Below are 56318 nucleotides of genomic sequence, written 5' to 3'. Positions count from 1 at the left end.
GGAGACCGGGTGGACGCGGAATTCGTGGATTTCGTGCGGCGCCGGGGAGACCACCACCTGAAGACGGCGGTCCTGCTCACCGGGGATTGGCACACGGCTGAGGACCTCGTGCAGTCCTGTCTGGGCAAGTTGTATCGGGTGTGGCATCGGCTGGACACCAGTAGTGAACCCGACGCCTACCTGCGGCGGATCCTGGTCAACACCTATCGGTCCTGGTGGCGGGCACGGTGGCGGCGGGAGATCCCGCGTGCTGAACTGCCTGATCTGCCCGGTCCGGGTGACTTGGGGGATGGTCGGGCGGTGGCTGAGGACGTTCGGAACGCGCTGGCGAAACTTCCGGTCAGGCAGCGGACGGCTCTGGTGCTGCGGTTCTTCGCCGACCTGTCCGAAGCGGACGTCGCCGATCTGATGGGCTGTTCGGTGGGAACGGTCAAGACTCACACGTATCGCGGTCTGCAGGCGATGCGGCGGCTGATCCCGCCCGACACGCTGGTCAACCGAACCAAGGAGGAAGGGAGTGGGATCCGGTGAGATACCGACACGAGGAGCCGTCCATGAACGAGCATGAATTCCGCACCCTGCTCACCAAGGCGACCGAGGACCGGCCGCCGGGCATCAACCTCATGCCGGCGACGCCGAAGCGCCGGTTGGGCGGGGTCCTGACGCCGAAGCGCCGGCTGGCCCGGGTTCTGGTCCCGATCGCCTCGCTGGGCGTCGCCGCCCTGGTGGGTGCGATCGCGGTGGTACTGCCCGCGAGCCAGTCCTCGGCACAGGCGCAGGTACTCGCCGCGGCCGAGAACACCAGCCAGGAGAGCTACCGCATTCACACCACCTCTGGCGCCAAGGTGTTCGACGGCGCGATCGACCCCGTCCAGCGGGTGGCAGTCATCACGCGGGCTGGGGACGGGGCGGAGACCCGTTTCATCGGCGACCAGATGTTCGACAAGGAAAGTCGCGATGCGAAGTGGATGGTCTCTCCGCGCAGCGACGTGCAGCTGGCGAGCGCGCCGCCGGTCGTCGCTCTGGTCAAGCTCGCTCCACTGGACCCTCAGGCGGCTCTGCAGCGGCTGCGTTCGGCCACTGATGTCCGCGAGCACGGCTCCGCCTCCGGCCAGGGCTGGACCGGCCGCCGGTTCACCTTCTCACTGGAGGACGCGAACGGGACCGAGGCCAAGGGGATCCCGGGCAAATCGCTGAGGGCCACAGGAGCCGTGGACGTGGACGACCAGGGACGGGTCCGGCGGCTGGAAGTCACCTTCGGCGACACCGGCCAACGGCTCGTCATGGAAATCAGCGACTTCGGCACCCCCGTGTCGGTCACCGCACCACCCGCCGACCAGGTGGAGCAACTGCCGGCCGAAAAGCCCGGCAAGCCGACCAAGCCGACCAAGCCGACCGACGAGCCCACCGTCAAAACCTCCTGACCAACCATCCAGCACCCTCCGACCGTGGCCCGGGCCCGAGCGCACACCGCTCCGGCCCGGGCCACGGCATCGTAGACGGCCGAACCCGATACCGATCAGAACGGCCGCGGTCAGCGCCCCTCCGATCAGGCCGATCCCGCCCGCGACGTGCGTCAGGACTGGACGATCTGCCAGGTGACGCCGTGCGTGGTGAGGTGGTCGAGGAAGTCGGCCGGGTCGAACGCCTGGGCAGGCGTCAGCGTCCCCGCCGGAGCCCCGTCGGCGACCAGCCGGCGGGCTCCCTCGACGGCGATCACCGCGGTCATCCCGTAGCCGTCGGACCCGGTCACCCATCCCCGGGCCCGGTTCCCCTCGGAGTCGACGGCCTCGGCCAGCATCAGCCAGCGCGAAGCGTTCCTGGCCGCCTCGTCGGGGGTCTCGGGGATGGTGTCTACGACATCCGGCGTCAACGCGACGAACATGGCGGCCGCCTCGGCCCGGATCACGCTACGCACCCGCCGGGCACGGACGTGGCGTGGGACGGTGACCACACCGGGAAGCGCGAACACGGCGACGGCCGCCTCCCCCTCCTCACCCGGAACGGCCATGGAGGCAGACCCGCCCGAGGCCGATAGCGGAGCAGGTGCTTCGCCCGCGGTATGCCACTCCCCATCCACATACTCCAGCGGCCCCTGCGCGAACACGGCGGCCATCGACCGTGCGGTCCCCCGCGAAGCGGCCCCGGGCCGGCGCAGGTCCGCGACGACCAGCTCGGCCACCGACCCGAGCCGGGCGGCCACGAGATGCGCGATCAGGTCCCCAGGACCACCGTCGTCGGCCATGGCAGGCACCACGGCCACCCCGGCCCGCTCCACGTCCTCGCGAAACCCGTCCAGCACCCGTCTGATGTAATGCTGCTCCCCCGTCGTGTCGAGGTAGTGGGTCCCGGCCGTGACGGCGGCCCGGATCACCGGCTTCCCCATCGGCGTGAACGGCCCAGCGCAGTTGATCACGGCATCGCAGTCACGCAACGCCTCGGCGAGGGCCACGGGCTCGTCGAGACCGGCGACCCTGATCTCCGCACCGGCGGCCCCGGCTTCGGCGGCGGCCTTGCGCAGCCGGTCCTCGTTCCGCCCGACCAGCACCGGAGTGAGCCCCCGGCGCCGCACCTCCGCGACCGTGAGCCGCCCGGTGAACCCGCTCGCCCCATGAACGGCGATTCTCATGTCATACCTCCTTGACAACTGCGACTCACCGTAGGAGGAGGGTGGCTCCGGTTGACATGTCCAAAGGTCCGGGGCCTATGTCCGATCGTCCAGCCACCGGGAAAGCGGGGCTACCTTTGGGACATGGACGTGCTCAGCGACGCCATCACCGCCATGCGCACCGGCCGCCCCCACGCCTCGCGCACCCGCGTACGCGCCCCCTGGGGTATCCGCTTCCAGCCGCAGCAGGGCGCCGGATGCCACGTGATACTCCAGGGCTCGTGCCGGCTGCTGCCCGCCAGCGGCGAGCCCGTCGCGCTGGGCGTGGGCGACGTGGTGTTCCTGCCGCGCGAGCTCGGCCACGGGCTGGCCGACACGGTCACGACCCCGACGATCGAGGCCACCCCCGACACCGTGGGCAGGCTCCGATGGGACGGCCAGGGGCCGGCGACGGAGATGATGTGCGGCGCGTACCGGCTGGACCAGTCCAGGATCCATCCGCTGCTGGCCGAGCTGCCCGACGTCATGCACATCCCGGCCAGGATCGGCCGCCACCCCTCGCTCCGCGGCGCGATCGAGCTGCTCGGCCGCGAGCTCGACACCGCCCCGGGCCCCGGCGCGGACGCGGCCACCGCCGCGCTGCTCGACGTCCTGCTCCTGTACATCCTCAGGGCCTGGTACGAGGACCAGCCCGGCGACCTGGCGACCGGCTGGGGCGCGGCCCTTCGTGACCCGGCGGTCTCGGCGGCGTTGCGGGCCATCCACCAGCAGCCGGCCCGCCCCTGGACGGTCCAGTCGCTGGCCGACCGGGCGGGGTTGTCGCGGGCGGCGTTCGCGCAGAGGTTCACGGGCAAGGTGGGGTCGCCGCCGCTGGCGTACCTGACCTGGTGGCGGATGACCACGGCGGCCCGGCTGCTGCGCGACTCGGACCTGCCGCTGCGCTCGGTCGCGGAGCGGACCGGCTACACCTCCGAGTTCGCCTTCGCCAAGGCGTTCAAGCGGGAGGTCGGGACGGCTCCCGGACGCTACCGCAGCGGCCGCGAAGCGGCCGGTTAGACCTGGTTGGGGATCGCGCCGCCGTAGCGCCTGTCGCGCTTGGCGTAGAGCTCGCACGCCTCCCACAGGTCCCTGCGGTCGAAGTCCGGCCACAACCGGTCGAGGAACACCATCTCGGCATAGGCCGACTGCCACAGCAGGAAGTTCGAGAACCGCTGCTCCCCCGACGACCGCAGGAACAGATCGACCGGCGGGATCTCCGGCTCGTCCAGGTAGCGGGCGAACACCTTCTCGTTGACCTTGGACGGCTTGACCCGTCCCGCCGCGATGTCGGCGGCCAGCTTGACCGCCGCGTCGACGATCTCGGCCTGCCCCCCGTAATTGACACAGAACTGCAACGTCAGCTTCCGGTTGGAGACGGTCATCTCCTCGGCGGTCTGCAGCTCCGAGATGACGCTCTTCCACAACCGCCCAGGTCTGCCGGCCCACCGCACGCGCACGCCCATGGCGTTGAGCTCGTCGCGGCGCCGCCGGATCACGTCCCGGTTGAACCCCATGAGGAACCGCACCTCATCAGGCGACCGCCTCCAGTTCTCAGTCGAGAACGCGAACGCGCTCAGATAGGGAATCCCCAGCTCGAGCGCCCCCTCGATGACGTCGAACAGCGAGGCTTCGCCAGCCTTGTGCCCCTCGGTGCGCGGCAGTCCACGTGCCTTGGCCCAGCGGCCGTTGCCGTCCATGATGATGGCAACGTGCCGGGGCACCAGCTCACGCGGGATCGGCGGCGGTGTCGCGCCCGACGGATGCGGGGTCGGTGGTCGTACGTTCACGAAGCTCCCTTTCGACGTGTCGGAGAGAGCGTATTCCGTGTTCGAGGTGCCACTGCAGATAGGCTGCGACGAGTCCGCTGCACTCGCTGCGATGGCGTGACTCCGAAGCGTCGGCGGTGGCCCAGTCGCCGCGCAGCAGCGCCGTCATGAGCCCGATCGTCTCTCCAGCGGGTACGGCCGAGCCGGCCGGCCTGCAGGCCCCGCACACCACGCCACCGGCGACGATGGCGAACGCCCTGATCGCCGGCGCCCGGCACTTGGCGCACGCGTCCAGCGCGGGGGCGTAGCCGGCCACGGCCAGCGAACGCAGGAAGTACGCGTCCAGCACCAGCCTGGCCTCGTGACCCCGGTCGGCGAGCGTGCGCAACCCGCCCACCAGCAGCAGGAACTGCCGCAGCGCCGGCTCCTTCTCCCCGTGCGTCAGCCGGTCGGCCGTCTCCAGCATGGCGCTGCCCGCGGTGTAACGGGGATAGTCGGCGGTCAGGGCCTCCCCGTAGGGCCTGATGGTCTCCGCCTGGGTGACGACGTCGAGCGTGCGGCCGGTGTGCAGCTGCAGGTCGACGTGCGTGAACGGCTCCAGCCTGGCCCCGAAGCGCGATGTGGTGCGCCGCACGCCCTTCGCCACCGCCCGGATCTTGCCGGTGCGCTTGGCCAGGATGGTGACGATGCGGTCGGCCTCACCGAGCTTCTGCGTACGCAGAACTACGCCTTCGTCACGGTAGAGACTCACTCGGACATCTTACGGCCGGACCGGAGCCAAGTTACGGGCATGCTCTGGTGACGCGACTTTGCGTGACTCTCACTAGACTTTGACGTCTGTCCCCGCATTACCCGTTGTTCAACCCCCCGCTACCGCCTCGAAAGGGAGTCATGACCCGCGTGGTCCTGCTGGGCGCGTCGCCCGGCCCCGACACCTCTCCGACCGGCCTGAGGCTGGCCGCGCTGCCCGGTGATCCCACCGTGGCCGAGCGGCTCCGCAGCCAGCTCACTTCCATGGATCCCCGGCCCGCCGCGATCGAGTCCGGCGACGTGGCCGCCGCCCTGCGTGCCCTGGCCGACGTCGCAGAGTCCGCAACGGAGAACCTCTTCATCATCCCGGAGAACTCGGTCGTACACGACGAGCTGATCTACCAGGTCAGCAAGGCCAAGCGCGGCGCGCTGGCGCTCGTCGCCAAGGAGCCGCGACCGGAGGTGACAGGAGAGGCGCAGGAGGACAACGGCCCCGAGGAGAACGGGTCCGAAGAGACCGTCCCGATCGACGAGGCCGAGCCCGAGATCGGCCTCAACCGCGTCGAGGGTCTGCCCGTGCGCGCCCGCGTCGGCAAGTCGCGCGTCGTGTCGGTGGGCACCGCGCACCACGCCGTGACCAGGCCCAACGCGGTGCTGCTCGGCCCGCTGCACGTGAGCGCGCGCAACGCGCCGATGCTGGCGCAGACCTGCCGCGAGCTGGCCGCGATGGCCGACCGGTTCGGCAAGGACGACGACCTGGTGCAGCTGGTCGTGTTCGGCCTGGTGCGCAACGGCGTGTCGGTCGGCATCCGGGGCCGGCGCGACCTGTTCTACCGCCGGGTCACGACCCAGGAGGAGATCAACGAGGCCGGCGCCGAGATGGCCGGCATGGACGAGGACCGGGCCAGGCTCGACAACGCGGTCAAGGGCGCCGACGGCTTCTTCACCACGTACTTCGTCTCCACCTACTCCCGCTTCATCGCCCGCTGGGCGGCCCGGCGCGGGCTGACGCCCAACCAGGTGACGCTGATCTCGATCATCCTGGGCGTGGCCGCGGCCGCCTGCTTCGCCACCGGCGACCGGCCGTGGATGGTGCTGGGCGGCGTGCTGATCTACTTCGCGTTCGTGTTCGACTGCGTCGACGGGCAGGTTGCCCGGTACGCCCGCAAGTTCGGCGTGCTGGGGGCGTGGCTGGACGCCACGTTCGACCGGTTCAAGGAATATGTCGTCTTCGCCGGCCTGGCCGTCGGCTGGGTGGTCTCCGGCAACGGCGACGACATCTGGATCCTGGCGCTGGCCGCGCTCGGCCTCCAGTCCGTACGCCACCTGCTCGACTTCTCCTTCGGCATTTCCAACCGCCGCAAACCGCCGTCCCCGCTGCCCACGCTGCCACTCGACGCGCCCGACGACCGCGACCTGCGCCAGGCGCTGGTACGCCGCAAGGTCGAGCGCAGCCGGGGCCTGCGTGGCGTGCTCAAGATGTGGACCAGGGCGGGCAAGTTCCGTGCCGTTCACTGGGCGCGCAAGATGATCGTGTTCCCCATCGGCGAGCGGTTCGCGGCCATCGCGATCACCGCCGCCCTCTTCGACGCCCGGATCACCTTCCTCACCCTGGTGATCTGGGGCTCCGTCGCCGCCGCCTACACCCTCACCGGACGCCTCATGAGGTCGCTCGTATGATCACTCAACCGCAGGCCATGGCCACCCCCACGCCGGACCCCGACGAGGAACGCCGCCGCATCCAGACCGCCCGCCTGCTCGCCTACCGCGACGACGGCCCGCTCGCCCACGTGCTCGCCGGGAAGCTCGGCAAGGGCGTGCCGCCCGTGCCCGCCACGCTCGTCGCCCTCCTGGCCGTCGTCGCGATCACGGTCGCCGGTGTGCTGGAGCCCGGCCCGATCCTGCTGCTGCCCGTGGCGATCATGTTGCTGCTCGTGCTCCCTACGACGCCACGCGACCACCTGAGCCGCTTCGACTGGCTCACGCCGCCGCTGCTGCGCGGCGCCGAGTTCCTCACCATGATCGCGATCGGCCTGGCCGCCGACGCGCCCAAGTGGCTGCTGTTCGTGCTGGTGTACGTCGTGGGTTACCACACCTACGACACCGTCTACCGGACCCGGCAGAGCATCTGGCCGCCCGCCTGGGTGTTCCACGCCGGGCTCGGCTGGGAGCTGCGCCTGCTGATCATCGGTTTGGGGGCGGCGTTCGGGGTGCTGACCCCGGTGCTGGCGGTGCTGACGGCGTACCTGTTCGTGTTGTTCGCGGTGGAGAGCGTGACGAGCTGGGTCCGCCTCGACAAGGCCTCCGCCCAGGCGGGCGCCGACGCCGAACAGGACCTCGAGGCATCTCCTGAAGACGCCATGGAACAGGCCACCGGCGAGGCCGAGAAGGGCTGACCGTTCTTTGAGTGTGGCGCCGCACCTTTGTGTGGCGCCACACTAATGCCGATCTTGGTACGGCGGCGCACGCTCGCTAGCGGCGGGACGGCAGGCTCGGCACGACCGTATCCGGTTCTCTGTGATTCCACAGGGCCGACAGCGGCGAGAAGAAGATACGGTCCCCCGACGGGAGGTTGGTCTTGCCGAGGTGCAGGACGTACCCGGCACGGAACCTGTCGCCGAGCTTGTCACGCAGCCAGCGAAGGTGCTTGGCGTCCTCGCTCTTGGGCGTGGCGGAGGCCTTGACCTCGATGCCGACCACACTGCCGTCACGGCGTTCGAGGATGAAGTCGATTTCGCGCTTCTCCCTGTCCCGGTAGTGCCTTACGGTGACATGCCGCCGGGCGAAGGTCGACAACTTGAGAAGCTCCGCGAAGACGAAGGTCTCCAGCAGACCGCCGAGGGCCGGATGGCCGGGGGCGAGGAGCGACTCCGCATCCACGTCCATGAGGTGGGCGGCCAATCCGCTGTCGGTCACATAGGTTTTCGGCGCGTGGGTCACCCGTGAGGTGAAGTTGTTGGACCACGCGGGCGCCGAGGCGACCAGGAACACGGTCTCCAGGTAGGCCAGATACGTACGCACGGTCGCGACGTCGAGCCCTAGACCCTCGGCGATGTGGGCGAGGACCAACTGGCCGCCTGCTCGGGCCGCGACGAGCGCGATCAGATCGGGGATCGCCTGGGCCTTGTTGACATGGGCGAATTCCCGGATGTCACGAGATATCACAGTGTCCAGGTAGCCGCGAAACCATGCCTGGATCGCCACTGCAGAGTTGAGCCGCAGGACTTCCGGATAACTGCCCTGGCTGACGAGGCGGATGTAGTCCTCGCGAGTCCACGCTGACTCACGGCCGGTGTAGGACTCCGGGTCGGTGAACGCCTGATCGCAGAATCCGCCCGCGTCCCCCACGCGCTCGCTTACCGCGAAGGGCCACAGATCCACGAAGGCCACGCGGCCCGCGAGTGACTCCGACAGCGTAGGAATGCTGAGAAAACGGGCCGACCCGGATAGCACGAACTGCCCTGGAGACCAGTCCTCGTCGACTACCTGCTTGATGGCCAGAATCAGGGGATCACCGGCTCGCTGGATCTCGTCGATGATCACCGGTTGCGGCCGTCTGCGCACGAAGGTGCGCGGGTCGTCCTTGGCGATGGCGAGCTCTGAGGGATCGTCGAGGGTGGTGAACGTAGCTTCGCCGAAGCGTCGGCAAGATTGGAGGAGCGTTGTCTTCCCCGACTGACGTGGTCCGTTGATGATGACGATCCTGAGCTCTGCGAGAAGCTCCTTGAGCGAGTCGGCCGCGAGCCGAGGTAGAAGATCCATGTTGCCCCTCACCTGGTAATCGACGGCGTAGAGGCCCGTTTTCCCTGTTTCGCGGGCCAACTTTTCCCTGTTTCGCGGGTTCTATTTTCCCTGTTTCGCGGACTGCTCGCGCACAGAATCGCCGATCGACGGTCGTGGAGACCGGTTCTTCGCAGCGGCTTGGGAGTCGGAGTGCTTCTCCGGGCCTGGTGCCAGCCGGCAGCTTGAGGCGGGTGAGCCGCACGTGTTCACAAGCGCGCCCTTGTACGGCTGCGCACGGTGGGCGCCTACCGCCACACGTGGCTGGCGGCCTCGAGGGTGACGCCCGCTGACCGCCACGGGGCCGGCCGCCGTCACGGCGCAACGTGGGCCGACGACGTGGTCAGCCGTGGCCGCGGGCGGGACGCTGCACCATCAGGTGACATCGCCGCCATTCCGGAAAGCAGCAGATTAGTCTGGGGTTTCAGGGACACTCGGGCCGGGTTCCGGTCCGGCTGGAGCCAGGAGACGCGGATGGCGTTCTTGTCGCGGCTGTTCAAGCGGGGCGATCCGCTGGCCGAGCGGGAGGAAGCGCGTCGGCAGGGCACGCGGGACGCCCGCCAGCATCCCTTGGGCGAGTTCACGGATCCGGAGTTCCAGCCCGCTTACGTGACCGAGATTCGTGCCCGCGCTCGTGAGCAAGTGACCGAGGTCGACCGGCGGCTGGCCGCCACGCGTACGGCGCTGCTGGAGCGGGCTCTGGGGGCGCGGGAGGTGATCCTGCGGGAGCTGGGCAGGAGCGACACGCGGCCGGAGTCACCCGGAGACGCCAACGGGCACGCCCCCGCGCCACGCGGCACCGTCCCGAGACCGTCACCCGACCCCGGTTCGGATGACAGCGGGCGGCCGGTGGATCCGTTCATCTCGATCGCGGAGGCCAGGGCGCGGCGGGCTGAGGCGCGGCGGCGGGCCGTGGTCGAGGAGGCGAACGCCAGCGTGCAGCGGGCCAGGGCCCGCATCGAGCATCTCACCCAGGAGTGGGAGAGCGCGCTGATCGAGCGCGACCACGAGGTGGAGGCCGTGCATGCCAGGGCCGAGCAACTCATCGCCGCCTACAAGAGCGGCGTGTTACGAGCCCATCCGCGCAAGGAGGAGATCCCGTCGTTGTGGAAGGGCGAGGTCATCGCGATGGACGCCACGGGTGAGAGTTCTACGGCGATCTCGGGGCGGGAGGAGATCGGGCGGATCCTGCGCGAGGTCGAGGACCGCATCGAGGTGTGGCACGCCGAGGTCAGGCCCCGGGAGTTGCCCACCGAGTCCCGCCGCCAGCTCGCCCCGCCCCCTCCGAACGACCAGCCCGACTGGAACGACGAACTCGACTCCGACGACCAGCTCGACCTCGACGGCCAACTCGGCTCGGACGGCCAGCTCGACTCGGACCACGCGCCCGCCCCCGCTCCGAACCACCAGCCTGCCTCGGACGACGGGCCGACCCCTGACACCCACCACGACCCGCCCACGCCAGACGCCCGCGGCGGGCGGCCCGCGCCCGATGCCCCGGATGATCGGGACGCCATCGACGTCCCGGACGATCGGGACTCCCCGGGTGATCGGAGCCCCTCGGATCGCGAGCAGAAGGGGCAGCGATGACGGAGGAGAGTGGCGACGGGGCTCGGAGGCGGCGCGCGGCCCCGCACCACCCGCGGACGGCGCGCCGCCTGTTAGCCGCGTTAGGGGCGCTGCTGCTGGTCGCGGCCGGTGTGACGGCCTGCGGCGCCGACGACAGAGCGATCTGCGGCGTGATCGTGGACTCCACCAGCTACGCCGACCCCGCCACCTCCAGGAACGACGTCACCTCCAAGTTGCCCGCCTTCGCCCAGGGCTGCGACTGGATCGGGTTCGCGGCGGTCACGGGAAGCTCGGAGAGCAGCACCTGCCGCCAGGACCCTGTGGCCATCGCCGGCACCCAGGCCGAGAACCCCAACGACAATCCCGTCGTCGAGGACCGCGTCAGGGCGCACCGCATCACGGAGGTGCTGCCGAGGGCGGTCAAGCTGTTCGACTGCCCGACGGAGGGTGAGGGGTCGGACGTGCTGGGGGCCCTGCGCTACCTGGTCAAGCAGCTCAGTGCGCAGCGACAGCCGGACAAGGCGCACCAGATCATCGTGTTCAGCGACCTGATCAACAACCGGGGCGACCTGAACATCAACAAGCTGGACCTCAGCGAGAGCTCCCGCCAGCAGAAGATCAAGGAGCTGCGGGACGCGCGGCTGCTGCCCGACATGACCGGGTACGCGGTCACCGTGCACGGCTTCCTGCGCGAGAAGACGTCGAGCCCGGACCGGTTCCCGCTGCTCGAAGGGTTCTGGAGGGAGGCGTTCGAGGCGGCGGGGGCGGGCACCGTGGACCTCCTGTAGGAGCAGGAGAGCGCTCCCCAACCAGGCCCCCCCGGGATCGTTCACATCCGCGTCATGCGTGTCGTGCGCAATATTGACAGAAAGTAAGGGCCGTGTTCACATCAGCTGAGAGAGCGCTCTCTCACACGCCTCCGCACCCCCCATGGAGCAGCGATGACAACAACGATCCGGCACCGGCGCCGTCTGGCGGCGGTGGCCGTGGTGCTCGTGGCACTCGCCGGCCTGCTCGTCAAAGTGGCCGTCAGCGCCTCCGCCGCCGTCCCGCCCACCCCGTCGGGCTGGTCGCTGGTCTGGTCCGACGACTTCGACGGCGCGGCGAACACCCTGCCCTCGTCGGCCAACTGGATCATCGACACGGGACACGCGTACCCCGGCGGCCCTGGTAACTGGGGCACCGGCGAGATCCAGAACTACACCTCCAGCACCTCCAACCTCAGCCTCGACGGCGGAGGCAACCTGCGCATCACGCCGCAGCGCAGCGGCTCCGGCGAGTGGACCTCGGCCCGCGTCGAGACCAGGCGGGCCGACTTCAAGCCCGCCGACGGGCGCATCCTGCGCATCGAGGGCCGGATCCAGATGCCGAACGTGACCGGCGACGCCGCCCTGGGCTACTGGCCGGCGTTCTGGGCGCTCGGATCGCCGTACCGGGGGAATTACTGGAACTGGCCGGGGATCGGCGAGTTCGACATCATGGAGAACGTCAACGGCATCAACTCCGTCTGGGGCGTGCTGCACTGCGGCGTCAGCCCGGGCGGGCCGTGCAACGAGACCACCGGCATCGCCGCCAACCGCGCCTGCCCGGGCTCGACGTGCCAGGCGGCGTATCACACGTACCGGTTCGAGTGGGACCGCAGCGTGAGTCCCAACCAGTTGCGGTGGTACGTGGACGGGCAGCAGTTCCACAGCGTGAACCAGGGGCAGTTCGACGCGGGAACCTGGACCAACATGACCGGGCACGCGGGCTACTTCCTGCTGCTCAACGTGGCGATGGGCGGGGCCTTCCCCAACGCGCTCGGCGGCCAGACGCCGACCGCGGCCACCGTGCCGGGCCGGCCCATGATGGTGGACTACGTGGCGGTGTGGCAGAGCGGCACCGGTCCCACCCCGACCGTCGCCCCTACCGTTCCACCTGGCGGGGTTGACGCCCGTTCGACGATCCAGGCCGAGCGATACCAGGCGCAGTCGGGCACCATCGTCGAAACGACCACCGACACGGGCGGGGGGCAGAACGTCGGGGGCATCTCGAACGGCGACTGGCTCCGGTTCGACGGGGTGAACTTCGGCACGGAGGCGGCCCGGCAGTTCAAGGCCAGGGTGGCCTCCGGGGCGGCGGCCGGGGTGAGCGGGTTGGTGCAGGTACGGCTGGACAGCCTGACCGCCGCGCCCATCGGTGACTTCGCGGTGGGGAACACCGGCGGATGGCAGAGCTGGCGCACGGTACCCGCCAACATCTCGGGGGTGACGGGGACGCACACGGTGTACCTGACGTTCAGCAGCGGCCAGCCGGCGGACTTCGTCAACGTCAACTGGTTCACCTTCTCGACCGCCTGACCCTGCTCAGGACGTGCACGTGGCGGTGCCGGCCCGGCGGGCAGCCGGGTGGGCCCGCTACGAGCGGGTGCGGCGTCTCAGGACGATGCGCTCGGCCCAGCTCGCGGCCTCCGGGTCCTTGAGTCCCTCCACCACGCCCCCGAGGTACGCCGTGGCCAGGCTGTCGAAGCCGCTGTCCAGCTGCCGTAACCGGCTGGCCTTGCGGCGGTCCACGGCCTGGAGGTACTGGGCGATGCTCTCCGCGTAGCCGGCGTCCCGCTGGTAGGTGGCCTGGGCCGACGCGCAGGCTCGGGACTCGGCGTCGCGTTTGGCGCGCAGTTCCCTGAGGCGGCGGTCGTTGGGGTTGTGCATCCTGCGGCCCAGGTCGGCGGCGATGAGGGCGGTGGCCACCAGGAGGGCCAGCAAGAGGATCATGGTGGGGAGCTGGCCCACGCCCTCGGACGTGGGGCCGATTTCCTGGCCGTCCACCACCAGCGGCTTGACCAGGGCGTCCCGGCGCAGAACTGCCACGGCGACGATGAGGCCCAACCAGATGAGTGCGGCAAGAGCCAGGAGCCAGCGGCCCTTGGCCGAGCTGCCGTGTTCCTGCCAGGAACGGAACGCCCGCCCGTACATGTGGGGCGCCACCAGCATGATCAGGGCGGCGCCGGCGGCGAGCAGGGCGGTCATCGCGACGCTGTCGCCCCAGTTGAGAATGACCTGGTAGAGGATGGGCACCTCGACGATCAGGAGGAGCAGCAGGAGCAGGGCGGCGGGGAGCCAGCGGCGGATGACCGGCCAGTGGCTGCCCGAGATGGCGATCGAGCTGGGCCGGCCGTCCCCCGGGCGTTTGCTGGGTTGCTCCAGCTCCGTGACCCGGTGCTGGCTGTCGTCCAGGGCCTTGCGTACCTCCCCGAACGTGCGCTGCGACTCCGCCAGCCGAATCTTCTGGGCCTCGAACTCGGCCCTGGCCCGCTGGAGCTCCTGCTCGGTACGGTCGTCGATCTTGGCCAGCTCTTCCAGGCGTTCGTCCTCGAGCTCGTGGAATCGGGGCACGCTGCCGGTCTGGAGGGTGAGGGTGTCGATCTGGCCGTCGGCGGCGTGGGCGCGGCCGAGCGTGCGTTCCTCGCTGCGGCGTTGTGGCCAGTCGGGCAGGCGGTAGAGGTCGCCGTCGTACGCGACCGCGGGTGCGATGCGGGTGACCTGGCCGTCAGGCTCGTGGAGTGCTGTCTGCTTGCGGCGGATGAAGCGCATCTGGCCTCCCAGCACGGGTCCTGCCTTAGATGCTAAATCGCCATGCTGGGGATCGATGGCGGGTGCCGAATTGTGGAACAGAATTGGGGAACAATGGTGCGGGTGAGCGAACTGCCGGTCATCGATGTCTCACCTCTGCTCAGTGGCGGCACGGCTGACTCCGGCAAAGTCGCCGAGGCCATCGGCGCGGCCTGCCGGGACAGTGGGTTCTTCTACGTCTCGGGGCATGGGGTGCCCGCGGAGCTCGTCCAGCGGCTCGACGAAGCCGGCCGGCGATTCTTCGCGTTGCCCGACGCCGTCAAGAACGAGATCTCCATGGACAAGGGCGGCCGGGCCTGGCGGGGGTTCTTTCCCGTCGGCGGTGAGCTGACCTCGGGGCGGCCGGATCTCAAGGAAGGCGTCTACTTCGGCGCCGAGGAGCCGCCCGGCGAGCTGCCGCTGCACGGCCCGAACCTGTTCCCCGCCCAAGTGCCCGAGCTGCGCGACGCGGTGCTGCGATATCTCGACACCATGACCGGGGTCGCGCAGGCGGTCATGTCGGGAATCGCGCTCGGCCTGGGGCTGGAAGAGGATTACTTCCGCACCGGCTACACGGCCGATCCGACCATTCTTTTCCGGATATTTCATTATCCGCCGACCGCCCCGGACGACCCCGACACGTGGGGCGTCGGCGAGCACACCGACTACGGCCTGCTCACCCTCCTCCTCCAGGACTCCAACGGCGGTCTTCAGGTACGGACCTCGCGCGGCTGGATCGATGCCCCGCCGCTGCCGGACACGTTCGTGTGCAACATCGGCGACATGCTCGACAAGCTCACCGGCGGCCAGTACCGCTCGACCCCTCACCGCGTACGCAACCGCAGCGGCAACGAGCGCCTCAGCTACCCGTTCTTCTTCGACCCGGGATGGGACGACGAGGTCCCGCCCCTTCCCTACGCCCCGGGACACCGCTGGGACGGCCAGGTCGACTTCACCGGCACCTACGGGGAATACCTCCTGTCCAAGGTGTCCAAGGTGTTCCCCCACCTGTTCGAGCGGCTCTAAGCCGAGTCCCTGACCACGAGGCGGGTCGGCAGCACGACGGACGTGGTGTGGCGGCCCTCCAGGCGCGACAGGAGCAGCCGGGCCAGGGCCAGCGCCTGGTCCGCCACCGGAACGCGGACGGTGGTGAGCCCCGGCGTGGTGGCCGAGGCGGCGTCGATGTCGTCGAAGCCCACGATCGCCAGGTCCTCCGGCACCCGCCGCCCCGCCTCCCGCGCCGCCCGCAGCGCCCCGATGGCGAGCTGGTCGGTGGCGGCGAAGACGGCGTCCAGCGCGGGATCGTCGCCGAGGAGCCGGCGGGTCGCGGCCGCGCCGGACGGGCGGGTGAGGTCGGCGAGGGCCAGCAGGGGCTGCAGTCCCGCGCGCTGCAGCGCCGCCCGGTGCCCCGCCAGGCGGTCCTGCACGGCGACCAGGTCCATGGGGCCGCAGATCATGCCGAGGTGGCGGCGGCCCAGGGCGAGGAGGTGCTCGGTGGCGGCCGCCGCGCCGCCGGCGTTGTCCACGTCCACGTACGGCACCAGCGAGGCGATTGCCGGCTTGCCCAGCAACACGATCGGCACGCCGGTACGCGAGAGCCGCTCGGCGAGCGTGTCGGCCCGGTCGGGAGGCAGCAGCACGACGCCGTCCACCAGCCGGGCCTCCACGTGCTGGACGATGCGGCGGTGGCTCTCGGCCGTGTCGGCGAGCATGAGCGTGATCTGCTTGCCCGCGCCTTCCAGCATGCTCGTGACGTACTGGACGACGGCGGCCGTCAGCGGGTCGCCGCCGTGCCTGGGGACGGACAGGACCAGGGCGATCGTGTTGGTGCGCCGGGTGACCAGGCTGCGGGCGGCGGCGTTGGGCACGTAGCCGAGCTCCTGCACGACCCGCATCACGGTGGCCCGGACGTCCGGGCTGACCGACGCCTCGCCGTTGACCACGCGCGACACCGTGGCCCTGGAGACGCGGGCGCGGGCGGCCACGGTTTCCAGAGTGGGCCGTTTGGGGCGGGTCTCGACCAGCCCGTTGCGGCGGATGACGTCCCGGTACCAGAGCGCGCTGTCTTTCATGCGCCGCCGCTGGGTGCCGAAATCGACGTGTACGAGGCCGAACTTGCGCTGGTATCCGTCGGCCCATTCGAGGTTGTCGAGCAATGTCCAGACCAGGTATCCGCGAACGCGGGCGCCGTCCGCGATGGCCGATCGCAGGGCGCGCAAATGTTCCTCGATGAAACTGATGCGCTCCATGTCGTGGATTCCGTCGCCGGTGACGACGTCCACGAAGTCGGCGCCGTTCTCAGTGATCATCAGCTCGATGTCCGGGTATTCCCGGGAAATGCGCCGGAGCAGCAGGGAAAGGCAGTTGGGGACGATGGGCCAGCCCATGGCGGTGACGGCCGTGGGGATCGTACAGAAAAGGATGCCTTCGCTTCCGGGAAAGGCGGGGTCGGCGGGCTCGCTGGGCTGGGCCTGGACCACGGAAGGGGTGTAGTAATTGATGCCGAGCAAATCGATGGGCTGGGCGATGGTTTCGAGGTCGCCCTCCTGGATGTGGTTGAGCCCCGCGCTGCGCTCGATGATCGGGAGCAGGTCGGCGGGATATTCGCCACGCAGCATCGGGTCGAGGAACTGCCGGTTGACCAGGGCGTCGATCCTGGCCACCGCCTCGGCGTCCTCCTCCGACAACTCCCTGCCGAAGTCGCTCACCTGGGCCGGGGTCATGACGGGCGAGATGTTGAGCACGGCGCCGACCTTCGCGGCTCCGGCCGACCGCAACGCCTGCGCGCCCAGCCCGTGCGCCAGCAGCATGTGGTGGGCACTTTTGAACGCCTCCGCGGCGGATTTCCGGCCGGGTGCGTGAATGCCGGAGCCATAACCCAGGAATGCCGCCACCCAGGGTTCGTTCAGCGTGAACCAGGTGTCGACCCGGTCTCCCAGCCTTTCGCAGACCGCCGCGGCGTAGTCGGCGAAATGGCGGGCGGTGTCGCGGGACGGCCAGCCGCCGGCGTCTTCCAGCGCCTGCGGAAGGTCCCAGTGGTAGAGGGTCGCGTACGGCGTGATGCCCGCGGCGAGCAACTCGTCCAGCAGCCGGTCGTAAAAGTCGAGCCCGGCCGGGTTCGCCTTTCCCGCGCCCTCGGGAAAGACGCGTGCCCAGCTCACCGAGAACCGGTACGCGGCCATCCCGAGGTCTTTCATGAGTTGCACGTCTTCGGGATATCGGTGGTAATGGTCGCAGGCCTCGGCCCGGTCGGCGGAAAAGGCGTCCCAAATGGCGGGGCCGCGGCCGTCTGCCGACGTGGCGCCCTCGATCTGGAAGGCCGAAGTCGACACTCCCCACACGAAACCCTCGGGGAAGCTTGCGATGCTCATTTGACCCGTATCCTCCGGTGACTGGCGGAACGCCCAGTCTCCCGCGTGCCGCTCGTCGCGCGCCAGCCTGGCCAGGCTGTATACAGGGCGCGTGGAACTGGACCGGCTCGATCGTGACATCATCGCGGCCCTCGTCGACGACGCCCGCGCGACCTACGCGGACATCGGGCACCAGGTGGGGCTGAGCGCGTCGGCGGTCAAGCGGCGGGTGGACCGGTTGCGCGAGACCGGGGCGATCACCGGGTTCAGCGCGCGGGTGGCGCCGCAGGCGCTCGGCTGGACGACCGAGGCTTACGTGGAGCTGTTCTGCCAGGGCAAGACCAAGCCGTCGGACATCGCGCTGGCGGTGGCCAAGTTCCCCGAGGTGGTGGCGGCGGCCACGATCACGGGTGAGGCGGACGCGTTGCTGCACATCAGGGCCACGGACGTACGGCATGTGGAGCGGGTGATCGAGCGGATCGCGGCGGAGGCGTTCGTGGTGCGGACGAAGAGCTCGATCGTGCTGTCGAGGCTCGTGGACACCCCACCTGGGGCGGCCGTCCCGGACCCGCGCAACGGATCCTACGCCGGCGGCTGAAAGACGCAACAGAATCACGCGAACACGCAATGTCAGCCGCTTGGCCTGCATAAACATACGTTCCTAGGCTGTCTCCGTCCCCTCGAAACGGGATTTCTCCTGATGAACGATGATGGAGCCGCTGCATGCCCAAACACTTCCTGATGTGCCGTCCGGACTACTTCACGGTCGCGTACAAGATCAATCCGTGGATGCATCCCGAGGCGGGCGCGGACCGCGACGTGGCGGTGCGGCAGTGGGAGGGCCTGAAGTCGGCGTACGAGGAGCTCGGGCACCGGGTCAGCCTGATCGACCCGATCGACGGGCTGCCGGACATGGTGTTCGCCGCCAACGGCGCGCTGGTCGTGGGCGGGCGCGTCTACGGCGCCAGATTCGCCTACCCGCAGCGCGGCGCGGAGGGTCCCGCCTACCTGCGGTGGTTCGCCGAGCGCGGATACGAGACGCATGAGGCGCGGCACGTCAACGAGGGCGAGGGCGACTTCCTCACCCTGGACGAGGTCATCCTGGCCGGTACGGGCTTCCGCACGGACGTCGTCGCCCACCAGGAGGCGCAGGAGTACCTGGGCCGGCCGGTGATCTCGCTGTCCCTGGTGGACCCGCGCTTCTACCACCTGGACACGGCGCTGTTCGCGCTCGACGGGCGCAACGTCGCGTACTACCCGGAGGCCTTCTCCGCGGGCAGCCGCGCGGTGCTGCGCCGCATGTTCCCCGACGCGGTGATCGCGACCGCCGAGGACGCCGAGGTGCTCGGGCTGAACGCGGTCAGCGACGGCACGAACGTGGTCGTCAACTCCGAGGCCTCCAACCTCCAGCTGGAGCTCAAGCGACGCCGCTACGAGGTGATCCCGGTCGAGCTGTCGGAGCTGCGTAAAGCGGGTGGGGGCCCCAAGTGCTGCACACTGGAGATCAGGGGGGAGAACTGATCATGACCAGCAGCGCAGAGCTGATCGAAATGAGCGAGCGCCGCAGCGCGCACAACTACCATCCGCTGCCCGTGGTGATCCACGAGGCGCACGGGGCCTGGGTCACCGACGTCGAGGGCAAGAGGTATCTGGACTGCCTGTCCGGCTACTCCTCGCTCAACTTCGGCCACGGCCACCCGAAGATCATCGAGGCCGCGAAGGAGCAGCTCGAGCATCTGACCCTGACCAGCCGCGCCTTCTACCACGACCAGTTCGCGCAGTTCTGCGCCGGGCTCGGCGACCTCACGGGCAAGGACCTGATCCTGCCCATGAACACCGGCGCCGAGGCCGTCGAGACCGCCATCAAGGTGGCCCGCAAGTGGGGGTACGAGGTCAAGGGCGTGGAGCCCGGCCTGGCGAACATCATCGTCATGGAGGGCAACTTCCACGGCCGCACCACCACGATCATCAGCTTCTCCACCGACCCGGACGCCCGCGACGGCTTCGGGCCGTACACGCCGGGGTTCCGGCTCGTGCCGTACGGGTCGGCGGAGGCGATCAGGCAGGCCGTCGACGCCAACACGGTCGCCGTGCTGGTCGAGCCGATCCAGGGCGAGGCCGGGGTGCTGGTGCCGCCGGACGGTTACCTGAGCGAAGTGCGCGCGCTCTGCTCGGCCCAGGGCATCCTGATGATCGCGGACGAGGTCCAGTCGGGGCTGGGGCGTACCGGGCAGACGTTCGCGTGCGACTACGAAGGGGTCGTGCCCGACATCTACGTCCTGGGCAAGGCGCTCGGGGGCGGCGTCGTGCCGGTCTCGGCCATCGCCGCGAACCGGGACGTGCTCGGGGTCATCCACCCGGGCCAGCACGGGTCCACGTTCGGCGGGAACCCGCTGGCGTGCGCGGTCGGTATCGCGGTCATCGAGCTCCTGAACACCGGCGAGTTCCAGGCCAGGGCCGGCAAGCTGGGCGAGGTGCTGCACACGCGGCTGCGCGAGCTGGTCGGCAAGGGGGTGGTGGAGGTGCGCGGGCGCGGGTTGTGGGCGGGCGTCGACATCGACCCGGAACTGGCGACCGGGCGCGAGGTGTCGAAGGCGCTGCTGAAGCGCGGCGTCCTGGCCAAGGACACGCACGGCTCCACGCTCCGCCTGGCTCCCCCCATCGTCGTCTCCGAGGACGACCTGATCTGGGCGATCCATCAACTCGCCGACGTTCTCTACGCCCTTAAAAACCAATAACCCAATTTTTACGCTTCGTACGGGAGGGCCCACCCACCGTAAGTGGCTGGGCCCTGTCCAGGGGAACGCTCCTGCGGTTCACCGGGCTGGGCGCCGTCACGTGCGCACAGTTGCCGACTTAAGTGGTCAATTGTCGGCCCCAGACGGCTCCGGCGTTGCCGTCTGGGTCACAGTGAGTTCCGGCGTTGCCGTCATCGTCACACCGGGTTCCGGAGTTGCCGTGATCGTTACGGTGATGTCCGGGGTGGGCACAGGCTTGCCTGATGGGCTGGCGGATGGTTGTGTCTGGGGCGAGTCGCAGCCCACGTCCGTCCCTTGCCGTACCTTCACCTTCGGCAGCTTGTCCACCACCGACACGTTGAGCTGGGCCGTCAGCGCCACGACGCTGCCCTCCGGCGCGTCCGCCAGCTTCGCGTCGACGACCGTGCGCCGCTCCCCCAGGTACAGGTGCGTGTCGGGATCGAAGATGACCTGTGCGAGCGTCCCGGTCCGATCGGCACGCCCGAGCGCCACCCCCTTGCGGCCCGCCGAGTTCTCGACCCCCTCTGCCACCTCGACGCCGGGGATCGTCTTCGTGGCCTCGAACAGCGCGTCCCGCTGCGCCTTGGGCAGGTACGTCTCCCTGACCAGATCCGTCACGAACGAGAACGCGGCCTCGTCCTGGTCGACGTGCTTGCCCATGCTCACGTAGGCGGCGCTCACCTGGTACACGTGCGCCCGCATCGCGGCGGCGTCCGCCGGCAGGGTGCTCAAATAGGCGTAGTCGGTGCGGCGAAACCCCCTCTGGCCGGGGCACGACGGCAACGTCATGTATGTCGAGCCCCGCCGGTCCTTCGAGGCCGGCTCCGGCAGCGGCTTCCCGGGCCATGGCTTGGGCTCGCGGCCCTCGATCAGCAGCAGACCGTTCGCACTCGCGTCCACCGACTGCCAGATCTTCCTGTGCGTCTGGTAGAGGCTCGACTCCTCCTTCTCGCCGTTCGCCCCCACCCTGTGCATGCCGTACATCGTGTCGGACTCGACCAGGATGTACTGGCCGGGCCGGGGGTCCAGCTCGCCGGGTGACACGGCGGCCGACTGGGTCACCGACGTGGCGGGGCCCGTACCGCCGGAGCCCCGGCCCGACAGGGTCACGGCAACGCCGCCCACCAGGACGACCGTCGCCCCGAACGCGGCCGCGGCCCGCCAGCCGAGCCGTGGCAGGCGAAAGCGGCGCCTGCCGCGCGCCTCCGCCAGCAGCCGCTCCCGCGCCCGAGCCCGGGCCTCCGCCGAGTAGGGCGGCACGGCGGGCCTGCCGTCGGCGAACGTGCGGATCTCATCCTCATCCATGCTGGGGCTCCTCTGCGAAGGGATCGTTGCCGCCGAGCGCCCTGCGCACCTTGACGCGGAGCCTGTGCAGCCTGGACCTGACGGTGCCGATCGGCACGCCGAGCGCCAGCGCGGCGTCCTCGTAGCTCAGGTCCGCCCAGGCCACCAGCAGCAGCAGGTCCCGCTCGCTCGCGCTCAGCCTGGTCAGCGCCCCGGCCAGCCGGGGCTGGAGCTGCTCGGCGGTGACCCGGTCCGCGCTGCGGTCGTCGAACGTGCCGGGGCGCTCCACGCTCACCTTGGCCATGGCCGCGGTGCGCCGGCGCTCGGCCCTGCGGTGCTGGGAGACGACCTTGGTCGCGATGCCGTACAACCAGGGTCTGGCGTCCGGCCAGGAGCGGTCGTAACGCGCCCGGCCCCGGAACGCGACGAGGAACACCTCCCCCGTCACGTCGTCGGCCAGTTCCGCCCCGAGGCGGCGGGCCGCGTACCTGTGGATCTCGTCGGCGTGCCGGTCGAACAGCGCCGCGAAACTCTCCGGGTCGCCGATCGAATGCCCGATCAACGTCGAGTCATCCAGCGTCTCAGGCACATCCTGAACACCCACCACTGTGCCGGTCCTCTCTCATGCGGTCACCTTGTTCTTGGCCGCATGCCGGAGCCCGGTTCCCACTATTTCGCGAGATGCCAGACTTCCATCCCCAGTGGGGCGTCGTCCCGGGCGAATCCCGCCGCCGCCAGCTCGGTGACCAGGCGCTCGGTCGAGGGCCAGTGATTCGTGACGGTCACCTCGTCCTCGCTGATCACCACGCCGTGCTGCGTGATCCGGTACCCGAAGCGCGAGGTGACGCTCTCGCCCGCGATCCCCAGCACCTGGCCGGAGATCTCGTAGACATGCCTGCCAACCTGGTAGGACCCCATGACCTGCGGCTCACCGGGGACGGCCGCCGCCCGTTCGCGCCAGTTGAACACCAGCCGCCCGCCCGGCTCCAGCTGCCCGGCCAGCACCCGCCACAACTCGGCCCGTTCGTCCGCGGAAAAGCTCTGCAGTGCGGAGATCATCACGATGGCCTCGACCGGCTCGTCCACCTCCACGTCCCGCGCCCCGCACGGCAGCACGGTGACGCGGCGCAACAGCTCCGGGTCGGACGACAGGCGGGAGACGAGGACGGAGCGCATGGCGAGCGACGGCTCGACGGCGTAGATCTCGGCGGGCGTCTCGCGGGCGATCAGCTCGGTGATCAGGCCGGTGCCCGCGCCGATCTCGATGACGCTCCGCCGCACCCCCGCCAGCAGCGGCGAAAGCAGCTCGCGCACCACGGCCACGTGCCCGTCCTCGTGCCACAGGTCGTAGAACGGCACGGAGACGGCGTAGTTGTCCTCGTCCATGGGGTTCAGCGTAGGCGGGCGGACTCGATCGGCTTGACGGCCTCGCCGGTGGACTCGTACCAGGTCACCTCGTCGGGGAAGGTGAGTGTGGCCACCGCGTTCTGGAACCAGGGGCCCTTGGTGACCCGCCACCTGAACGGCGGCCGCGGGATGCCCGCCAGCCGCGCCAGCAGGCTGCCCACCAGGGTGGCGATCCGGAACTGGGTGAACACGTTGGCCCAGCGCAGCAGGCGGCTGAGCGGGTTGCGGAGCGGCGAGCAGACGATCTGGAAGATCGGCCCCGGGTCGGCCTTGGCCAGGTAGGAGTAGTGCACGTCGCCCGAGAGGATCAGCACCGGCTTGCCGACCCGGACCAGCAGCCCGGCCAGGTCGTCGAACGAGCGCCGGAACGCCGCCCAGTGCTCCAGGTCGATGGCCTGCCGGAACTTCTCCGACCACCGCCGCACCGGCTCGCCCCACTTGCCGTCGCTGAGCGCCTCGTTCCAGTTCTGCACGCCGTGGACACCCTCGGGCAGCAGGAACGGGATCGAAGAGCCGATGACGAGTCGTTCGGCCGGTCCCGTGACCTGCTCCTCCAGCCAGGCCCACTCCCCCGGGTCGAGCATGCGGCGCTCGCCGGGCGTGAGCTGCCTGGCGCACCTGGTGTCGACCATGATGAGGCGCGCGTGCCCGAGGTCGCGGGTGTAGCTCCACCGGTTGCTGCTCGGCTCGGCGTCGGCCTTCTCGGCGAACGCGTCGAGCGCGCCGCCGCCGTCGCCGTCCATCAGCGAGCGCAGCAGCGGGTCCGCGGCGCGCTCGGCCGGCGACAGGTTGCCGAGGTGCTGATAGATCCAGTACGCCCCCAGCCCCGCCACCACCCGGCGACGCCACCAGGGAACCCTGGTGATCTCCTCGCGCCAGGGTTGCGAGGTGTTCCAGTCGTCACGCAGGTCGTGGTCGTCGAAGATCATCGCGGTGGGCACCGTGGACAGCAACCAGCGGATGTCCGGGTCGGTCCAGGCCTGGCGGTAGAGCTCGGCGTACTCCTCAAAGTCCGCGATCTCCCCCTGCGGCGGCGTGCTCCTCCGCGCACCGATGAAGGCGAGCAGCTCCGGCGAGGGATTGTCGGCGTAGACCTGGTCGCCGAGGAGCAGCAGCAGGTCGGGCCACTCCGCGTCGCCCGCCCGCGCGAGATGGCAGCCGTAGGAGCGCAGCATGTCGTCGCCGTGCGTACGGACGTGCGCGGCGTCGTGCGGCACGCTCGTACGGCACGAGCCGAACGCCAGCCGGCGCGCCCCGTCGGCGGGCAGCAGCCTGATCCGGCTGGGCGGGCGACCCGCCGTGGGCCATACCTGCTCCCCGTCGAGCCGGACCGAATAGGACGCGATATCCTGGGACAACTCAACGAGATCCACGATCGCGTAGTGGTGACCGTGCACGGTGAAGGTAGGCGACCGGTAAGCCCTGCCGTCCGCCTCGATGGTGACCGTGCCGGGCTCGGCGGTCTCCACCCAGATCGAGGCGCTGACGGAGTCGACGTAACGCAGCATCGGCCCAACCACAAGTGCGGGCATCCCACTCCCCGATTCGACGATTCGGCACACTGTCGTCCGCAAGCCTGCCAGAGTGGCACGGTTCACAGCACCTCGATCACCGACCTGGATTTCTGCCGACAACTAGGCAAGGTCAAACGCCCCGCTCTAGGATGATCGTTACAACAATGCCCAAAAGTGGAAGGCAACGGCGCCTTTCCCGCAAATAGGGCGTAATAACAGGAGGATTTCCTTCCATGAGCATCATGGTGCCGTCAACGACGCCGGCCCTGATCAGCCCGGGCCGCCAGGCCCTCGACTCCGCTCTCCACCAGCTCGACCGGGCCGCCGAGCAACTGGGGCTCGACGACGGGCTCCGCACGATGCTGGCCACGCCCCGCCGCTCACTGACCGTCTCGGTCCCGGTGCGGCGCGAGGATGGTCGCCTGGACGTCGTCCAGGGCTTCCGCGTCCAGCACAACGTCTCACGAGGCCCGGCAAAAGGCGGGCTGCGTTTTCATCCCGGCACCGACATCCACGAGGTCACCGCGCTCGCGATGTGGATGACGTGGAAGTGCGCGCTGGTCGGCATCCCGTACGGCGGCGCCAAGGGCGGCGTGGCCGTGGACCCGGCCGGGCTCACCACCCGCGAGCTGGAGCGGCTGACCCGTCGCTACGTCAACGAGATCCTGCCGCTGATCGGCCCGGAGAAGGACATCCCGGCTCCCGACGTCGGCACCGACGAGCAGACGATGGCCTGGATCATGGACACCTACAGCGTCAACGCGGGCTACTCGGTGCCCGGCGTGGTCACCGGCAAGCCCATGACGCTGGGCGGCTCGCTCGGGCGCGCGGGCGCGACCTCGCGCGGCGTGCAGATCGCGGCGCTGGCCGCGCTCGGCCGTTCGCCCGAGGGTGCGACCGTGGCCGTGCAGGGCTTCGGCAAGGTGGGCGCGCCGGCCGCCCAATACCTCGCCGACGTGGGCTGCAAGGTCGTGGCCGTCTCCGACGTCACGGGCGCCGTCTACGCGGGCGGCGGCCTCGACGTCGCCGACCTGCGTGCCTGGGTGGCCGAGTCCGGCGGCGTGCACGGCTACCGGCACGCCGACGCGCTGGCCCGCGAGGACCTCTTCGAGCTGGACGTGGACGTCCTGGTGCCGGCGGCGCTCGAAGGCGCCATCACCGCTGCGAACGCGCCCAGGATCCGCGCCCGCCTGGTCGTGGAGGGCGCCAACGGCCCCACCACGCCGGAGGCCGACGAGATCCTGACCGCCAACGGGACCACGGTGGTGCCCGACATCCTGGCCAACGCGGGCGGGGTGATCGTGTCCTACCTGGAGTGGGTGCAGAACATGCAGGCCTACTCGTGGGGCTCCGGCGAGGTCGAGCTCAAGCTGCGCGACCTCATGCTGGGGGCCTTCTCCGAGGTGAAGTCGCTGGCCGCCGAGCGCGACCTGACACTCAGGCAGGCGGCGCACGTCATCGGCGTGGGCCGGGTGGCCGAGGCGCACCAGTTGCGCGGCCTGTATCCGTGACTACATCCGGAGGGGTAGCCCGACGGCCGCCCTCCGGACGATGTGCCCCGCGGCGCCCGCGGGCAGGCTGAGTCCATGCGAATCAGCCTGAACATCACCAACTATTCCTACGACTCGATCCGCGACCGGCTCGTCGGCGTCGTCTCCGCCGCCGACGAGGCCGGCATCGACACGGTGTGGGTGAGCGACCATCTGGTCCAGGCCGATCCCACGGCGTCGTTCGAGGAGCCGATGCTGGAGGCGTACACCACGCTCGGTTATCTCGCCGCGGTCACGCGGCGCGTGCGGCTGGGGGCGATGGTCACGGCGGCCACGTTCCGCGCGCCCGCGCTGCTGGTCAAGGCGGTCACCACGCTCGACACGCTGTCCGGCGGGCGGGCCTGGCTCGGGATCGGGGCCGGCTACCAGCAGGAGGAGGCCCGCGCGATGGGCCTCGATCTGCCGCCCGTCGCCGAGCGCTTCGAACGTCTGGAGGAGACCCTGCAGATCGCGGACCGGATGTGGTCGGGCGACGAGAGCCCGTACGCGGGGAAGCACTACCGGCTCGACCGGCCGCTCGGCCACCCGCGTCCGGCGCGCCGACCGAAGGTGCTGATCGGCGGGGCGGGCGAGCAGAAGACGTTGCGGCTGGTGGCTCAGTACGCCGACGCGTGCAACCTGTTCGACGTCCCCGGGGGCATCCGGCCCAAGCTGGACGTGCTGGCCAGGCACTGCGAGGCGGTCGGCAGGCCGTACGGGGAGATCGAGAAGACCGTGTCGACGCTCGCCGAGACGTTGCCGGAGCGGATCGAGGAGCTGGCCGAGCAGGGCGCCGAGCACGTCATCGTGATCACGCGCGGGCTGTGGACCGAGGAGCGGGTGGCCGCCCTGGCGCCCATCGTGCGAACGGCCGGGTGATCAGATCCTCTGCTCGGCGTAGTCGAGCGCGACCACCAGGCCCTCCAGGTCGCGCATGAGCTGCTCCGTGCGCTCCTGCCCGAACGCGACCGCGATCAGCCGGTGGTGCTCGGCCACCGCGCCGTCCACCCGCGCGAGCAGCTCGGCCCCCCGGTCGGAGACGAACACCGCCACCCGCCGCCGATCCCCCTTCGACGGCCCGCGATAGACCAGCGCCCGATCGATCAGCCGGTCGACCGCCTTGGTCAGCGTCGGGTGCGGCATCAGCACCGCCTGGGCCAGCTCGCCCATCGAGTGCCCCCGGCCGTCGGCCAGCGCCCGCAGGATGCGCCACTGCTCGACGGTGACGTCCTCGCCGGTGAGCACCGCCGCCAGCCCCCGGTTGACGGCGCGCTCCGCACAGCTCAGTAAGTAGGCGAGTGAGGACCCGAGGCCAGAGGAGGTCATGGAGAGGTCCTTTCACTGGGGGGCTAAGAGGGAGGATACTCGTCGTCGTGGCGGCGATCGTCGATCCCTACGAAGCGCGGCTCATGCCTTCAGCCGCGATCAGGATCGCTCTGGTCGTGCCCGTGTCCGGGGTGCTCGGCCTGATGGGCCCCTGCGCGATCAACTGCGCTCTGCTCGCGGCCGAGGAGCTCAACGCCGGGGCGGGGGTGCTGGGCCGGCCGGTCGAGCTGGTCCTGATCGACGGCGGGCGGCCCGCGCGCCAGGTGGCGGCCGAGGTGTCCGCGCTGGTCAGGCAGGGGATCGTGGAGGCCGTCGCCGGTGCCCACGCGAGCGACGTGCGGGTGGAGGTGGTCGCCGCGATCGCCGGGCGGGTCCCGTTCGTCTACGCGCCGCCGTATGAGGGCGGGGGGCACGCGCCGGGCGTCTACTTCCTCGGCGAGACCCCGGCCAGGCAACTCGCGCCGGGCATCGAGTGGCTCGCCGGCACGCGCCGGGCGCGCCGCTGGTTCCTGCTGGGCAACGACTACATCTGGCCGCGCCTGGTGCACGCCAGCGCCCGCCGCCGCCTGCACGCCCGTGGCGCGACCGTGGTGGGCGAGAGCTTCGTCCGGTACGGCGAGGCCGTGCGCTGGCTCGACCGGGTGGCCGACGCCCGGCCGGACGCGATCCTGCTGACGTTGATCGGCAGCGACCTGATGGCCTTCAACCGGGCGTACGCCGCCGGCGGGCTCGGCGCGGCCCGGTTGTGCGGCGCGCTGGAGGAGCACGGCCTGCTGGGCATCGGCGGCGACGGCACCGGCGAGTTGTACGCGTCGATGGGCTACTTCCGCGACCTGCCGACCGACGCCAGCCTCGCCTTCTCCGAGAGGTACGCGGCCAGGTTCGGCCCCGACGCCCCCATGCTCAACGCGCACGGCCACGGCTGCTACGAGGCCGTCGCCATGCTGGGCGCCCTGTGCATCAGGGCCGGGACGCTGGCGGTGCCCGGGCTGGACGCGGTTGCCGACGGCACGACGATCACCAGCGCACGCGGCACCCTTACCCTGCTCGACCGGCAAGTTTGCCATCCCGTGCACCTCGGCAGGGCAGATGGCCTGGACTTCTTTCTAGAGAAACCTTTTCTATAGAAAGCTTTGGCTCTACTCTGCGAATCGCCCCCCCATGCAGCTAGGAGCCGTCTATGAGCACAATCGAGCAGTTCGGCTATCGCCAGGAACTCCAGCGTTCCCTCGGCTTCGCCGATCTGATGATCTATGGCCTGATCTTCATGGTGCCGATCGCCCCGTTCGGCATCTTCGGCAACGTCTTCGCCGTCTCGCACGGCATGGTGGCCCTCGCGTACGCCGTCGGCCTGGTGGCGATGGCGTTCACCGCGCTGTCGTACGCGCAGATGGCCAGGGCGTTCCCGATGGCCGGCTCGGTCTACACGTACGCGGGCCGCGGCATCGCCGCCCCCGTCGGGTTCATCGCGGGATGGGCGATCCTGCTCGACTACGTGCTCGTGCCCTCACTGCTCTACCTGGTGGCCAGCGTGGCCATGAACTCGTTCATACCCGTGATCCCCGTCTGGGCGTGGCTGGCCGCGTTCGTCGTGCTCAACACCGTCGTGAACTACCTCGGCATCCAGATGACGGCCAGGATCACCCGGATCATGCTGGTGGCCGAGCTGGCGGTGCTCGCGATCTTCCTGGTGGTCGGCGGCGTCGCGCTGGCCCAGGGCAAGGCGCAGACCAGCGCGTTCACCCCGATCTTCGAGTCCTCGGGGTTCACCTGGAGCGTGGTGTTCGCCGCCGCCTCGGTGGCGGTGCTCTCGTTCCTCGGCTTCGACGGCATCTCCACGCTGGCGGAGGAGAGCCGGGAGGACGCCCGCCGCCTGGGCCGCTCCATGGTGGCCGCGCTGGGCCTGGCCGCGGTGTTGTTCGTGGTGCAGACGTGGATCGCGGCGCTGCTCACTCCCAACCGCGAGGCGCTGATCGCGAACGGCGACCCCGCGGGCAGCGCGTTCTACGACACCGCCGAGTTCGCCGGCGGGCACTGGTTGTCGGTGCTCACCGCCGTGGCCACCGCCGTCGCGTGGGGCTTCGCCAACTCGCTGGTGGCGCAGGCGGCCACCTCGCGCCTGCTGTTCGCGATGGCCCGCGACCGCCAGCTCCCCTCGTTCCTGGCGAAGGTGGACGCCAAGCACAAGGTGCCGGTCAACGCGACCCTGGTGGTGGCCGTGATCTCGCTGGTCCTCGGCATCTACATGAGCACCAGGACCAACGGCATCGGCGAGCTGGCCTCACTGGTCAACTTCGGCGCCATGTTCGCGTTCCTGCTGCTGCACGTCGCCGTGGTCGTCCATTACATGATCCGGCAGCGCAGCACGAACTGGCTCGCGCACCTGGTCGTGCCCGTGCTCGGCTTCGCCGTCCTGGTGGCCGTCGTCTACAACCAGAACGTCGCGGCCCAGTGGGTCGGCGGCATCTGGCTGGCCGTCGGCCTGATCATCCTCGCTGTCACGTACGTCATCGGCCGCAGGCCCGTTCTTCCCTCGGAGGTCAAGTGAACGTCGTCTCCTACTATCCCTCGCCGGAGGAGCTGAGCTACACCTTCGGGGGGCGCTCACCCGTCGGCAAGGTGCGGCCGGGCACGATCATGGAGCTGTACACGGAGGACTGCTTCGGCGGCCTGGTCACGAGCGTGGACGACCTGCCGTCCCAGGTGTGCGAGTTCCCCTACCTGAACCCCGTGACCGGCCCCTTCCACGTGGAGGGCGCCGAGCCCGGCGACACGCTGGCGCTGCACTTCATCTCGATCACGCCGGCCAGGGACTGGGCGGTGTCCACGACGTTCCCGCACTTCGGCGCGCTGACCGGCACCCACACCACGGCCATGCTGCAGCCGCCGCTGGAGGAGCGGGTCTGGCGCTACGACATCGACCTGGAGCAGGGCGTGGCGGTCTACCACGCCCGCAACAGCGACTTCAGCGTGGCGCTGCCGCTCGACCCGATGCACGGCACGGTCGGCGTGGCCCCCGCCGCGAACGAGGCCCGCATGACGATCACCCCTGACGCGCACGGCGGCAACATGGACACCCCTGAACTGCGCGCGGGCGTCACCGTCTATCTGGGCGTGAACGTCGAGGGCGGGCTGTTCTCGATCGGCGACGGCCACGGGCTGCAGGGGCACGGCGAGGTCTGCGGGACCGCGGTGGAGTCGGCCATGAACACCGTGGTCGCGGTCGATCTGATCAAGGGCGTGGCCACACCCTGGCCGCGGCTGGAGGACGACCTGCACCTGATGTCCACGGGGTCGGCCAGGCCGCTGGAGGACGCGTACCGGATCAGCCAGCACGACCTGGTCACCTGGACGTCGGAGCTGACCGGGCTGGACACGCTCGACTCCTACCAGCTCGTCAGCCAGGCCGGGCAGGCGCCGGTCGGGAACGTGTGCGACACCAACTACACGATGGTCGCCAAGCTGCCCAAGGCGTATCTGGGTGCCGCGGCGGTCTACGAGTCGGCGCACGCGCGGCTGCGTGCCTTGGGAGCTCAGTACACAAGTTGAGTAAACCTTGATGTCGCAGGTCAGGGCACTGATCATCTTCACCTTAGAGTGGGGTGGTGCTCAGGTTGGTGCTGTCTTTGGTCCTGCTCGATCCAGCCGCCGTCACCGAGGTGTCGCAACGAAACGTCCCCGTACCCCGTGTGCTGACCCCCGGCGGCGACCGCCTGGGCTACGCGCTGGTCCCGCGCCCCTATACGGGGGCGCGGCGGCTCGCGGGGGTGCTGCTCGGCCGCGACCCCGTCACGCGGACTGACGTGTTGTGCGGGGGCACGGTGATCGGCTCGCGCAGCCGCAGCCTGGTGCTGACGGCCGCGCACTGCCTGTATCACGAGGGGCGGCAGCTCAAGCACCTCGCCTTCCTGCCCGGGTACGACCGCGGACGGCCGCGCCTGGGGGTCTGGCCGGTCGTGCGCACGTGGGTGCCGGGCAAGTGGCGGACCGAGCCGTTCTCGTCCGAGCTGCTGCCGTACGACGTGGGCCTGGTCGGCGTCGTCCAGCGCAAGCGTCCGCTGGAGGCCGTGACCGGGCGGGGGCTGCCGCCGATGCCCACCACCAGGGGCACGGAGCTGCGCGGGCTGGAGCTGCTCGGCTACCCGGCGGGCAAGGGCTATCCGGGCACGAAGATGTACCGGTGCGTGGGTGACACGGTCGAAGGGGTCTCCGAGGGGCCGGGGCTGATGGTCACCCGCAACTGCCACGCCGCCGCCGGGGGCAGCGGCGGGCCCGCGTTGTACGGCGGCGCGGTGGCCGGCGTCGTGTCGTCCTCCAGCCCGTTGAGCGACGCGAAGGGCTACACGGTGCTCACCAGGCTGGGCGGCACGATGTTCGAGCGCATGCTGGCCAGGGCCGACCAGGCGATGCGGCTCAGGCAGCCTGGCTGACGACGTCCTCGCAGATGGCGTGGGTGGTCAGGGCGTCGTCCGCGCTGATCCTGCGGCCTTCGCGCACGGCGGTGAGGAACTCCAGGCAGATCTGCTCGATGCCGCGCTGCCTGGCCACCGGCACCCAGTCGGGCCGCCTGGTGAGCGTCTCGCCGCCGCGGTAGTCGATCACGTCGCCGAGGTTGACCACGCGGCGCTTGACGCCCTCGCCCATGACCTCGCAGGTCTCCTCGCTCGCGCCGCTCGCCCGGTTCATGACGCCGATGGCGGTGAACCCGTCGCCGGACAACTCCAGCACGATGTGCTCGATCAGGCCGTCCTGGACGCGGGTCCTGATCGTGGTGCCGGTGACCGGGCCGGGGGCGAGGAACCTGAGGGTGTCCACCACATGGATGAAGTCATCAAATATCGCCCGCCGGGGGACGTCGGGGTAATTGTCGCGGTTCTTCTCCATCAGGATGAGATGACGGGGAAGGGCCGTAAGTCCGACATATCCGGGTGCGTAGCGGCGGTTGAAGCCGACCATCAGGGACCTGCCCTCGGCTTTCGCCAGGCGTACCAGGTGCTCGGACTCGGCCAGGGTGTAGGCGATCGGCTTGTCGACGTAGACGTGGATCCCCGCGCTGAGCAGCGGCTCCACGACCTCCGCGTGGGCGTCGGTGGCGGCGTGCACGAAGGCCGCGTCGACGCCCGCCTTGATCACCTCGTCCACGCTGGTGGACCGGCGGGCGACCCTGTAGGTATCGCCGAGCCGGTCCAGCCGAGCCTGGTTGCGGGTGCAGAGGTGCAGGTCAAGGGCGGGCTGGGCGGCGAGCACGGGAAGGTAGGCCTTCTCCGCGATGTCGCCCAGGCCGATCATGGCTATCTTCACGCGTCGAGCGTAGCCTTGAGCGCCGCCTCGGTCGGGGTAGGCGCGACGCCGAACGTACGCTGGAACGCCGAGGAGTCGAGCACGTAGGGCGCGGTGAACTGGTATCGGGTGTGCCTGAGCTCGCCGAGCATGGGCGAGAACAGGCCGGCCGCCCGCACCAGCGGCCACGGCAGCTGCGCCATCTTGGGCGCGGGCCTGCCGAGCAGCGCCGCCGCCCGCTCGCCGAGCTGGCGGAAGGTCAGCGGGTCCGCCGTGGGCACGTGCCAGGGCTGGCCCCAGGCCCGCTCGTCGCCACCGGCCACGATCAGCGCGTCGGCCACGTCGGGCAGGTAGGTCCAGCTGTGCGGCATGTCGAGCGGATAGGGAAACTGGATGGTCTTGCCCGCCCTGAGCGGCACGAGGAACCTGTCGCCCAGGTAGGACTGGTCGGTGGCGCCGGGCCCGAAGTAGTCCGAGCCCCGCACCTCGGTCGTCCTGATCCGGCCCACCTCGTGCGCGGCCAGCGCGTCCGTCCACATCTTCGCCCGTACCTGGGCCTTCGGACTGGTGGAGGCGAGCGGCAGGTCCTCCGTCATGGGGCCCGAGACGGGTCCGTACGGGTAGAGGTTGCCGAGCATCACGTACACGGCGCCGCTGGACTCGGCGGCGGCCAGGAACGACGCGGCCATCGGCGGCCAGTCGGTGAGCCAGCGGTGGTATTGCGGGTTGACGCAGTTGTAGAGGACGTCGGCGCCCTTGGCGATCTCGGTCATCCGGCCCTTGTCCGCGACGTCGGCGGCCACCTTGACCGCCCCTTCCGGACCGCCGCCCGAGCGGGTCACGACGGTGACCTCGTGCCCCTGGGCGATGAGCTTGGTGGCCACATGCGTGCCGACCTGGCCGGAACCCACGACGATGTGCTTACCCATGATCAGACCTGCTTCCAGACGATGCGGAGGACCGCGTTCAGGGCGAAGAGTACAAAGAAGACGACGGCCGGGGTGACCAGGCCGGAGGCGTAGAGCGCCAGGGCGCCGCCGCCGAACCAGAGGATCTCCAGTGCGGCGCGGGCCAGGCCTGTGAGCGGGAACGTCGCGTTCGCGCCGCCGCCCGCGCCGAACAACGCCCACGCGGCGATGAACAGCGCCAGGCCACCGAGCCCGGCCAGCAACTTGATCCCCCAGTTGGGGCTGACCGTGAACCCCCAGTATCCGACGGAGGCCAGCACGCCGAGCTCCAGGAAGAACATCAGCGCCAGGTTGGCGCCCTTGGCGATGGCGAACATGTGAACCTCCGTTGGACCGCTTCCTTACGAGAGCAATGCTCTCTCAAGAGAGCGCCGATCGTCAAGAGCAGTGCTCTCGTTTTCTTGCACCGCTCTGGTAATCTGCTGTGCATGACTGCCAGCCGTACCGCCAGAGAACGCGTCAGGGCCGAGCTCACCAGGGAGATCACTGACATCGCGCGCCGCCAGCTCGCCACGGAGGGGGCGGGTGGCCTGTCGCTGCGGGCCGTGGCGCGGGAGATGGGCATGGTCTCCTCGGCCATCTACCGATATTTCCCGAGCCGGGATGATCTGCTCACCGCGTTGATCATCGACGGCTACAACGCCCTCGGCCAGGCCGTGGAGCGGGCCGAGGCCGACGGCCCGCGGGACGACTTCCCACGCCGGTGGCTGACGGCCTGCCGCGCGGTGCGCGACTGGGCGGTGGCGCACCCGCACGAATACGCGCTGCTCTACGGCTCTCCCGTGCCCGGCTACCAGGCTCCGCAGGACACGATCGCGGCCAGGGCGCGCGACGTCACCGTGCTGGGCCGGATCATCTCCGACGCCTGGCGCGCGGGCGCGGTCCGGGCGCCCGCGACCGAGCCCCCCGCGGAGCTGGAGGCGGAGGCGGCCGCGTTCCGCACGCTCATGCCGGGGGTTCCCGACAGTGTGATCTGGCACGCCATCTCGGCGTGGACCGCACTGTACGGCTGGGTCAGCTTCGAGGTGTTCGGCCAGTTCAACAACACGATCGAGGACCGGCGCACGGCCTTCGAGCACTCGATGCGGCTGATGGCCTCGGTCATGGGACTCGCTCAGTAAGACTTACTAAGTTTTACTGAATACATGGCACGTAGGACTCAGGAGCTCGGCCGCTTCACGGACGTGGCGCTGCTGGTGCTCATCAGCCTGGCCGAGGGGCAGAAACACGGCTACCGCATGATCAATGACATAGAGGAGTTCTCGGGGACCTCGCTGGAGCCCGGCACGCTCTACGGCGCGCTGATGCGGCTGGAGGAGCGCGGCTGGATCGAGCCGGTCGAGTCTGACGAGCGGCGCAAGCCGTACCGGATCACCGAGGGTGGGCGGGAGGCGCTGCGCGAGCAGCTCGCCACCCTGCGCCGGATCGAGCAGGCGGGCGCCAGGCGCACGGGAGTCGCCTGGGGATTGTCATGAGGCGCGCGACGACGCTGGGGGGCTCGCCGGGCCGGTCTGGGTGTTCGGCTATCTGTTCTACGGCATGGCCTTCGACGACCTCGGCTTCCCCGTCGGGCCGCTGGGTGACGCGATGACGGGCGGAGCGCGCTGCGGCGGGGCCGGGCCGCGACGCGCCGGCTCACCCCGGCCTGACCCCCTCAGCCGTGCGGTTTGAGGAGGGGGACGAGCACCTCGTCGACGATCTCGACGACGAGCGTGTCCGGGATCGGCGGGCCGTTGAAGAGGAAGTGGTGGCGCAGCAGCGCGTGCCCGGCGTCGAGGCGGCGCGGCGTGACAGCCTCCGGGTCGACCTCGCCGCGCTCGACCGCGCGGCGCACGACCTCCTCCATCAACTTCCTGGCGACGCCCTGGGAGTTCTTCCGCATGGCGCTCAGCGGCGACTCGCCCCTGAGCGCCTCGCCGAGCAGCCCGCGCATCGCCTCGCCCGCCGGGCCCGCCAACGCCTTCGCGGTGAGCCTCAGCATGGCCACCAGGTCGTCGCGCAGGTTGCCCATGTCTGGCGAGGACTCGGGCGTGGGCAGCGCGTGGTAGACCGCCTCCATGACCAGCTCGATGCGGGTGGGCCAGCGCCGGTAGAGCGACGCCTTGCTGGCCTTGGCCCGCTCGGCGACGCGTTCCATCGTCAGCCCCGCGTAGCCGGCCTCGGCCAGCTCGTCGAGCGTCGCCTGGTAGATGGCGGCGCTGAGCGCCTCGCCCCGGCGTCGTGGCAGCTTGCGGTGGTCGGTGACCATGGCGAACATCCTAGGGAGCGCCGGTGACCGTGCCGGCGTCGCCGTTCACGGTGACGACCTGGCCGTCCCGCAGCACGCTCGTGCCCCTGCCGGTGCCCATGACGGCAGGGATGCCGTACTCCCTGGCCACGATGGCCGCGTGCGAGCCCGCGCCGCCGGTGTCGACGACCACGGCCGCCGCCTGCTGGAACAGGGGCGTCCACGACGGGTTCGTGTACGGGCAGACGAGCACGTCGCCGGCGTCCAGCCTGCCGAACTCGGACGGCTCTCTGATCACCTTCACCGGGCCGGTGACCACGCCGCCGCTCGCGGGCGATCCGGCGACCAGCGCGTCGCCCGTCTCGCGGACGGGGAAGACCAGGGCCGGGTCGATGAGGCGTACCCCGGCCAGTTCCTCGCGCTTGACCGCACGCGCCCGGACGGCGTCCCGCAGCCGCTCCCTGTCCTTCCCGGTCAGCGCGTCGAGGTCGTTGATCGCCTCCAGCTCCTCCAGCCGAAGGTGGAAGACGTCCTTCGGCTTGTCCAGCACTTTCGCGTCGCGCAGACGGCGGCCCATCTCCAGCAGTGACCTGCGCAGGACGGGCTGCGGCATCGTGAAGTAGAAGTGGCTGTCCTCGCGGAAGGCGACGCCCGCGCGGGCCGCCGCCACCCAGCGCCGCATCCTGGCGCGCCGGGCTCGCGAGCGCAGGAGCGGGTGGCCGAGCAGGCGTTCGAGGGTGTCGTCGGGCTTCTTCCTGGCGGGCGGCTCGGCGGCCAGCACCTTGACCAGCCCGAGGACGGTCTCGGGGGCGTCGGCCCAGGTGGGAGGGCTGACGAGGATGGGGCTGGAGGTCTCGCGGTGGCCGTACTCGGCCAGGAACGCCTGGAATGCGGACTCGAACTCGGCCGGCCTCGGGTCGGCGCCGAGCGCGCCGGTGCTCGTGGCCAGCTCGGCCAGCCTCGCCAGCGCCTCGTTGGCGTCGGTGGTACGGGTACGCGCCCCGTGCAGCAGGCCGCCGAACAACCTCCCGCGCCCGAGCAGCTTGACCACCACCAGCAGCCGCAACAACGCCCACCCGGTGCCCGGCAGGTAGTCGACGCGCAGGTCGGCCACCGGCTGCACCAGGGCGAGCGCCTGCCTGGGCACGCGTACGAGCCGCGCCCACGGCATCGCACCCAGGTCGCGGGCCGCCAGCTCCCGAATCCCCGCGAGGTAGCCGCGGAAGCGCCGATCCTCAGTCCACCGGGCGGGGTTGTACCTCCTGGCCCCGGCCGCGATGCTGAATGGGGCCACGAGCACGCCGAGGGTGAGGTGCGGTTTGGGCGGCGCGAGCTGATAGACGACGCCGTCCTCCTCCCGCAGGAATCCGTCGAACGCGCGGCGCACGCCGAAGCTGGCCACGACCTTGGCCATCAGCCCGGCAGGGCCGTGCGGCACCCAGGTCGTCATGTCGATCGGATAGGGGCGTTCCGGGAGGTATTCGAGCAGGATGGTAGCCAGGCGACGCTGCATGGGATTGAGCCGTCCCAGCGGGGGCGGCGGGAGCGCGGTCATGGGGCGGGCCTGCAGCAGGTACACCCGGCCGCCCGCGCACGCCCACTCGACGTCCTGGGGGCGGCCGAAGTGCGCGGCGACCTCCTTGCCGAGCCTGGCCAGCTCCTTCAACACCTCGTCTGGCAGCCGCTCGGCCGTCGCGCCGCTCTCATGGACGACGCCGCCACCGGCCGCGCCTCTGATGACGACTTCGCGGCGTCCTGGCGTGAAGTGCGTCCGGCCCGAGGCGTCGATCACATGATGATCCGGCGTGACGAGGCCGGAGACGACGGCCTCGCCCAGGCCGCTGCTGGCGTCGATGACGAGTTGGGTGCGGTCGCCGGTGACCGGGTTCGCGGTGAATAGGACGCCTGCCATGTCCGCCTCGACCATGCTCTGGACGACCACGGCGATCCGCACCTCGGAGTCGTCGATGGCCAGCTTGGCGCGGTAGGCGACGGCGCGGTCGGTCCACAGCGAGCCCCAGCAGCGGCGTACGGCATCGAGCAGGGCCTGCTCGCCGACGACGTTCAGGTAGGTGTCCTGCTGACCGGCGAACGCCGCGCCCGGCAGGTCCTCGGCGGTGGCGCTGGACCGCACGGCCACCGGACCGCCGCCGAGCGCGGCGTAGCCACCGATGATCGCCTCCCGCAGGTCGCCGGGGATCTCGACCCGCTCGAAGTACGCCCGCGTGTCGTGGCCCTGCGCAACCAGGTCGTAGGCGTGCGTGGTGACGACGAAGCCGCCGGGCACGGGGAAGCCGTTCCTGACGAGCTCTCCCAGGTTGGCGCCCTTGCCTCCGGCCATGGCCAGGTCTTCGCGGCCGAAGGCGTTCAGGGGTGCGACGAGCTTCACAACTTCTCCTCGACGTAGGCGGTGGTGCGCAGCGGGCGCGCCGGCAGCGCCAGCGCCAGGACGAACGCCACGGCGAGCAGCGGCGCCATGGCGGCGAACACCGGGGGTACGGCCTCGGCGAAGGCGTCCCGCACGCTCACGGGCAGGTCGGACAGCTCGGTGGCGGGGATCCCGGACCTCAAGGTGATCAGCGCGCCCACCAGCGCGACCCCGGACGACGCCCCGATCTGGCGCAGGAAGGTGACCGACGAGGTGGCGGTGCCCAGGTCCTCGTACCGTACGGCGTTCTGCGCGGCCAGCACCATGACCTGCATGACCAGCCCGACTCCGAGCCCGGTCAGCAACATCGCCCCCGCGAGGGCGACCGGCGCGCCGCCCGAGAGCCCGATCAGCCCGAGGCCGGCGGCGGCCAGGGCGGTGCCCGCGACGGGGTACTGTTTGTACTTCCCGGTCCGCGTGATCAACCGCCCCGACACGATGGTCGTGGTCAGCACCCCCGCCATGAGTGCGGTCACCATCAGCCCCGCCTGCGTCGCGCTGGTCCGCAGCGCGATCTGCAGGTAAGCGGGCATGTACGTGATCGTCCCGAACAACGCGAACCCGATGAGCAGGCTGATCAGCACCGGCACCGCGAAAGCCCGGTCGCGGAACAGCCGCAACGGCAGGATCGGATCCCTGGCGAACCGCGCGCTGACGGCCCACGCCACCAGCCCGGCCACCGCCACCAGCAGGTACCCGGGATTCCTGGTCTGCCCCACCATGACCACGCCCACCACGGCGACCGCCAGTGTGACGGCCCCGGCGACGTCAAGCGGCGCCCGCGTCCGCGGCTTGGGCAGGCGTAACGTGACGCTCAGCACGACCAGCGCCAGCAGCCCGAGCGGCGGGTAGATCGCGAAGATCCACCGCCAGCTCAGCTGATCGATGAGGAACCCGCCGATCAACGGCCCGCCCACGGCGGCCACCACGTAGGCGGCCCCGATGAGCCCGAGGTAGCGCCCCCGCTCCCGCGGGCTGACGATCTCCCCGATGATCGCCTGCGCCCCGATCATCAGCCCGCCGCCGCCCACGCCCTGCACGGCGCGGAAGGCGATGAACTGCGGCATGGACGTGGCCACCGAGCACAACACGGCCCCGGTCACGAACACGACGATGGCGACCTGCATGGTGGGCTTGCGGCCATATCTGTCGCCGAGCTTGCCGTAGACGGGCATGACGACGGTGGCGGCGACGAGGTAGGCGCTGATCACGGCGGGCATCTGATCGAGCCCGCCGAGGCTGCCGGCCACGGCCGGGAGCGCGGGCGCCATGATCGTCTGATCGAGCGCGCCCAGCAACATCGCCAGTATCAGCCCCGACAGCACATAGCCCATGGCACTTCTCCTTAGAGAACGAACCGTTCTCTAAGAGAATAGAGTTCAGACCATGGATACGCAACGTTCACTAACACGAAAGGGGTACGGCGAGCCCTTGCTCGATGTCGTCGACCTTGGATCACGCCGCCTGGTTCCCTCCGTCGCGACGACGGTGAGACCGATGAGGTCGTACGGCCTGGCGTCGGAGTGCCGGAGCGCGTTCGTCATGAGTTCCGACGCGGCCAGCACGGCATCGTCGACAGAAGGATGATCGTCTCCCAGCCATTTACGCACTTCGGAGCGTGCGTGTGAGACGGACTCGCGAATCCCCGCCAGATGGATCGAACCGATCACCCTCGGCTCTGCGCTCGCTGGTTTCATCACTTCACCTGCTTGAAGAAGCCGATCTCTATCTGCCTTTCCACCATCCCAAGCCTTAGCTACACTAAGTAGTCAGTTGACTTCGACATGTCATCAACCGTTGTAGTGAAGCCTCGATTGAAACGATGGCGGTCCCCCCAGGAGGTCAGGTGCCGAAGGAAAGCGAGCTATGCCCCGCCGACTCACCGACCGCACTGTTCGGCTTCGAGCTGCGGCGGCATCGCAAGGCCCAGGGCTGGTCCCAGCTCCGCCTGTCGAAGGCGGTGTCCTACTCCGTCGGCACGATCAGCATGATCGAGACAGCCCGGCGATCACCGACGGAGGACTTCGCCCGCCGCTGCGACGAGGCGCTGGAGGCGGAGGGGGCGCTGATGCGACTCTGGCCGATGGTCAGCCACGCGTCGGCCCCGCCGTGGTTCCGGCCCTGGCTCGACGTCGAGGCCACTGCGGAGGCGATCCGAACCTGGGAACCACTGGTGGTACCCGGCCTGCTTCAGACCGAGGACTACGCCAGAGCCATCCTGAGCGGCGAGCCCGGCGTGACGTCAGAGGAGATTGAAGAACATGTGACCGCTCGCATGGAGCGCCAGTCGATCCTCCGGCGTCCCAAACCTCCTATGCTCTGGGTGGTCCTTGATGAGGGCGTTCTGCATCGTCCGATCGGCAGCCCCACCGTGATGGCCGCACAGTTTACGCATCTTCTCGAAGCGGGCCAGGCACCCCGGATCACCATCCAGGTTCTCCCTCTCAGCGCATATTCCACGACCGGCCTTCTCGGGGGCTTCGCCATCTCTCAAGCACACGGAACCCCCGACACGGCATACGTCGAAGCCGCTTCCAACGCTCAGGTAACCGACTGGACAGATACCGTCAGGACCCTAGCATTCAGATATGAGGGGATTCGCTCCGAAGCACTCTCCCAGCGCGAATCCATGAGCTTGATTAAGGAGACGATGCAGCGATGGACGGGTTGACGCAGGAGCTACGGGCAGCCACGTGGATCAAGTCTTCCTACTCGGGCAGCAATGGGGGCAACTGCGTTGAGGTCGCTGAGCTGTCCGGGGGGCGTCGAGGCATCCGCAACAGCAAGAGCCCTACCGGTCCGGCACTGATCTTCACTCCCGGCGAATGGAATGCCTTCATCGACGGAGTGAAGGACGGCGAGTTCGACTAGCAGTAAATTCCCACTGCTCGAACAGCGCCTTCCATTCACCCATAGCCTCCTTTCCCTGCTGGTCGAGGAATTGATAGGGCACGAAGTAGTATGGCGGCCGAGTTTCGCCACTCCTCACCCAGTTTATGGACGGCTTCGCTGAACCTTTGGACGAAATATTCGTCCTCGGGCTGGTCGACAAGAATGTCCCGGTCAGCGAGATAGAGCACCCGCGGTGGGCGCCCCTTGATCCATCCTCCGCGCGATAGCTTCTCGACGATCTGGTAGGCCGCGAGAGAGTCTTGCCCGTACCGGTGTTGTCCCAGTTCTTGACCGTCTGATCGAACGGAGTGAGCACAAGGTCGGTGGCGAGATGCACGTCGAAACCCTTGGCCGGACGGTAACGGGCCCACAGATCGTCCGGCGAGGATAGGCGTCGATCTCCTGGATCTTGAGCCCGTTCGTCGCGTACTTCCTGGCGTATCGCTTGGCCTGCTCGATGCCGTCGTCGGCGTTGACAGACGTCCGCTTGACCCCACCACCACAATGGGCAAGCCACCATCTGATCCCGGCCCCACCCCGACTGTTTCAGTTGATGTTCAACGAACGCCTGCCGGGTTTCATTCTCGTTGGGGAAAGAGATCCATAGGCCACAATTCTACCCGACAAGACTGACGGAAGATCACATCTCTACCAGACTATAACGTTGACTCCGCATACCTCTTCTCCCTTAAAGGGAGCCAAAGCCGTACTCTAGTCAGGCAAAACACCACATTCTCTAACAAAACTCGAACGTGCTATGCCTTTCACCGCGCTTAAACTTGTTTTGTTGACGTGATGTTGATTACCGTATGACGTGTGAGGGACGCCGCCTCCTGATCTGTTCTGGTGCAGCGAGCCGTACAAGGGGATAATCGTGGCCGACCTCAATCGCCCGGCGATGCGGGCCGTGGCGGAGCGGATCCAGCGGCTGTCCGACGAGCACTGGTGGGCGCTCGATCCGTCCTGCCGCCTGATGGAGAACCACGCGTGGGTGGGGCCGACGGGCGGCCGGTTCGACGCCCAGGTCCAAGCCGACCGGCGGGAGCTGCGGGCCATGCTCACGCAGGCCGTCCACAGCGCGAACCATAAATTGGCCTCGCTTCAGGACACGCCGTGACGGAGTTCACCGGGGTCAAGCAGCCCGAATTCGACACGATGACGAGCAAGCACACCGAGGCCTCCAGGCGGCTGGAGGAGCTGGCGCAGGCTCTGCACAGCGAGCTGCGGAGCGCCGGGCTCGACACTTCTCCGGCGGCGCGGTTGCGGCAGTTGGCCGGACGGGTCACCACGCAGGCCGAGGACCTGCGGCGGCGGCAGAAACTGGTCCACGAGCTGCAGCGGCAGAAGGTCATCTTCGGCATGAGCACGCCCGCCGGGAGCTTCTGGGAGATGCCTGACAGTCTGGAGGCCGCCAAGGGGCTGCTGGACGGGACGCTGGCCGGTCGTGCCGCGCTGAAGGCTGCGGACGGCGACGTCAAGGCGCTGGCCGAGCTGGAGAAACTCGCGTCGCGGAGCGGGGAGGCGGAGTTCGTCAAGGCGTTCCTCGTCACGCTAGGCGCCCAAGGCGTGACACGGCTACCGGGCTCGCTCGCCGCGCAGTTGCGCGAGGCCAGGACCCACGGGAACTCCGATCGCATGGCCCAGCTCTCCAGGCAAGGCAAGAAGGCCCTGCGCATGCTGAGCACGGCCCTGGCCAAAGGAACCGATCCGAAGAATCCCGCGTACGTGGGCGCCGGCTTCCTCAAGGACCTGGTGAAGGAGGGTCGGGCCGAGCATAAGGCCGGTGAGACGAAGTACTCGGGATACCAGGCCCAGGCGCTCATCTGGCGCGCCCACGACGGAAAGACGTCGTTCTCGAAGGAGTTCATGGAGGTCGTCGGGCGCGACACGATCGTCTACGAACACGATGACCGCATGGACGAATGGGCGGCGAGCAAGGACCCGCTGGGCGGCACCTTTGGAGGGGTTCAGCTCCCTATAGTCGACCTGGTCGGCGCACTCGGCCTGGGCACTCTGCTGCGACCGGAAGCGCATGCGGGCAGTCCAGGCATGAAGACCGAATCATCGGTGGTGGACGACCTGTTCCATGCGGCGAAGTCCAGCCGGGAGGCGTCCCACGCACTGCTGAACCACACCCCGGCCGGGTGGAAGGAGTCCGTGCTGGACTACCTGCTGACGACCCGCTGGAACGCCGGCCGCTATATGGGCGACTATGCGCCGTTCAACGACATGCTGGTGACCGCGACGACCGCCCAGGATGCGACCTCCAGAAAGCTGGCCGCCGAGATGACGAAGATCCTCGCCGATGAGGTGCGTGGCGCCTTCGGCAAAGGCGACAGCGGCAACCTGGAGATCAGAAACAGAGACACGTTCGATCGTTTCGCCCCCCTGTGCTACCCCCTGGGCCGCGCGATCGCGGCCAATATCGACCAGCTCTCCCGGCTCCTCCTGGACCATGCGACCTTCGGCAAGGTCGCGGCTGAGGACATGTCCTACGCGCTGGCGCTGGCCACCTCCGACGACGCCGCGTTCGAGGTACTGGTGAGAGCGCAGACCGAACACATGCGGGCCGCGCTCGACACCGTGCCTCCGGTCGGTCTCGACGTCTCCAACGCCGAGCGGCTCGGATTCACGAAGTCCGACGTCAAGGAGTTCGACTTCGACGAGGATGGACGGGTCGACAAGGCCGACATCAAGCAGTTCCTGACGGACCGAACCGTGGCGGAGGCACGTCCTTTCAGCCACATCGTCGAAATCCGCCGCCAGGTGCTGATCGCCCAAGGGCTGGACGATAAGAAGGCGGACGAGGCACTGAAGAGCATGGTGCGCGACGCGATCGGGCTGCTCCCGGTGCCCGGAGCCAAGCAGGTGGGCCAGTTGGCCACCGGAGCCTTCGGCGAGCTCGTCGGCAAGGGGTACGACAAGCTCGCCGGAGCCGCTTATGACGAGATCGCCACACAGGTCGCCCAGCAGATGTCCCAGCACGGGCGGGACCTGGACGAGACGCACCGGACGGTGGCGGACAACCGGCTGGCAGTGGAGAGGTTGGCAGAGCAGATGCTCGCCACAGCCATGCTCAACAAGGGTCTGCTTGACGATGTCGAAATGATCGATCGGAAATTCACAACTGGAACCCCGCCGACGATCAAGCCTTTTACCGAGATGAGTCCGCAGGACTACAGCCAGTTCCTTGAATGGGTTCGGAAAAAGGGCGGGGGCCGTGATCTGATCGATCGTTTTAGCGGAACCTTCCGTCGGACCAGCGAGGTGGACGACTACCTCGACCTCCAGATCCCGTCCACCCCCGGAGGTGGTAGATGAGACATTCTCGTCTGCCTGTCGTCCTGGGAGCTCTTACGTTGCTCGCAACGGCCTGCACCCCGGGGAACGAGATCGTCTCCACACCTGCACCAGCTCTTCAGCCGATCGTAGATGCCGCGCCATACGTCTGCAAGCTCATTCCTGAGCAGGCTTTTCGCCTGGTGAGTGGCGCAAGTGGTCCTCTCATCGAGAAAACGAGTGGCAACGAGAATAGCGGTGAGTGTTGGGCTCCTAACGCGTCCTCGCGGCCACTTGAGGTGGGCTGGCTACAGGTAGGCGGCCGGACAAGCCAGGAGCATCTGGACTTCGTTATGGATGACAGACGTGACCTCTACAGTAGGCACGGCGGGGTCACGCTCCCTAACGATCTCGGTGACGGCATGGCCGCCTACCTGCCGAATACTCCGTTCGCCGATCAGCCATACCAAGTGAGCGCAAAGTTTCGCTGTGGCGGCAAAGAGCGACTGATCGACATCTACCTGGCCCAGATCGCCAAGGGCAGAGATGCGATGAAGGACCTGATCGCGCTCATGCGCATCGCCCAGAAGCGCTACGGCGAGGTGTACAACTGCACTCGCGACGCGTAAGAAGTAAGAACCCGAGCCCCCAACAACCGAGGGCTCGGGTGAAGTGTCAGTGGGCGGCGCGGTTGACCGCTGAGATGATGGCCTTGAGGGAGGCCGAGGTGGTGTTGGCGTCGATGCCGACGCCCCACAGCACCCGCCCGTCGACCTCGCACTCCAGGTACGACGCGGCCTTGGCGTCCGTGCCGGCGCTCATCGCGTGCTCCACGTAGTCGAGGACGCGCACCGTGATGCCGACCCCCGCGATGGCGTCGATGAAGGCCGAGATCGGGCCGTTGCCGGCGCCGTCGATCTCCCTGATCTCCCCGTCGAGGCGGACGTCGGCGCTGATGCGGTCCTTGTCGTCCACCGTGGACTCGTGGCGGTGGGCCATGAGGCTGAGGCGGCCCCACCGGTTGGCCGGGTTGGGCAGGTATTCGTCGCGGAAGATCTCGTACATCGCGGCCGGGCCGATCTCGCCGCCCTGCTCGTCCGTGCGGGCCTGCACCACCTTGGAGAACTCGATCTGCAGTCGCCGCGGCAGGTCGAGCTGGTGGTCGGCCTTCATGATGAAGGCCACCCCGCCCTTGCCCGACTGGCTGTTGACCCGGATGACGGCCTCGTAGGTGCGGCCGATGTCCTTCGGGTCGATGGGCAGGTAGGGGACCGCCCAGGTGAACTCGTCCACTGGCACCCCGGCCGCCGCGGCGTCGATTCCGAGGTGCTCGAAGCCCTTCTTGATGGCGTCCTGGTGGGAGCCGGAGAAGGCGGTGTAGACCAGCTCGCCGCCCCACGGGTGGCGCGGGTGTACGGGCAGCTGGTTGCAGTATTCGGTGACGCGGCGGATCTCGTCGATGTCACTGAAGTCGATCTCGGGGTCGATGCCCTGGGAGAACAGGTTCATGCCCAGGGTGACCAGGCATACGTTGCCGGTGCGCTCGCCGTTGCCGAACAGGCAGCCTTCGATGCGGTCGGCGCCCGCCAGGTAGCCCAGCTCGGCGGCGGCCACGGCGCTGCCGCGGTCGTTGTGCGGGTGCAGCGAGAGGATGATCGAGTCGCGGTGCCGCAGGTTGCGGTGCATCCACTCGATCTGGTCGGCGTAGATGTTGGGGGTGGCCATCTCGACCGTGGCGGGCAGGTTGATGATGACCTTGCGGTCGGGGGTGGGCTGCCACACGTCGTTGACCGCGTCGCACACCTCGACGGCGTATTCGAGCTCGGTGCCGGTGAACGACTCGGGCGAGTATTGGAAGCGTACGTCCACGTCGGTCGCGTCGGCGAGCTTCTTGACCAGCTTGGCGCCCTCGACGGCGATGGCCGTGATGCCGTCCTTGTCCTGGCCGAACACGACGCGGCGCTGGAGGGTGGAGGTCGAGTTGTACAGGTGGACGATGGCCTGCTTGGCGCCCTCGATGGACTCGAAGGTCCGCTCGATCAGCTCCGGCCTGGCCTGCGTCAGCACCTGGATGACCACGTCGCCGGGGATGCGGTCCTCTTCGATGATCTGCCGGATGAAGTCGAAGTCGGTCTGCGAGGCGGCCGGGAAGCCCACCTCGATCTCCTTGTAGCCCATCCCCACCAGCAGCTCGAACATCTTGAGCTTGCGATGGGAGTCCATCGGGTCGATCAGGGCCTGGTTGCCGTCACGCAGGTCCACCGCGCACCATCGGGGCGCCTTGGTGATGACCTGATCGGGCCAGGTGCGGTCGGTCAGCCGGATCGGCTCGAACGCCTGATAGCGCTGGATCGGCATGCGACTGGGCTGCTGGGCGGTCATGGTTGCTGCTCCTCGTCGGTCGGAAGGAAGCGGCCGACGCGCACGACTCGCTCCGCGGCGAGGGAGCCGGCCTTAGAGGCCCCCGCCGCGGCAGCTAAGAAGGAGTCCGCGCAGCATGCCAACGACGGTACCAGACGTCTCGGGATGCGCCGTCCTGGATCTCACATCCTGAAACCGGCCGCGGGCGCGGTCAGTCCGGTACGAGGACGCTGAGGCAGGTCACGCAGCCCTCCAGCTTCTCAAACTCCGAAATATCCACTTTTGTCACGAAAAATCCCTGTTTTTCGAGCATTGTGGCGGTCTCTGGGGCCGACGCGGCCAGCAGGACCCGGTCACCGCCCAGCGGCACCACATGCGAGCCCGCCTCCTCCGGCGGCACCAGCAACCCGGGCAGGTCCACCCGGTCGGCGTCGCCGATGAGCGTCCCGTCGGGCAGTGCGGTCACCGCCGACTTCAGGTGCAGCACGCCGGACATGTCCACGGGCACGATCCGGCGTTCCGGCAGCAGGGCCGCCAGCTGCGCGATCCCCTGGTCGTTGGTGCGCGCGGACCTGCCGACGTACACGGTGGGTCCGGCCTGCAGCACGTCGCCCCCGTCGAGCGTGCCGGGGCGCGCGATCCTGACCGCCGTCAACCCCAGCTCCCGCACGGCCGCCGCCACGGACTCCACCTCGGGCCGCCGCTCCGGAGCCCCCGGCCTGGTCAGTACGGCCAGCCGCCCCGACACCACCACCGCGTCCTCCACGAACGGCGCATCGGGCAACTCATCGGCCGGCGGCACGTACGTGACCCGCCACCCGGCGGCTGCCAGCGCGGCCGCGTAGGCGTCGTGTTGGGCGAGCGCCCGTTCGTGATCCACGGCTTCGCGCTCGATGTGGGTGACGATGCCCTCCGAGATACGGGGGCCGGGCTTCCTTACCAGCGCGATACCAGACATAGGGCGTGTTCTATCACGCAGTGATTAGAGTCTTGGACATGCGGGACGACGAGATTCTCACCAGGATCAGTGCTCTGGTCACCGAAGAGCACGAGTTGCGTAACAAGCTGACGGCAGGCGAATTGACCTCGGATCAAGAGCACGCGCGTATCAAGCAACTGGAAACGGCACTCGACCAGTGCTGGGACCTGCTCCGGCAGCGCCGGGCCAGGCGCAGCGCGGGCGAGGACCCCGAGGGCGCCGCCGCCCGCTCGGTCAGCGAGGTGGAGAACTACCGCCAGTAGACCCCCGGCCAGGCGGTAAATTCGTTCGCCTCGGCCCTTCCCCATGCGCTTTGCTGGCCACATGCGGATCCAGCCCATCGAACTCGACAGCGACCTGGTCACGGGCCTGCACGACGCGTATGTGGCCGCCTCCACCGACGACCCCGGCCCCCAGCTCTCCTTGGCCCGCTTCCGCCGCGACGTCTGCACGGACACCCCCGGCGAGCGGGCCGAGGCCTGGGCGGCGGTCGAGGACGGCAAGGTCGTCGGCGGCTACGCGCTGTCGCTCTCCCAACTCGACAACACCCACATGGGCTGGATCTTCCCCCTCGTGGTCCGGCCGGAGCGACGGAGCCGCGGCCTCGGCTCGGCCCTGTTCGAGCACGCCCTCGACCGCCTGCGCGGGCACGGCAGGCGCCTGCTGCTCACCGAGACCCCGGCCACCGGCGTGGGTGCCCACTTCGCGCTCGCGCACGGCATGACGGTGGCGCTCAAGGAGGCCCGCCGCACGCTCGACCTGCGCAAGGCCGACTGGGAGGCCCTGGAACGCCTGCTCCCCAAGGTCGAGGGCTACAGCCTCGAACGCTGGATCGGCCCGGCGGGCCCCGACCTGCTCCCCGACCTCACAACCCTGATGAACGGCATGAACGACGCCCCGCGCGACGCCGACATCGAGGACATCCAGTTCAGCCTCGAACGCCTGCGCGCCCGCGAAGAGGGCATCCCTGCGACGGGCTCGACCTGCTACACGATGATCGCCCGCCGGGACTCGGACGGCGCTCCGGCCGGTTACACGCGCGTCTACCTCGAGGCCGACCGCTCGGACGGCTGGGGCAGCCAGGCGGACACGACGGTGCTGAGCGAGCACCGCGGCCATCGCCTGGGCCTGCTGCTGAAGCTCAGCAACCTGTTCTGGCTGCGCGAGCGGGAGCCCCACCTCGAACAGATCATCACCTGGAACGCCACGTCCAACACCCACATGCTGGCCATCAACGAGGCCATGGGCTTCGAGCTCTTCGACGAGTGGAACGAGTGGCGGCTTCCGGTCCAGGGCATGGAACACCGGGCGCCCGGGGAGTTAACCTGACGATCTATGACCGTGGAGGCGCTGAGAGACGGGGATCCGCGACAGGTGGGGCCGTACACCCTCCTGGGTCGGCTGGGCGAGGGCGGCATGGGCGTCGTCTACCTGGGGCAGGGTCCTGACGGCACGAGGGTGGCCGTCAAGCTGATCCACGCCAGGATGGACGCGAACGCGGACTTCAGGCGGCGCTTCGCCCGCGAGGTGGCCGCCGCCAAGCGGGTCGCCAGGTTCTGTACGGCTCCCGTGCTCGACGCCGACGTCCAGGGGGATGTGGCGTACCTGGTCACGGAATATGTCGAGGGGCCGAGCCTCGGGGACGCCGTGCGGGAGTCGGGGCCGCTGAAGGGCTCGGCCCTGGACGGGCTGGCGGCCTCGATGGCCATGGCGTTGCGGGCCATCCACGGGGCCGGGGTGGTGCACCGCGACCTCAAGCCGTCTAACGTGCTGCTCTCCCAGGTGGGCCCCAAGGTGATCGACTTCGGGATCGCGCAGCTCGTGGACGCGGAGATGAGCAGCGCGATCGTGGGGACGCCCGCGTACATGTCGCCTGAGCAGGTGTCGGGCGCCCACATCGGGCCGGCCTCGGACATCTTCGCGTGGGGCGGCACGGTCGCCTTCGCGGCCGGCGGCGTCCCGCCGTTCGGCTCGGGCTCGGTCCCGACGATCCTCGTGCGCATCCTGAACGAGGCCCCGAACCCGCGCGGCCTCACGGGACCGCTGCGGGACCTGGTGGTGGCGTCCCTGGCCAAGAACCCGGCGGACCGCCCCACGGCCCAAGACCTCATGGACCACCTCAGCACCTCACCCCCACCGCCCGAAGCCCGACCACTGGGCGCGGGAGCAGCGGGCCTGGGTGCAGCGGGCGCGTCGCCGGCGAGCGGCCCAGCGCACCCGGCCGGCGGACGCGCGGCCGACCACCCACCGAGCGCCGGTACGGCGCAGCCCGGCGCAACCGGGTCGGCGGGAGCCCTTCCAGGCGCAGCAGGTGCGCGTGGGGCGGAGCCGGATACGGCGGAGAGCCGGTCGGCGCCCCGTCAGCGCAGGCTGGTGGCGGCAGCGGCGGCCATCGTAGTTGCGATCGCCGGCATCTCGGCAGCGGTCGCCTGGCGTAACCAGGGAACCCCCTCCAGCGCCCAGACGTCGACGGCAAAGGCCACCCCCGCACACAACAGCACAAGCCAGAACAGCGCAACCGCCACCACCCCCCAGAACCCCCTGAGAGCCCAAGGCAAGGTCACCTTCTACGCCCCCGAAGAACCGGCCGCCACCCGTCAAGCGGCCCTCTGGGAGAAGGACCGCCCAGCGGACGCCGAGCTCATGCGCAAGCTGGCCGCAGTCCCCTTCGCCATCCGCCTCAACCAGCCCGATGCCAGACCCGAGGTCGCCGACACGATCACGGCCGCCCAGGGCGGCGTCCCCGTGTTCCTGATCAATTCCATGCCAGGCAGCGACTGCCGCCCCTTCAGCGCGTCCGACATGGACGAGTACCAGGAATGGATCAAGGGAATAGCGAGCGAGATCGGCGGCGCCAAGGCCGTGGTCATCCTCGAACCCTCCAGCCTGGTCAAGATCCCCGGCGCCAAGGACTGCGCCCTGAAGGGCTCCCCCGACCAGCGGTACGAGGACCTGCGCGAGGCCGTACAGTCACTCAAGGCGAACCCCGCCACGGCCGTCTACCTCGACGGCAGCCAGGACTACTGGCCGGGCACCGAGATCATGGCGGAGCGGCTGATCCGGGCGGGGGTGGACAAGGCGGACGGATTCTTCATCAACAGCACCGGCTACCAGGCCACCGGCAAGAGCGTCGGGTACGGCAAGGCGTTGGCCGCCTGCGTCAGCATCCAGCGCTCGACGGGCAAGAAGGACTGCCCATCGGACGCGAAGGTGGACACCGGCACGATGCCGCACTTCGTCATCGACACCAGCAGGAACGGCCAGGGCTCCTGGGCCCCGGCGAAGAAATATCCGGACCCGCAGACGTGGTGCAACCCGCCGGGCAGGGGCGTCGGCGAGCGGCCCACCACCGACACCGGGGAGGAGCGGGTCGACGCCTATCTGTGGATCGCGCGGCCGGGCACTTCGAGCGGCCGGTGCCGGCGCGGCACCGGCGGCCAGCAGGATCCCGAGCGCGGCGTGGTGTCCCCCGAGGCCGGCCAGTGGTGGGGCGACCTGGCGCTGGAAAGGGCGAAGAACGCCAACCCTCCCCTGAACTGAGTGCGTTGCGGCGAGGTCAAACACACGTAAGAAACTCCTACGGCTGGCGCATCCCGTTCGTGATCGGCGCCGTGGCCGCGGCGGTCGTGTTCTACCTGCGCCGCAGCCTGCTGGAGACGGAGGCGTACGGCGAGGAGGAGCATGAGAGCCGCGGCACGATCAAGGAACTGCTCACCCACAAGCGGGAAGCGCTGCTGGTCATCGCCCTGACCATGGGCGTCCCCGCCCGCGTCTGACCACGGACTGCTCAATATCAGCATGAAGTCACACCGTCGGGTACCACAGAATGGACATTGTGACCGCACGCCTGCGCATCGCCCCAGAGCTGAGGATGTTCCTGCCCGTGAGCCGCCGCCAGGAATGGCAGGAGGTGACCCCGGACGGCACGTCCACGCTGGGCCACCACGTCGAGTCGCTCGGCATCCCGCTGACCGAGGTGGGGCCGATGATCGTGAACGGCCGCGGCGTCGCCCCCTCCTACCAGCTCGCGCCCGGCGACGTCGTGGAGATCCACCCGGTGCCCCGCCCGCAGCAGCTCCCGGAGGAACCGCGTTTCCTGCTGGACGTGCACCTGGGCACGCTGGCGCGGCGGTTGCGGCTGCTCGGCATCGACGCCGCCTACCACAACGACATGGACGACCCCGCGCTGGTGGTGCAGGCCAACGATGAGCGCCGGGTGCTGCTCACCCAGGACCGCGGCTTGCTGCGCCGCCGCGCCCTGTGGCTGGGCGCGTACGTACGCGGCTCCCGCCCCGCCGACCAGCTCCGCGACCTGCTCGAACGCTTCTCCCCTCCGCTGCGCCCCTGGACGCGGTGCACGGCGTGCAACGGCGAGCTGGTGCCCGTCGAGAAGGACGAGATCGAACCCCTGCTGGAGGCGGGCACCCGGCGCAACTACGACGCGTATGGGCGGTGCGGGGACTGCGGCCAGGTCTACTGGCACGGCGCGCACAGCGACCACCTGGAGGAGATCATCAGGACGGCCCGCGCGTGGACATCCTAGGGGCACACCCGGAAGGGCTCGATCCCGGGCAGATGACGGGCCCATTCCTGGGCGGTGAGCGTACGCCCCGCGCGCTCGCACACGGCCGCGGCCACCGGCTGCCCGCCGAGTTCGTGCGTGCGCACGGTGCCGTCCGGGGTCACGCTGTAGAGCCTGCGGCCGTCGGCCGAGAACGCCAGCCAGCCGCTCCCGCCGGTCGAGGGCGACTGCAGGCCGTCGAACACCACGCCCAGCAGCTGCCGGTGCGGCACGTCCCACAACCGGATGCGCACGCCCCCCTCGTACGCGGCCAGCGTGCGCCCGTCCGGTGACCAGGCCAGCAGCCTGACGTCGCCGCCCGGCACGCTGGGGAAGTCGGCGAGCCTGGCCGTGACGTCCCCGTTCCAGAGGGAGATCCTCTCGGGCCCCGAGAACGCCACCCGCCGGCCGTCCCGGCTGAACGCGAAGGTGCCCTCCACCTGGCCGAGCCCCGGCACGGCGGGCCGCCTGACCGCCTGCACCGGGTCGATGAGCTGCGGCGACACCCCGGCCAGCAGCAGCCGTCCGTCAGGGCGGAAGGCCATCACGCCCGCCCCCGAGCCGGTCGCGAGCCTGGACGACCCGCGATCGAGGTCCCGCAGCTCCACCGGCAGGCCGCCGTCCACGCCCCACGGTGAGAGGGCGAGCGTGCGGCCGTCAGGGCTGAAGGCCAGGGCGTCGGCCCCGTTCGCGCCCTTGGTCGCGAGCCGGAACCCGGCGGACACCCGTCCCGACGCCGTCTCCGCGACGCGGACCGTGTCGTTCTCGGCGAAGGCCAGGCGCCTGCCGTCGGGGCTGAACGCCATCGCGCTCCCGGAGCCGCGCCACCTGATCGGGCCGGACAGCGGATGGCCCGTGGCGACCTCCCACAGGCGCAGGGTGTCGCCGCTCTTGGCCGCCAGCACCCGTGCCGACGGGTCGAGCAGCACCGCGCCCTGGTCGTCGCCGCCGCTGATCGGCCGGTCGAACAGGAGGGAGACGTCCACCGTGTAGACCGTGCCGTGCTCGCTCAGGTAGCGGATTGCCCGTCCCGCCAGGTCGTAGCGGAGCTGTGAGACGGTGCCGGGCATCTCGCGCCGCAGCACGACGCCGAATCCGGGGCGCCGCCGGATCACCATCTCCCTGTTCCACGCCCAGCTGACGACGAACCCGTCCCCGAAGGCGAAGTCGACGAAGTCCCCCGCGTCCCCTTCCTGGCTCATGCGTTCGGTTCCCGAGGGGAGGTCGTAGACGCGCATCCTGCTGGTGCCCTTGGGACGCAGGTCCTCGACCGTCGCGAGCGAGCGGCCGTCGTCGCTGAACGCGGCCTTCATGGTAACGCCCGCCGCCGGCAGACCGGATGAGAGCAGGCGGGTGCCGCGGCGCAGGTCCCAGAGTTGCGCCGTCTTCCCCGAGCCGTTGGCCACGTAGCCGTAGCGGCCGTCGGGGCTGACGGCGTCCAGGCCGGCTCCCGAAGGGATGGTCAGCTTGCGGCCGGTGGAGACGTCCCACCAGTAGGAGGACGTGCTGCCCTCGGGAACGTCGAGCAGCCGCCCGGTACGGTCGAAGGCCAGCGCCACGACGTTTCCCAGGACGCCGGTCCCAGGTGCGAACCGGTCGCCCAGCGGCTCACCGGCGCCGAGGTCCCAGAGCCGCACGCCCTGCTCGTCCTGGAGGGCCAGGGTGCGGCCGTCGGGGCTGAGCGCGGCCTTGAGCACCACTTCGCCCACGCCTGGGAGCTCGCGGATCCGCCGGTGGGCGGGGACGTCCCAGAGCGTGGCCGCGTTCCCGGCGACCGAGACCAGGGTGCGGCCGTCCTGGCTGAGCGCGTATACGTTGGCGGGGCGGTAGCCGGGATCGGTGAAGGCGTCGGTGGTGGGCTGCGAGAGCGAGTCGTAGAGCGCGCCGCGCGTCTCCGGCAATGAAGGGCTGAGCCGCCAGGCCGCCACGGTCAGCAGCCGGGCCAGCGGGGGCTCGGACTGCCGCAGGTCGGCGGCGCGCAGGGTGAGCTCCCTGGCGAGGGCGTCGTCGCGCTGGCGGTTCGACTGCCTGCGCAGGTATTCGGCCAGCCCCAGCCCGCCGAGCGCGGCCACCAGCAACACGGCCAGGGCCGCCGCCAGCAGGCCGCGCCTCCTGGACTGCCGCCTGGTCTGCCTGGAGGCGGCGTCGAGGAACTCGCTTTCGCGCCTGGCCAGCGTGAGGTCCCTGCGCTCGGTGGCGGCCCACTTGAGCGTCCTGTCGAGGCTGGAGCCGTGCAGCAGGTCGGCGGGCTTCCTGCCGTGGTCGTCCCACAGGGCGGCCGCGTCGGCGAGGCGGCGGTGCACGGGCAGCCCTTCGCGGTTGCCGGCCACCCATTCCCGCAGCCTGGGCCAGGCCTGGACGAGCCCTGGCCGGGCCAGCTCGTACCCGATGCCGGTGGGCGTGACGAGGCCCGCGGCGGCGAAGACGGTGAGCAGCGCGTCGATGGCCCCGTTCTCCGGCAGCTCGTCGCGGCTGACCGGCCTGAGCGAGTCGCCGTCGATCATCCGCAGGAAGACCTCGGGCACGCCGGCCCGCTCGGACTCGGTCAACTCGCCGTAGAGCTCCTCGGCGACGGCCCCGAGGTCGGGCTCGGCGGGCGCGCCCTTCAGCGCCCCGGCCAGCGTCCCGCCGCGGAGGAGCGGGTCCCCCTCCGTCTCGCCCAGCAGCCGCAGCAGCACCGTCCTCGCCTCGGGCCGGTCCGCGGGATCCTGGGCGAGGGCCGCCGCCACCAGCGGGCCGAGGGGGTCGGGCAGGCCGGCCGTCGCCGGCCGGAAGCCGAGCACGCGGGCGATCATCGCCATCGGCTCGCCGCCCTCGACCGCGTCGCTCCCCTGCGCCGCGAACAGCACCACCATCGCCCACGCCCACAGATCGCACGCCTGGGTGGCCCCTCGCCCGTGGAAGACCTCGGGCGCCATGTACTGGGGCGTTCCCATGAGGGGCCCCGAGGTGGTCGGCCCGACCTCGCGGGCCACCCCGAAGTCGATCACCCGGGGCCCGTCGGGGCCGAGGATGATGTTGTCCGGCTTGAGGTCGCGGTGCACGATGCCGACCTGGTGGATGGCCGTCAGCGCGGTGGCCACCCCGATGGCCAGCCGCCGCAGCCGGTCCCCCTCGTACGGCCCCTCGTCCGCCACCACCCGCCGCAGGCTGGGCCCGGGGACGAACTCGCTCACGATGTACGGGGCGGGCACGTCCACCTGGGCCTCGATCACCCTGGCGGTGCAGAACGAGGCCACCCGACCGGCCGCGGAAGCCTCCTTGGCCAGCCTGGACCTGGACTCGGCGCTGTCGAACCTGGGCACCTTGACCGCGACGCGTTCGCCCGCCTCGCCGTAAGCCTCGTACACCACGCCCTGGCCACCCGCGCCCAGACGGCCGGCCAGCCAGTAGCGGCCCAGGCGATGCGGGTCGGAGGGAGTGAGAGGAACCATCAGATATGCCATTCTGATCGAGGTCTCCTCCTCGAAGGAAGTTCGCGTGGAATTTCGCATCATGGGACCGCTAGAGGTACATGACGACAACGGCAGGGATCGCACGCCGACCGTGCCGAAGCACCGCGACCTGCTGGCGATGTTCCTGATGAACGCGGGCCGCCCCATGACGGTCGAGCGGCTGCGCAGGCTGCTGTGGCCGCGCGAGGGCGGCGACCGCTCCGACTCCCTGGTACGCGGCTACGTCGGCGAACTCCGCCGGCTCGTCGGTAAGGACGTGATCACGACCGTGTCGGGGTCGTACGTGCTGGCCCTGGGTGACGGGCAGCTCGACGTCGACCGGTTCCGGCTGCTCGTGGACAAGGGGGCCTACGAAGAGGCGCTGGGCCTGTGGCGCGGCGAGGTCCTGGAGGACGTGGACCCCGAGGGCGAACGGTGGCTGGAGACGCGCCCGCTGCGCGAGGAGCTGGAGGAGCTGCGGCTGCTGGCGCTGGAGCGCAGGGTGCAGGCCGACCTCGACGCCGGACGCCACCGCGAGCTGCTGGCCGAGCTGCGGCGGCTGACCAAGCAGCACCCGATGTGGCAGCGTTTCCGAGGCCAGTACATGCTGGCCCTCTACCGCAGCGGCCGCCGGGTCG

General features: G+C 69.7%; 51 protein-coding genes (1 of these 51 only partly in view). 31 read left to right on the top strand and 20 right to left on the bottom strand.

From position 1 onward, the window contains the following. The first annotated feature begins 9 nt into the window (after positions 1-9). Together ACFLIM_RS04835 and ACFLIM_RS04830 are read left to right on the top strand one after the other, a co-directional pair. A complete protein-coding gene (locus tag ACFLIM_RS04835) occupies positions 10-531 on the top strand; it encodes a SigE family RNA polymerase sigma factor (RefSeq protein WP_393162287.1) in 522 nt (173 codons plus the stop codon). A 23-nt stretch (positions 532-554) separates the two neighbouring features. Next, positions 555-1424, top strand: a complete 870-nt coding sequence (locus tag ACFLIM_RS04830; RefSeq protein ID WP_393162285.1) for a hypothetical protein — start codon at positions 555-557, stop codon at positions 1422-1424. Between the two features lie 152 nt (positions 1425-1576). Here the strand turns inward: ACFLIM_RS04830 and ACFLIM_RS04825 are convergent, their stop codons facing one another. Further along, positions 1577-2629: a saccharopine dehydrogenase family protein gene (locus tag ACFLIM_RS04825; protein ID WP_393162283.1), complete on the bottom strand. Its 1053-nt coding sequence runs from the start codon at positions 2627-2629 to the stop codon at positions 1577-1579. Between the two features lie 123 nt (positions 2630-2752). Here ACFLIM_RS04825 and ACFLIM_RS04820 point away from each other — a divergent pair, with 123 nt between their 5' ends. Further along, positions 2753-3664 carry an AraC family transcriptional regulator gene (locus ACFLIM_RS04820; protein ID WP_393162281.1) on the top strand — a complete coding sequence of 304 codons (912 nt, stop codon included), beginning with the start codon at positions 2753-2755 and terminating at the stop codon, positions 3662-3664. Here the strand turns inward: ACFLIM_RS04820 and ACFLIM_RS04815 are convergent. Beyond that, positions 3661-4434, bottom strand: coding sequence for an isoprenyl transferase (locus ACFLIM_RS04815; RefSeq protein WP_393162279.1), 774 nt, complete (start codon positions 4432-4434; stop codon positions 3661-3663). The genes ACFLIM_RS04820 and ACFLIM_RS04815 overlap by 4 nt on opposite strands. Continuing rightward, the gene (gene recO, locus ACFLIM_RS04810; RefSeq protein WP_393162277.1) at positions 4373-5164 is read right to left on the bottom strand and encodes a DNA repair protein RecO; all 792 of its coding nucleotides are present in this window, start codon (positions 5162-5164) and stop codon (positions 4373-4375) included. The genes ACFLIM_RS04815 and recO overlap by 62 nt, the downstream gene beginning before the upstream one ends. 140 nt (positions 5165-5304) lie before the next feature. On the opposite strand from recO, the gene ACFLIM_RS04805 reads away from it, so the two are divergent. Next, on the top strand, positions 5305-6843 hold the full coding sequence (locus ACFLIM_RS04805) for a CDP-alcohol phosphatidyltransferase family protein (protein WP_393162275.1): 1539 nt from the start codon (positions 5305-5307) through the stop codon (positions 6841-6843). Further along, complete coding sequence (locus ACFLIM_RS04800; protein WP_393162273.1) at positions 6840-7559, top strand: DUF5941 domain-containing protein; 720 nt, start codon at positions 6840-6842, stop codon at positions 7557-7559. Before ACFLIM_RS04805 ends, ACFLIM_RS04800 begins: the two co-directional genes overlap by 4 nt. A 76-nt stretch (positions 7560-7635) precedes the next feature. Here ACFLIM_RS04800 and ACFLIM_RS04795 read toward each other — a convergent pair whose 3' ends face one another. Continuing rightward, positions 7636-8985, bottom strand: coding sequence for an ATP-binding protein (locus ACFLIM_RS04795; protein ID WP_393162271.1), 1350 nt, complete (start codon positions 8983-8985; stop codon positions 7636-7638). A gap of 432 nt (positions 8986-9417) precedes the next feature. Here ACFLIM_RS04795 and ACFLIM_RS04790 point away from each other — a divergent pair, with 432 nt between their 5' ends. The 3 genes from ACFLIM_RS04790 to ACFLIM_RS04780 all read left to right on the top strand — a co-directional run bounded on the left by ACFLIM_RS04790 (position 9418) and on the right by ACFLIM_RS04780 (position 12851). Continuing rightward, positions 9418-10533 (top strand): hypothetical protein, encoded by a 1116-nt coding sequence (locus ACFLIM_RS04790; RefSeq protein ID WP_393162269.1) that lies wholly within the window; start codon positions 9418-9420, stop codon positions 10531-10533. Then, complete coding sequence (locus ACFLIM_RS04785; RefSeq protein WP_393162267.1) at positions 10530-11300, top strand: hypothetical protein; 771 nt, start codon at positions 10530-10532, stop codon at positions 11298-11300. Before ACFLIM_RS04790 ends, ACFLIM_RS04785 begins: the two co-directional genes overlap by 4 nt. Positions 11301-11453: 153 nt before the next feature. Continuing rightward, positions 11454-12851: a glycoside hydrolase family 16 protein gene (locus ACFLIM_RS04780; protein ID WP_393162265.1), complete on the top strand. Its 1398-nt coding sequence runs from the start codon at positions 11454-11456 to the stop codon at positions 12849-12851. 57 nt (positions 12852-12908) lie between these two features. On the opposite strand, the gene ACFLIM_RS04775 is transcribed toward ACFLIM_RS04780, so the two are convergent. Beyond that, on the bottom strand, positions 12909-14084 hold the full coding sequence (locus tag ACFLIM_RS04775) for a hypothetical protein (RefSeq protein WP_393162263.1): 1176 nt from the start codon (positions 14082-14084) through the stop codon (positions 12909-12911). Positions 14085-14186: 102 nt separating this feature from the next. Here ACFLIM_RS04775 and ACFLIM_RS04770 point away from each other — a divergent pair, with 102 nt between their 5' ends. Beyond that, positions 14187-15128: an isopenicillin N synthase family dioxygenase gene (locus tag ACFLIM_RS04770; RefSeq protein WP_393162261.1), complete on the top strand. Its 942-nt coding sequence runs from the start codon at positions 14187-14189 to the stop codon at positions 15126-15128. On the opposite strand, the gene ACFLIM_RS04765 is transcribed toward ACFLIM_RS04770, so the two are convergent. Continuing rightward, positions 15125-17473 carry a GH1 family beta-glucosidase gene (locus tag ACFLIM_RS04765; protein WP_393162260.1) on the bottom strand — a complete coding sequence of 783 codons (2349 nt, stop codon included), beginning with the start codon at positions 17471-17473 and terminating at the stop codon, positions 15125-15127. The genes ACFLIM_RS04770 and ACFLIM_RS04765 overlap by 4 nt on opposite strands. Positions 17474-17564: 91 nt before the next feature. On the opposite strand from ACFLIM_RS04765, the gene ACFLIM_RS04760 reads away from it, so the two are divergent. The 3 genes from ACFLIM_RS04760 to rocD all read left to right on the top strand — a co-directional run bounded on the left by ACFLIM_RS04760 (position 17565) and on the right by rocD (position 20190). Further along, complete coding sequence (locus tag ACFLIM_RS04760) at positions 17565-18050, top strand: Lrp/AsnC family transcriptional regulator (protein WP_393162258.1); 486 nt, start codon at positions 17565-17567, stop codon at positions 18048-18050. 125 nt (positions 18051-18175) lie between these two features. Then, positions 18176-18973 (top strand): dimethylargininase, encoded by a 798-nt coding sequence (ddaH, locus tag ACFLIM_RS04755; RefSeq protein WP_393162256.1) that lies wholly within the window; start codon positions 18176-18178, stop codon positions 18971-18973. A 2-nt stretch (positions 18974-18975) separates the two neighbouring features. Beyond that, positions 18976-20190 carry an ornithine--oxo-acid transaminase gene (rocD, locus tag ACFLIM_RS04750; RefSeq protein ID WP_393162254.1) on the top strand — a complete coding sequence of 405 codons (1215 nt, stop codon included), beginning with the start codon at positions 18976-18978 and terminating at the stop codon, positions 20188-20190. A 126-nt stretch (positions 20191-20316) separates the two neighbouring features. Here the strand turns inward: rocD and ACFLIM_RS04745 are convergent, their stop codons facing one another. The 4 genes from ACFLIM_RS04745 to ACFLIM_RS04730 form a co-directional block, all read right to left on the bottom strand. Continuing rightward, the gene (locus tag ACFLIM_RS04745) at positions 20317-21516 is read right to left on the bottom strand and encodes a CU044_5270 family protein (protein ID WP_393162252.1); all 1200 of its coding nucleotides are present in this window, start codon (positions 21514-21516) and stop codon (positions 20317-20319) included. Beyond that, a complete protein-coding gene (locus ACFLIM_RS04740) occupies positions 21509-22084 on the bottom strand; it encodes an RNA polymerase sigma factor (protein WP_393162250.1) in 576 nt (191 codons plus the stop codon). Before ACFLIM_RS04740 ends, ACFLIM_RS04745 begins: the two co-directional genes overlap by 8 nt. An 80-nt stretch (positions 22085-22164) precedes the next feature. Then, positions 22165-22881, bottom strand: a complete 717-nt coding sequence (locus tag ACFLIM_RS04735) for a class I SAM-dependent methyltransferase (RefSeq protein ID WP_393162248.1) — start codon at positions 22879-22881, stop codon at positions 22165-22167. Positions 22882-22886: 5 nt separating this feature from the next. Continuing rightward, complete coding sequence (locus tag ACFLIM_RS04730) at positions 22887-24434, bottom strand: alkaline phosphatase D family protein (RefSeq protein ID WP_449291461.1); 1548 nt, start codon at positions 24432-24434, stop codon at positions 22887-22889. A 215-nt stretch (positions 24435-24649) separates the two neighbouring features. Here ACFLIM_RS04730 and ACFLIM_RS04725 point away from each other — a divergent pair, with 215 nt between their 5' ends. Next, a complete protein-coding gene (locus tag ACFLIM_RS04725; protein ID WP_393162244.1) occupies positions 24650-25927 on the top strand; it encodes a Glu/Leu/Phe/Val family dehydrogenase in 1278 nt (425 codons plus the stop codon). A 75-nt stretch (positions 25928-26002) separates the two neighbouring features. Beyond that, on the top strand, positions 26003-26824 hold the full coding sequence (locus tag ACFLIM_RS04720) for an LLM class F420-dependent oxidoreductase (protein ID WP_393162242.1): 822 nt from the start codon (positions 26003-26005) through the stop codon (positions 26822-26824). On the opposite strand, the gene ACFLIM_RS04715 is transcribed toward ACFLIM_RS04720, so the two are convergent. After that, positions 26825-27271, bottom strand: a complete 447-nt coding sequence (locus tag ACFLIM_RS04715) for a MarR family winged helix-turn-helix transcriptional regulator (RefSeq protein WP_393162240.1) — start codon at positions 27269-27271, stop codon at positions 26825-26827. A 47-nt stretch (positions 27272-27318) separates the two neighbouring features. Here ACFLIM_RS04715 and ACFLIM_RS04710 point away from each other — a divergent pair, with 47 nt between their 5' ends. The 4 genes from ACFLIM_RS04710 to ACFLIM_RS04695 are packed head-to-tail and all read left to right on the top strand — an operon-like array spanning position 27319 to position 31701. Then, positions 27319-28398: a substrate-binding domain-containing protein gene (locus ACFLIM_RS04710; protein ID WP_393162238.1), complete on the top strand. Its 1080-nt coding sequence runs from the start codon at positions 27319-27321 to the stop codon at positions 28396-28398. Positions 28399-28451: 53 nt separating this feature from the next. Continuing rightward, positions 28452-29819 (top strand): APC family permease, encoded by a 1368-nt coding sequence (locus tag ACFLIM_RS04705; RefSeq protein ID WP_393162236.1) that lies wholly within the window; start codon positions 28452-28454, stop codon positions 29817-29819. Beyond that, positions 29816-30820 carry an acetamidase/formamidase family protein gene (locus tag ACFLIM_RS04700; RefSeq protein ID WP_393162234.1) on the top strand — a complete coding sequence of 335 codons (1005 nt, stop codon included), beginning with the start codon at positions 29816-29818 and terminating at the stop codon, positions 30818-30820. The genes ACFLIM_RS04705 and ACFLIM_RS04700 overlap by 4 nt, the downstream gene beginning before the upstream one ends. 56 nt (positions 30821-30876) lie before the next feature. Continuing rightward, positions 30877-31701: a trypsin-like serine peptidase gene (locus ACFLIM_RS04695; protein WP_393162232.1), complete on the top strand. Its 825-nt coding sequence runs from the start codon at positions 30877-30879 to the stop codon at positions 31699-31701. On the opposite strand, the gene ACFLIM_RS04690 is transcribed toward ACFLIM_RS04695, so the two are convergent. From ACFLIM_RS04690 to ACFLIM_RS04680, 3 genes are read right to left on the bottom strand one after another with little or no spacing between them, the layout of a single operon-like run. Beyond that, positions 31685-32572 carry a Gfo/Idh/MocA family protein gene (locus ACFLIM_RS04690; RefSeq protein WP_393162230.1) on the bottom strand — a complete coding sequence of 296 codons (888 nt, stop codon included), beginning with the start codon at positions 32570-32572 and terminating at the stop codon, positions 31685-31687. The two genes, ACFLIM_RS04695 and ACFLIM_RS04690, sit on opposite strands and share 17 nt — an antisense overlap. Next, positions 32569-33480, bottom strand: coding sequence for an NAD-dependent epimerase/dehydratase family protein (locus tag ACFLIM_RS04685; protein ID WP_393162228.1), 912 nt, complete (start codon positions 33478-33480; stop codon positions 32569-32571). The genes ACFLIM_RS04690 and ACFLIM_RS04685 overlap by 4 nt, the downstream gene beginning before the upstream one ends. A 2-nt stretch (positions 33481-33482) precedes the next feature. Continuing rightward, a complete protein-coding gene (locus tag ACFLIM_RS04680) occupies positions 33483-33836 on the bottom strand; it encodes a YrdB family protein (RefSeq protein WP_393162226.1) in 354 nt (117 codons plus the stop codon). Between the two features lie 111 nt (positions 33837-33947). Here ACFLIM_RS04680 and ACFLIM_RS04675 point away from each other — a divergent pair, with 111 nt between their 5' ends. Together ACFLIM_RS04675 and ACFLIM_RS04670 are read left to right on the top strand one after the other, a co-directional pair. Continuing rightward, positions 33948-34640, top strand: a complete 693-nt coding sequence (locus ACFLIM_RS04675) for a TetR/AcrR family transcriptional regulator (RefSeq protein WP_393162224.1) — start codon at positions 33948-33950, stop codon at positions 34638-34640. A 24-nt stretch (positions 34641-34664) separates the two neighbouring features. Then, complete coding sequence (locus ACFLIM_RS04670; protein ID WP_393162222.1) at positions 34665-34994, top strand: PadR family transcriptional regulator; 330 nt, start codon at positions 34665-34667, stop codon at positions 34992-34994. Between the two features lie 179 nt (positions 34995-35173). Here ACFLIM_RS04670 and ACFLIM_RS04665 read toward each other — a convergent pair whose 3' ends face one another. The 3 genes from ACFLIM_RS04665 to ACFLIM_RS04655 are packed head-to-tail and all read right to left on the bottom strand — an operon-like array spanning position 35174 to position 39508. After that, positions 35174-35767 (bottom strand): TetR/AcrR family transcriptional regulator, encoded by a 594-nt coding sequence (locus tag ACFLIM_RS04665; RefSeq protein WP_393162220.1) that lies wholly within the window; start codon positions 35765-35767, stop codon positions 35174-35176. A 10-nt stretch (positions 35768-35777) separates the two neighbouring features. Continuing rightward, positions 35778-38087, bottom strand: coding sequence for a PEP/pyruvate-binding domain-containing protein (locus ACFLIM_RS04660; RefSeq protein WP_449291464.1), 2310 nt, complete (start codon positions 38085-38087; stop codon positions 35778-35780). Between the two features lie 44 nt (positions 38088-38131). Next, positions 38132-39508 carry an MFS transporter gene (locus ACFLIM_RS04655; protein WP_393162214.1) on the bottom strand — a complete coding sequence of 459 codons (1377 nt, stop codon included), beginning with the start codon at positions 39506-39508 and terminating at the stop codon, positions 38132-38134. 512 nt (positions 39509-40020) lie between these two features. Between ACFLIM_RS04655 and ACFLIM_RS04650 the strand changes: the two genes are divergently transcribed. From ACFLIM_RS04650 to ACFLIM_RS04630, 5 genes are all read left to right on the top strand, one after another. Beyond that, positions 40021-40845, top strand: a complete 825-nt coding sequence (locus ACFLIM_RS04650; RefSeq protein ID WP_393162212.1) for a helix-turn-helix domain-containing protein — start codon at positions 40021-40023, stop codon at positions 40843-40845. Next, complete coding sequence (locus ACFLIM_RS04645) at positions 40833-41045, top strand: DUF397 domain-containing protein (protein WP_393162211.1); 213 nt, start codon at positions 40833-40835, stop codon at positions 41043-41045. The genes ACFLIM_RS04650 and ACFLIM_RS04645 overlap by 13 nt, the downstream gene beginning before the upstream one ends. A gap of 895 nt (positions 41046-41940) precedes the next feature. Then, positions 41941-42183, top strand: a complete 243-nt coding sequence (locus ACFLIM_RS04640; RefSeq protein ID WP_393162209.1) for a hypothetical protein — start codon at positions 41941-41943, stop codon at positions 42181-42183. Next, positions 42180-44387, top strand: a complete 2208-nt coding sequence (locus ACFLIM_RS04635; RefSeq protein WP_393162207.1) for a hypothetical protein — start codon at positions 42180-42182, stop codon at positions 44385-44387. Before ACFLIM_RS04640 ends, ACFLIM_RS04635 begins: the two co-directional genes overlap by 4 nt. 380 nt (positions 44388-44767) lie before the next feature. After that, positions 44768-44974, top strand: coding sequence for a hypothetical protein (locus tag ACFLIM_RS04630; protein WP_393162205.1), 207 nt, complete (start codon positions 44768-44770; stop codon positions 44972-44974). Between the two features lie 46 nt (positions 44975-45020). Here the strand turns inward: ACFLIM_RS04630 and leuA are convergent, their stop codons facing one another. Next, positions 45021-46727 (bottom strand): 2-isopropylmalate synthase, encoded by a 1707-nt coding sequence (leuA, locus tag ACFLIM_RS04625; RefSeq protein ID WP_393162203.1) that lies wholly within the window; start codon positions 46725-46727, stop codon positions 45021-45023. 190 nt (positions 46728-46917) lie between these two features. Then, positions 46918-47664, bottom strand: a complete 747-nt coding sequence (gene ddaH / locus ACFLIM_RS04620; RefSeq protein WP_393162201.1) for a dimethylargininase — start codon at positions 47662-47664, stop codon at positions 46918-46920. A 38-nt stretch (positions 47665-47702) separates the two neighbouring features. Here ddaH (ACFLIM_RS04620) and ACFLIM_RS04615 point away from each other — a divergent pair, with 38 nt between their 5' ends. The 5 genes from ACFLIM_RS04615 to ACFLIM_RS04595 all read left to right on the top strand — a co-directional run bounded on the left by ACFLIM_RS04615 (position 47703) and on the right by ACFLIM_RS04595 (position 52228). Then, positions 47703-47948: a DUF2630 family protein gene (locus tag ACFLIM_RS04615; protein WP_393162199.1), complete on the top strand. Its 246-nt coding sequence runs from the start codon at positions 47703-47705 to the stop codon at positions 47946-47948. Between the two features lie 61 nt (positions 47949-48009). Further along, on the top strand, positions 48010-49014 hold the full coding sequence (locus tag ACFLIM_RS04610) for a GNAT family N-acetyltransferase (protein ID WP_393162197.1): 1005 nt from the start codon (positions 48010-48012) through the stop codon (positions 49012-49014). A gap of 6 nt (positions 49015-49020) precedes the next feature. After that, positions 49021-51225: a glycoside hydrolase family 6 protein gene (locus tag ACFLIM_RS04605; protein ID WP_393162195.1), complete on the top strand. Its 2205-nt coding sequence runs from the start codon at positions 49021-49023 to the stop codon at positions 51223-51225. Positions 51226-51284: 59 nt separating this feature from the next. Further along, positions 51285-51461, top strand: coding sequence for a hypothetical protein (locus ACFLIM_RS04600; RefSeq protein ID WP_393162193.1), 177 nt, complete (start codon positions 51285-51287; stop codon positions 51459-51461). Between the two features lie 50 nt (positions 51462-51511). Beyond that, a complete protein-coding gene (locus ACFLIM_RS04595) occupies positions 51512-52228 on the top strand; it encodes a Mut7-C RNAse domain-containing protein (protein ID WP_393162191.1) in 717 nt (238 codons plus the stop codon). Here ACFLIM_RS04595 and ACFLIM_RS04590 read toward each other — a convergent pair. Next, the gene (locus ACFLIM_RS04590; RefSeq protein ID WP_393162189.1) at positions 52225-55680 is read right to left on the bottom strand and encodes a WD40 repeat domain-containing serine/threonine protein kinase; all 3456 of its coding nucleotides are present in this window, start codon (positions 55678-55680) and stop codon (positions 52225-52227) included. The genes ACFLIM_RS04595 and ACFLIM_RS04590 overlap by 4 nt on opposite strands. A gap of 46 nt (positions 55681-55726) precedes the next feature. On the opposite strand from ACFLIM_RS04590, the gene ACFLIM_RS04585 reads away from it, so the two are divergent. Further along, positions 55727-56318, top strand: the beginning of a protein-coding gene (locus tag ACFLIM_RS04585; RefSeq protein WP_393162187.1) for an AfsR/SARP family transcriptional regulator. The gene runs 1979 nt beyond the window's last position; 592 of the gene's 2571 nt are visible here — the first part of the coding sequence; it begins with the start codon at positions 55727-55729; the stop codon falls past the right edge of the window.

The organism is Nonomuraea marmarensis, assembly GCF_043197025.1.
Lineage (GTDB): Bacteria > Actinomycetota > Actinomycetes > Streptosporangiales > Streptosporangiaceae > Nonomuraea > Nonomuraea marmarensis.
The sequence above is the reverse complement of the archived record's forward strand: the minus strand, read 5'-3'. Positions and strand labels throughout refer to the sequence as shown.

Coding starts and splice junctions, on each gene's coding strand:
- ACFLIM_RS04830 (WP_393162285.1), top strand. CDS start 555: ATGAACGAGCATGAATTCCGCACCCTGCTCACCAAGGCGACCGAGGAC.
- ACFLIM_RS04825 (WP_393162283.1), bottom strand. CDS start 2,629: ATGAGAATCGCCGTTCATGGGGCGAGCGGGTTCACCGGGCGGCTCACG.
- ACFLIM_RS04820 (WP_393162281.1), top strand. CDS start 2,753: ATGGACGTGCTCAGCGACGCCATCACCGCCATGCGCACCGGCCGCCCC.
- ACFLIM_RS04805 (WP_393162275.1), top strand. CDS start 5,305: ATGACCCGCGTGGTCCTGCTGGGCGCGTCGCCCGGCCCCGACACCTCT.
- ACFLIM_RS04800 (WP_393162273.1), top strand. CDS start 6,840: ATGATCACTCAACCGCAGGCCATGGCCACCCCCACGCCGGACCCCGAC.
- ACFLIM_RS04790 (WP_393162269.1), top strand. CDS start 9,418: ATGGCGTTCTTGTCGCGGCTGTTCAAGCGGGGCGATCCGCTGGCCGAG.
- ACFLIM_RS04785 (WP_393162267.1), top strand. CDS start 10,530: ATGACGGAGGAGAGTGGCGACGGGGCTCGGAGGCGGCGCGCGGCCCCG.
- ACFLIM_RS04780 (WP_393162265.1), top strand. CDS start 11,454: ATGACAACAACGATCCGGCACCGGCGCCGTCTGGCGGCGGTGGCCGTG.
- ACFLIM_RS04775 (WP_393162263.1), bottom strand. CDS start 14,084: ATGCGCTTCATCCGCCGCAAGCAGACAGCACTCCACGAGCCTGACGGC.
- ACFLIM_RS04765 (WP_393162260.1), bottom strand. CDS start 17,473: ATGAGCATCGCAAGCTTCCCCGAGGGTTTCGTGTGGGGAGTGTCGACT.
- ddaH (WP_393162256.1), top strand. CDS start 18,176: ATGCCCAAACACTTCCTGATGTGCCGTCCGGACTACTTCACGGTCGCG.
- rocD (WP_393162254.1), top strand. CDS start 18,976: ATGACCAGCAGCGCAGAGCTGATCGAAATGAGCGAGCGCCGCAGCGCG.
- ACFLIM_RS04745 (WP_393162252.1), bottom strand. CDS start 21,516: ATGGATGAGGATGAGATCCGCACGTTCGCCGACGGCAGGCCCGCCGTG.
- ACFLIM_RS04735 (WP_393162248.1), bottom strand. CDS start 22,881: ATGGACGAGGACAACTACGCCGTCTCCGTGCCGTTCTACGACCTGTGG.
- ACFLIM_RS04730 (WP_449291461.1), bottom strand. CDS start 24,434: ATGCCCGCACTTGTGGTTGGGCCGATGCTGCGTTACGTCGACTCCGTC.
- ACFLIM_RS04725 (WP_393162244.1), top strand. CDS start 24,650: ATGAGCATCATGGTGCCGTCAACGACGCCGGCCCTGATCAGCCCGGGC.
- ACFLIM_RS04720 (WP_393162242.1), top strand. CDS start 26,003: ATGCGAATCAGCCTGAACATCACCAACTATTCCTACGACTCGATCCGC.
- ACFLIM_RS04715 (WP_393162240.1), bottom strand. CDS start 27,271: ATGACCTCCTCTGGCCTCGGGTCCTCACTCGCCTACTTACTGAGCTGT.
- ACFLIM_RS04705 (WP_393162236.1), top strand. CDS start 28,452: ATGAGCACAATCGAGCAGTTCGGCTATCGCCAGGAACTCCAGCGTTCC.
- ACFLIM_RS04685 (WP_393162228.1), bottom strand. CDS start 33,480: ATGGGTAAGCACATCGTCGTGGGTTCCGGCCAGGTCGGCACGCATGTG.
- ACFLIM_RS04680 (WP_393162226.1), bottom strand. CDS start 33,836: ATGTTCGCCATCGCCAAGGGCGCCAACCTGGCGCTGATGTTCTTCCTG.
- ACFLIM_RS04675 (WP_393162224.1), top strand. CDS start 33,948: ATGACTGCCAGCCGTACCGCCAGAGAACGCGTCAGGGCCGAGCTCACC.
- ACFLIM_RS04670 (WP_393162222.1), top strand. CDS start 34,665: ATGGCACGTAGGACTCAGGAGCTCGGCCGCTTCACGGACGTGGCGCTG.
- ACFLIM_RS04665 (WP_393162220.1), bottom strand. CDS start 35,767: ATGGTCACCGACCACCGCAAGCTGCCACGACGCCGGGGCGAGGCGCTC.
- ACFLIM_RS04660 (WP_449291464.1), bottom strand. CDS start 38,087: ATGGCCGGAGGCAAGGGCGCCAACCTGGGAGAGCTCGTCAGGAACGGC.
- ACFLIM_RS04655 (WP_393162214.1), bottom strand. CDS start 39,508: ATGGGCTATGTGCTGTCGGGGCTGATACTGGCGATGTTGCTGGGCGCG.
- ACFLIM_RS04645 (WP_393162211.1), top strand. CDS start 40,833: ATGGACGGGTTGACGCAGGAGCTACGGGCAGCCACGTGGATCAAGTCT.
- ACFLIM_RS04630 (WP_393162205.1), top strand. CDS start 44,768: ATGGCCGCCTACCTGCCGAATACTCCGTTCGCCGATCAGCCATACCAA.
- leuA (WP_393162203.1), bottom strand. CDS start 46,727: ATGACCGCCCAGCAGCCCAGTCGCATGCCGATCCAGCGCTATCAGGCG.
- ddaH (WP_393162201.1), bottom strand. CDS start 47,664: ATGTCTGGTATCGCGCTGGTAAGGAAGCCCGGCCCCCGTATCTCGGAG.
- ACFLIM_RS04615 (WP_393162199.1), top strand. CDS start 47,703: ATGCGGGACGACGAGATTCTCACCAGGATCAGTGCTCTGGTCACCGAA.
- ACFLIM_RS04610 (WP_393162197.1), top strand. CDS start 48,010: ATGCGGATCCAGCCCATCGAACTCGACAGCGACCTGGTCACGGGCCTG.
- ACFLIM_RS04605 (WP_393162195.1), top strand. CDS start 49,021: ATGACCGTGGAGGCGCTGAGAGACGGGGATCCGCGACAGGTGGGGCCG.
- ACFLIM_RS04595 (WP_393162191.1), top strand. CDS start 51,512: ATGGACATTGTGACCGCACGCCTGCGCATCGCCCCAGAGCTGAGGATG.
- ACFLIM_RS04590 (WP_393162189.1), bottom strand. CDS start 55,680: ATGGTTCCTCTCACTCCCTCCGACCCGCATCGCCTGGGCCGCTACTGG.